We start from the raw sequence: 54,746 nt of genomic DNA on the forward strand, positions 1-54,746 counted from the left end.
TGGCGAGCGTGGAGCACCTCAACGAGGTGGTGCGGACGCAGCATGCCTATGTGGGGGTCCTGGAAGCAGCGGAATTGATCCACCCGGAGGATCTGCTGGAGAACGCGTTGAGGATGAACACCCCCGCCCTGGAGCCTCTGCGGGTGCGAATCATCAAGGACTACGCGGCGCTGCCGGCCCTCCACCTCCAGAGGAGCAGGGTGGTTCAGATCCTGGCCAACCTCATCAGCAACGCGGCCTGGGCGCTGAGTGTGAGCGATCGAGAGGAGAAGTGGATCAAGCTCGAGCTCAAGATGAGGGGGGCGCGGTTGCTGAGGATCTCCGTGAGCGACAACGGGGTGGGAATCGCGCCGGAGGATGTGGAGAAGCTCTTCCGCCCTGGCTTCTCCACGAGGAAGGACGGGCACGGCTTCGGGCTACACAGCAGCGCCCTCACGGCGAAGGCCATGGGCGGCTCGATCCTGGTGCAGAGCGAGGGACCGGGCAGGGGTGCCCTGTTCACCCTGGAATTGCCTCTGGTGAAGCCCGGGTCTTGACGGCGGTGTGGTCCCCCTGGCTGAGTCCAGACATCTTCTTCCTCAGTCGAGTCCGCGCTTCCCCACGGACCAGTACGCCTTCACCTTCTGCGGCGCGCCCACGCCGTCAGCCCGGAGCCGCGCACGCAGCGCCTGGATGGCCTGCGCCCGACCCGTCATGACGAGGTGCGCGCCCGGCCGCCGCTTCAGTGCGGCGCCCAGACGCTCAGCCACGGCGGGCAGGTGTCCCTCGTCGGTCGCGCGCTCCACCACGGCGCTATCCGACAAGTGGAATTCCCGCAGCACCGTCTCGGACTCATCTCGGGAGGAGACCTCGAACACCTGCTCGACGCCCTCCGCGCCGGCCCGCAGGTTCCGCAGCGTGTGGGCCACGGCGAAGGACGTCTCGTCTCCGAACAGCACCACGGGCCCCTGGAGGGACGTGAGCGCCAGGGAGCCGCGAGGCCCCATGAACTGGCAGCCATCTCCCACCCGCACGTTGCGGCCCCACTCCGCGCCGGGGCTGTTGCCGTGGAGGTAGACGAGCAGCTGCGTCGCCCCGCGAGCCGCGTCCCACGCCAGGGGCGTGTACGTCCGCATCCCCACGCGCGGAAAGAACACCTGCACCTTGTCCCCCGCGCTCCAGGAGACGTCGCGCAGCGCCTCGCCCTCCAGCTCCATCCAGCGGAAGCGAGATGAGACGTCACGCACCTGCGCCACCCGCGCGTCGCGAAACAGGAACCGCCCCAACATGCCTCCGAGAATCGCCTTCCCTGACGCCATTCCGTGTCACTCCCGGGGGCACCCTGCCCCCCTTCATGCGAGCCATCCTCGCACCGGCCCGCCAGAGTGGACATGAACTCGTGTGACGGGAATATGAAGAAGCGTGAAGAACCAGCCAGGCGCGAGCGGCCCGGCCGCCTTCTCGTTCCGCCACGCGCGCCGTCAGCGCTTCCAACTCCTACATTGCTTTGCCGCCATGTGAGCGCTAACAATGCGGGGATGACCAGAAAAAACAGGTTTGCGGTTTTGGCGGTTCTCACCACGGCCTCCCTGACGATGGCCGCGACCGAGGCCCCCTCGCGGACCCGCTGGACACGTACCCGAATCCCGGACGCGTCACCGGCGACATCGGCATCCACGCTCCATCCATGGTCAAGACTACGACACGGACAGCGGTGCGCCACTCTGGGGATCAACCTCATCGGTTACGACTCCCAGGGATGGCCCTTTGTCTATTGAGGGCATGCATCGCGAGAGGTTTCACCCCTGGCGGAGGCACCAGGGCCGCCATATGCCGCGACAGTTCCAGCCTGGTGAGCAGAACGAAGTCCTGGAACGTGTTCCTGAAGTGGACCCCTATCATGCTCAGACATCTCCTGTTTTGCCGTGCCGCTTGCCTGCTGGCAGGCGCTGCGATCGTTGGTATTGCCACCCCCGCCACCGCCCAGTACCAGCGTGAGACGCTTGGACGCGGCGTCGTTGCCGTGCCCGCCTCGAACGGCGGCACCCTGGTCTCCTGGCGCCTGCTGGCCACAGACCCGGCCGGCGTCGGCTTTCACGTCTACCGCGATGGCACCAGGCTCACGACGGATCCGCTCACCAACCGCACCAACATGCGTGACACGCGGGGCTCGCCGAGCTCCACCTACACCGTTCGCGCGGTCGTGAACGGCAGCGAGCAGGAGGCATCCCCCGCAGCCGCGATCTGGTCTGGCGGCTATCTCAACATCCCACTGCAGAAGCCCGCCGGCGGCACCACGCCCGACGGCGTCGCCTACACATATGTGGCGAACGACGCGAGCGTCGGCGATCTCAATGGCGATGGCCAGTACGAGCTCGTGCTGAAGTGGGACCCGACCAACGCCAAGGACAACAGCCAATCGGGCTACACCGGCAATGTCTACATCGACGCCTATCAATTGAACGGCACCCGGCTGTGGCGGATCGACCTCGGCCGCAACATCCGCGCGGGCGCGCACTACACCCAGTTCCAGGTGTTCGACCATGACGGCAACGGCCGCGCCGAGGTCGTGATGAAGACCGCCGACGGCACCGTCGACGGCCAGGGCCGCGTCATCGGCAATGCGAGCGCGGACCATCGCAACAGCGCGGGCTACGTCCTCGCCGGCCCCGAATTCCTCACCGTGTTCGAAGGCACCACCGGCCGCGCGCTGTCCACCGTCAACTACGTCGTGCCGCGCCACCCCGACACGCAGAATCCCTCGCCGAGCCAGCTCAACAGCATCTGGGGCGACAACTACGGCAACCGCGTCGACCGCTTCCTCGCCGCCACCGCCTATCTCGATGGCAGCCGTCCCAGCATCATCATGGCGCGCGGGTACTACACCCGCACCACCGTCACCGCCTGGGACTTCCGCAACGGCTCGCTCACCCAGCGCTGGCTGTTCGACAGCCGGGCGCTCGGCGACTCGAGCTCCACCGGCCAGGGCAACCATCAGCTCAGCATCGCCGACGTCGATGGCGACGGCCGCGATGAAATCCTGTACGGCGCCATGGCCTTGGACGACAACGGCACGCGGCTGTGGACCAGTGGCCTCGGCCATGGCGACGCGATGCACGTCTCTGATCTCATCCCGTCGCGCCCTGGCCTCGAACGGTTCGGTGTCCATGAGAGCCCGGGCAGCAACGGCGGCATCGGCGCCGCGATGCTCGACGCGCGCACCGGCCAGCGCATCTGGACGAGCTCCGCCTCCAGCGACGTCGGCCGCGGCATCTCGGCCGACATCGATCCGCGCTACCCCGGCGCCGAGGCGTGGGCGTCCAACTCGAGCACGCTCTACAACTCCACCGGCCAGAACATCGGCACGCGCCCTGGCCCGATGAACTTCGCCATCTGGTGGGATGGAGACAAGCAGCGCGAGCTGCTCGACGGCGTCACCATCAGCAAGTGGAACTACACGGAGCAGACGCTCTCGACGTTGCTCTCGCCCTCGGGCACCGCGTCCAATAACGGCACCAAGGCCAACCCGGTGCTCAGCGCCGACATCCTCGGTGACTGGCGTGAGGAGCTGATCGTTCGGACCACCGACAGCACGGCGCTGCGCATCTATTCCTCGCCCTATTCGTCCAACTACCGCTACGTCACGCTGATGCACGATCCGGTGTACCGGCTCGGCGTCGCCTGGCAGAACACCGGCTACAACCAGCCGCCGCACCTCAGCTACTTCATCGGCGACAACTGACGCCGGAAGGACTCCCGCCGCGCCCAGCGGCGGGAGTTCTCCTGGAGCAAAGCCGAGCCAGGCTACTTCGTGAGCTTGTAGACCTTGTAGAACTGGGCCCAGTAGATGCCCGAGTCATCCACGGCGATATCGCTCGTGGAGTAGGTCTCCGTGGTCAGGACCTGATCGCCGCTCCCATCCTTGCACGTGGCCGTGAGGACTTCGTCCTTGATCCAGTAGAGCCGCTCGCCATCGACGGCGAGGACAGTCCCGGGATCGTCCGCGTAGGCGATGTTCGTCACGGCGCCGCCGCTCTTGGAGATCTGGTTGAGCCCGGTGTAGTAGTCGAGGAAGTAGAGGGTGTCCGCGTCCAGGGCGAACTTGTGGAACTTGCCCGCCGGGACGAAGAGAAGCTGGGTGGGCGCGGCCCCGCCGTTCTTCGGCGCCTTCCAGAGGATCCAGCCCTTGCCATTGGCCGGCCGGTTCACCCAGTAGAGATTCTCCTCGTCCACGAGGGCCTGGAGTGGCTTGCTCGGGAGGCCGCTCTGCGCGACCACGGTGGGTGTGCCCCCCGCACGGGGCACCGTGTAGAAGTGCCCGTCGTCGTTGTCGACCCAGTAGAGGTGGGTGGCATCCCCCGTGAAGAACCGCGGCTTCTTGTTCGAGGGCGAGGTTGGAACGGCCGTGAAGGAGCCGTCGGCGTTCAGGCGGTTCACCACGCCCGGCAGGGGGGACGCGGCGCCCAGGACATAGATCTCCCCGCCGGCCTCCTCGACGGCTGGGATGGTCGCGAGATTCGTGAGGAAGCGTGAGGCGGAGCCACCTGACTTGGGGACCCGGCCCACGAAGCCGTTCGCGATATACGGGTAGGCACCACCGGCGAAGTACACGTCATTGTCCTTCAGCGCGATGGACTCCGTGGGCCAGAAGTCCGCGATCTGGACGGGGGTGCAAACTCCGCCCGTGCACAGCGGCGCGCATCCCGAGCGGGCGGGGGCACTGTGGCTTCCTTCCGCCAGGCTGGCCGTGGCGAGGAAGACGGCCGACGTGGCGGAGACGATGGTGGCGGAGGAGTGAATCGCTCTGAGCAGTTTCTTCATACGTAACACCTCATCATCGCGGACTTGACACGCAAGACACGTATGGAACCCAGCAAACAGCGGGAGGGCGTATTCCACGCTTTTGATTTTAGTTCAAATGTAAATCGTATTAGTCGTGTTTTTCTCTTTTCTGTATTCTTTTGAGAGAGTGAGAAATGACGCGGTGGCTCCGCTTCGCCAGGTGGATCGCGAAGGGGGATGAATGGAGCTTGCTCCAGACACCGCCTCAGCGCCCAAGGGGGAGCCGGTACAGGTGCCCCTGCTCGGAGCCGACGAACAGCGCGGGAGGATGGACGGACGCGGCCAGTGCCACGGCCTTCGCTCCAGAGGGCAGGACGCGCCGTGGCAGCCGTTCGCGTGTCCGGACATCCATGCCAAGAATCGCTCCCGCTTCGAGCCACCAGACATGATGGGCGTCCGTCCATGCGGCGGGGGCCGGACCCGGCGCGAGTGCGAACTCCTCGCCGCTCTCTCCATCACATACGGTGAGGGCGTTCGAGGCCTTCAGGCGCCAGGCGATGTACCGCCCCTCCGGCGAGAACCGCACGGGCTCCGAGGGGGTCAGCCGGTGGGCCTCCACCTGGGAGGTACAGCGCCACTCGCCCACCACCCTGGGGGCGGTGCGTCCATTCCATTCCCAGACATGGCCCGCGTGCATGTACCGCACGGTGTCGGGTTCGCGTCCGGGCAGGAACAGCTCGTCCTTGACCGCGCGCCAGTCGGGCACCGCCTTGCCCCGCCGCGAGCCATCCGCGTTGTAGGCCCCCGAGGAGCCGCCAAACCAACCACCTCCACGAGCCCAGGTGCCCCCCGTGAATTCGGCCTCGGACATCACGATGGGCGCGGCGGATGCCCGGAAGATGAGGAAGGCGGCCTCCGGACCGCTGGGCAGGAAGACAAAGCCCGCTCCGCCCTCCGGACTCAGCACGAGCGTCCAGAGGCCATTCCGAAGGCTGCCCCGCCAATCCCAGACGGGCTCACCCGACGTCAGGTCCACCACGCGGTAGTCGAAGGTGTCCTCCTCGAGCACCCACCGGGTAAAGAGCAGGCGCCCGTCTTCCGAGACCCGGAGCTGGTCCGGGCGCTGGCCGCGCGGCACGGGGAGGTCGAGGGGTTCAACAGCGCCCGGTCCCGCGTCGGCCGCGGGCCTCGTTTCCGCCTCGGGACCATGGCGGCAGTGCGTGAGCAGCGCGCTGGCGAGCACCAGGGCGGACAGGACCGGGCGTCTCATGCGCGCGCCTACTGGGCCGCCGCCTGCTGCTCGGCCAGCGCGTTCGCCAGGTAGTCCCGGCGCCGCTCGAAGCGATCGCGTGGCACGTTCCACTCGTTGATCATCTTGTCTTCATTGGAGAAGAGGTCGTACATGCCCTGGAGGTCATTGTTGACGATGAGCGGCTGGACGTCCTTCCGGGTGAGTGGCGAGTAATCGCCCCGGTAGCGCATGTCCACGGCGACATCCAGGATGGCGGGGTTCAGCTTCTCCCAATCGACTCGGCCGTAGACTTCAATCCGCTCGGGATCATTGGAGATGTCCTTCACGTATTGTTGGTACTCGGCGTACACCGTGTTGAACAGGTTCTTTTGCGCGCTCTGGCTGATCTCGATCGCCGCGACGTCGGGGCGGTTGATGAAATCCCTGGCGGCCTGTCCTGTCAGCTGCGCCCCCTGAGCCAGGAGCTCGGCATCCGCTTGGGGAACGCCCGCGGCCGTCAGGTCGGTCACCACCTCCTCCGTCGACCGCTCCTTCATGTCGTAGCCCCGGCCGATGGTGACCCCGGACGCCATCGTGGGGTGGTGGGGCGTGCGGCTGAAGTAGGGTCCCTTCGCTTCCAGTCCCTCCGCGTCGAACGTGAGCTGTCCCTTCGGGACCTTGAACGCGCTCTCGAAGTTCTCGGGGAGGGCGGGCAGGGGATTGGTGAAGGTCTGGGCGACCGGGTTGAGCGGCGTGGAATCGAAGAGGCCGGGCACCGACGCGCTCGCCTTGGACGGATCGAAGCTGCTCCGCTCGAAATTCATCCGGTTCACGGGCGTGGGTTGCGTGAGCGCCGGCATCGAGCGGACGCTGTTGGCCGGATCGAAGCCGCTCTGATCGAAGTTCACCGCCGGGGAACGAGGCGGCGCGGTGTTCGGCGTCGCGCCCACACCGGAGGCACTTGGGCTGACGGCTGACGTGGGACCCGACCCACCTCCGGAGGAGGAAGCCGGGTTCGGCTGGGGACTGGAAGACGAACCGCCAACGGAATTAACACCCATGGGACCTCATCGCGGGCTGGAGGAGAGCGCGATGATACGGGCAGTGTGGGCTGATGTCGATGGCGGCCCAACCACGCGAGGAGGGCCTCCTGCCCTCCCCATGGCCATGCGGAAGGGTATCATCCCATGTCGGTCAGCAATCGAATACAAACCAGCAGACATGATTACGCAGCCGCTGGTCGTCAAGCACAAGCTCCCGGATTTCGTCTGGAAGCTGCTCACGCTGCCATTGGCATTCCCGGCGGCCGGCTTGTTCACGCTCAGCTTCAGGAGCCGCGGCTTGCACGGCCCTGATCGCATAGGCCGCCGCGCCCAACTCATGCGCTGCCACGTGAGCCACTGCTACAGCCTGCCCAGCCGCGTAGGCCGCAAGCTTTGCCGCGCCGGACACCTCTCTGGCGGCGGCATTGGCAACAAAAGCAGCCTTGTGGGCCTGGCGCATTGCAATCTCGCCTCGTGTCCAGGCGCGAGCCAGCTCGATTGCCTGGCGCGGCCGCTCATCTTCGGGTTGTGCTTCTTCAAAGAAATGCAATACATGCTCCGCGCATGCGGCAGCCCATATTGCAAGAAGGTGGTGATTTGCATCGCTCAAGGTGCCGCCACGACGAACGGTAATAAACCGAGGATCGCGAGGTTTAGTGAAAATAGGCATCTACAATGATTATACTGCGAAGACCCATTGGCCGAAAGCCACAAAGGACTCGAACTCATCCCCGCGGAACGTGGCGCCACCCGAGGCCCTCGCGTCAGTCGTGAGCGAGGATGTTCACCAACTTGCCGAACGGATCACGCACGAAGAACCGGCGCACGCCCCAGGGCTCGTCGCACGGGCCATACTCCACGGGGATTTTCGCCTTCTTCACTCGACGCAGCACCGCTTCCAGGTCGTCCACCTCGATCGACAGGTCTGGCGCCGGTGCACCCGAGCCACCTTCTGAGATGAAACTGATCTGGACCTGCATCTCCTCTTCGGAGCCGTAGGTCGCGATCCATCCCATGTCCATGAGAATGTCCAGACCGAGGATGTCCTTGTAGAAGCGAGCCGCTGCGGCCGGTGTCGGGCTCACCACGTTGGCGACGATTCTCTTGACGCGCATGCGCACCTCCTGACCTCCGTTCTACGGAGCGCTCGGGTCGTACCAGAACCGTGTCATGCCGCCCAGCTTCGTGCGCCCTGCCTGATGAAGCCAACCCGGGTGACGGATACCCTCACCCCGCCTCTCTCCCGAGGGGAGAGGGAGGCCGCGGGGAGAAACGTGGCAACACCCCGCGGAACGGGGTGTTGGCCGCGGCCTACAAGCCCGGCCCTCCCTGTTGTCTCGAGCCTACAACCCCCACACCGCCACCTCGTCGTTTCGCGGGTTTGGCGTTGGCCCACCCCTTGCTCATGGGGAGCACGTCGTCGTGATTCACCTTTCAACCCCTTTCGCGAGTCACCCCTATGCGCATCTCGACCTCCCTCTCCCTGCTGTCCCTCCTTGCCCTTCTCCCCGCGTGTGGCCCGACCACCCGCGAAGATGCGCAAGACCAGGCCACCAACTCCGCCTGCGACTTCTACGAGGGGTGTGAGGAAATCGGCTCCGGCGATGGCAAGGAGTTCCAGGACCGGAAGGAGTGCGAGGTGAAGGCCCGCGATTTCTTCCAGGGCGCGTGGACGGCGAACAACTGCCCCGCCATCAACGAGAAAGGGCTCGAGACGTGCCTGGAGCGCATCCGCACCACCTCGTGCTCGAGCGGGACGGACTTCTTCAACACCGCGTTCATCGTCTGTGGCTCGGGCTCCGTCTGCCAGGAGGAGGCCCAGGACTGAGCGCTCGCCCGCTATAGTGGCACCATGACGCAGGAAGGACAGGCAGGCGCGGTGGGCCGCTACCGGCTGGTGTCCCGTCTGGCTCGCGGAGGGATGGCGGAGGTGTTCCTCGGCATCCTTCCCGGGCCCGAGGGCTTCGAGAAGCCGGTGGTCGTCAAGCGCCTGCTGCCGGAGCTGGCCGGACAGGAGTCCTACCGGCAGATGTTCGCCCAGGAGGCGCGGCTGATGGCCACCTTCGGCCATGCGCACGTCGTCTCGGTGCTGGACTTCGGGCTGGAGGCGGGCGCGCCCTACCTGGTGCTGGAGTACGTGGAGGGCGTGGACCTGGCCCGGGCGCTCGCCGCGCGAGGACCCCTGGCGCCCGCGCTCGTACGGCACCTGGGCCTGTGCCTGCTGCGCGCGCTCGAGCACGTGCATGGCCTGCGCGACACCCGGGGCGAGTGGCTGGGGCTCGTCCACCGGGACGTGAGCCCCGCGAACGTGCTGCTGGGGCACACCGGTGACGTGAAGCTGGCGGACTTCGGCATCGCCAAGGGGCTGCGCACACCTTCGCGCACCGCGCCCGGCAGCACGCGTGGCACGTTGCGCTACATGTCTCCCGAACAGGTGCGTGGCGGCCCCCTGGACGCGAGGGCCGATCTCTTCTCGCTCGGGGTGCTCCTCTACGAGGCGGTGGTGGGCCGCGGCCCCTTCGCCGCGGCCACGGACGCGCAGCTGCTGCTCGCCGTGCGGGACGCGCGCCTGGAGCCCGCCGAGCACCTGCTACAACGGGCCGGGCCGGCCCTGGCCGGCGTCCTCCAGCGCGCCCTGCGCCCCCACCCCTCCGAGCGCTTCGCCTCCGCGGGAGACATGGCGCGCGCCCTGCTGGACGTGGACACCGGCTCCGGGGCGGAGCAGCCCTGGCACGTGGCCGCGCTGGTGGCGGAGACGCTCGCCGCAGGGCATCCCCCGGGGGCCTCCGGGCCCGGGAAGAGGGTCGCGAGCCCGTTCTCCGCCGCCCTGCTCGAAGGCCGGGGGGACGAGGAGACGTGAAGCCGGCGGCGCCCGTGCTTCCTCGCCCCGTGCCCTCCCGGACGGAAGGTGCTATGCACGGCGGGCATGTCAGGGCGTACCGAGCTCATCCCCGCGCAGACACCGGCCAGCGGGCTCTCCGTCCAGAGGGTGAACCTCGAGGTGTCGGCCGGTCCGGACGCGGGCACCACGGTGAGCAGCTCCGCCGAGAAGCTCACCCTCGGCACGGCCCCGGGCAATGATCTGGTGCTCACCGACCCCACCGTGTCGCGCTTCCATGCCGAGCTGGTGCGCGAGCGCGGCGGCTACCGGGTGAAGGACCTGGGCAGCACCAACGGCACGCGGGTGGACCACGTGCGCGTGCTGGATGCCTATGTGGCGGACGGCTCCACGTTGACCTTCGGCGGCACCACGGTGCGCTTCTCCCTGGTGGCCACGCGGGACGTATTGCCCCTGTACCCCGAGCCCCGCTTCGGCAAGCTGGTGGGCGAGAGCGCGGTGATGCGGGCGCTGTTCGCCCAGCTGGCGCGCCTGGCCGCCACGGACGCCACGGTGCTCGTCGAGGGCGAGAGCGGCACCGGCAAGGAGCTGGTGGCCGAGGCGCTCCACCAGGCCAGCCCGCGGGCCTCGGGCCCCTTCGTGGTGGTGGACTGCGGCTCCATCCCCGCCGAGCTGGTGGAGAGCGAGCTCTTTGGCCACGAAAAGGGCGCCTTCACCGGCGCCACCCACGAGCGCCGGGGCGCCTTCGAGGCCGCCAGCGGGGGCACCCTCTTCCTGGACGAGCTGGGCGAGCTGCCCCTGGCGGTGCAGCCCAAGCTGCTGCGCGCGCTGGAGCGCCGGCAGGTCAAGCGCGTGGGCGCGGATGGGTACCGGAGCGTGGACGTACGCTTCGTGGCCGCCACGCACCGCGACCTGCGCGAGGCCGTCAACCGCGGGCAGTTCCGCGAGGACCTGTACTTCCGGCTCGCCGTGGGCATGGTGCGCGTGCCACCGCTGCGCGCGCACCTGGAGGATCTGCCGCACCTGCTGGAGCACCTGTGGACGGAGACGTTCCGCTCGCTCGGCATGCCGCCCCGGCCCTTCACCGCCCCCAGCCCCGAGACGCTGCACCAGCTCTCCACCCTGCCCTGGCGCGGCAACGTGCGCGAGCTGCGCAACTTCGTCGAGCGCAGCGTGGCCCTCTCCGGCGCGCTGGATGCCTCGTTCCTCCAGGCGGCCAGTGCCCCGGCGGCGCCGGCCGGGGCCCCCACCGTGCGCGTGGAGCTGCCCTACAAGGAGGCCAAGGAGGCATGGCTCGCCCACTTCGAGGAGACGTACCTGCGCCAGCGCCTAGCGGCCTCGGGCGGCAACGTGAGTCAGATGGCGCGCGAGGCCGAGGTGGACCGGGCCCACGTCATCAAGCTGCTACGCAAGCACGCGGTGCGCTGACGACCATGACCTCCCCTCCCCCCGTGCCATGAAACCAGCCCCCATGCCGCGCTGCCCGACGTGCCAGAGCGAGTACGCGGAGGACGTCTCGTACTGTCCCCGTGACGGCGCGGCGCTGCTGCCCGCGGTGCTGGAGGGGCGCTACCGGTTGCTGTCCCCGCTCGGCGCGGGAGGCATGGGCGTGGTGTACCTCGCCGAGCACCTGGGCCTGCGCAAGAGCGTAGCGGTGAAGCTGCTGCGCGGTGAGCTGTCGAGAGATCCCACCTTCACCCGCCGCTTCGAGCAGGAGGCCATCGCCGCCAGCCAGATCGGCCACGAGCACATCGTCAACGTGACGGACCTGGGCCGCACCCCCGCCGGTGAGCTCTTCTACGTCATGGAGTTGCTGGAGGGAGAGAGCCTCGGAGCGCTGCTGCTGCGCGAGCACTTCCTCCCGCTGTGGCGCGCCGTGCCGATCCTGACGCAGGTGTGCCGGGCGCTCGAAGCGGCGCACGCGCGCGGCATCGTCCACCGGGACGTGAAGCCGCAGAACGTGATGCTCCTGCAACGCCAGGGGCAGGCGGACTTCGTCAAGGTGGTGGACTTCGGCATCTCCAAGGTAATGCAAGGGCAGCCGGGCAGCGGGCTCACCGAGGCGGGCGCCATCCTCGGCACCGCCAACTACATGGCCCCGGAGCAGGCGGCGGGTGGGACGGTGGATGCCCGGGCGGATGTGTACTCGATGGGTGTGCTCACCTACGAGGTCTGCACCGGCTCGCTCCCCTTCCGCGGGGACAACACCTTCGCCACCATGTTGCAGCACCTGGAGGCCACCGCCGAGCCCCCCAGCCGGCGCCGCCCGGACCTCGGCCTGCCGCCGGAGCTGGACGCGCTGGTGCTGAGCGCGCTCGCCAAGGACCCGGCCGCTCGCCCCACCCTGGAGACGTTCCGCGCCGGACTGGAGGCCCTCGTCCCGGGCCGCGTGCCCCTCCAGCTCACGCCAGCCATGGCCACCAGCCGCGTGCCCGTGCTCCCGCCCGCCGCTCCGCCCGCTCCGCCTGGCGTGGCCGAGCCTCTCGAGCCCACCGTGGTGTCCACCCGGAGCCTGGAGCCAGTCCACCGCAACAGGCGCGGCGGGCTCCTCGTGGGAGGCGTGGGCGCGCTGCTGCTCCTCGGCGGCGTGGGGCTGTGGGCGGGCACCTCGCGCGGCCCGGCCGTGGAGCCCCCGAAGGAGTCCGCTCCCCCGCCGGCCCCGGCCCGTCCACGCCTGTCCATCGCCTCGCGGCCCGAGGGTGCCACGGTGACGCTGGGCGAGCGGGTGCTCGGAGTCACTCCCCTGGAGATGGAGCGCCCGGACGGAGACTCCGGCCCCCTGCGCCTCACGTTGGAAGGCCATGTCCCCGAGGTGCTCGAGCGCCTGCCCGAGGGAGAGCGGCTGGAAGTCACGCTGAAGAAGCCACCGCCGCCGCGCCCGCGGCCCGACAAGCCCCGGACTGACAAGGCCCAGGGCAAGGTCCAGGACCTCAAGCCCAACCCCTTCTGAGCCGACGATGACCACCCGCCACCGCCGCATGTCCTTCCCAGCGCTCCTCATCGCGCTGCTGCTCGCCCTGGGAGGTACGGGGGCGAGCGCCGCCGAGCCCGCGGCCGCCCGCGCCGCCGCTCGCAAGCACTTCGAGCGCGGAACCACCCTCTACCAGGAGGGCCGCTACGCCGAGGCCGCCGCCGCCTTCGAGGCCGCCTACCAGACGCTCGCCAAGGGCGTGGTGCTCTACAACCTGGGCCAGTGCTACGAGAAGCTCGGGGATCTCCAGCGGGCCATCGGCTACTACCGCGACTACCTGCGCATGGAGCCCAACGCGGAGGATCGGCCGCTCGTCGAGTCACTCATCGCCCGGCTGGAGAAGCGCTACGAAGAGGAGCGCCGTCCCCAGGTGACCGTCTCCAGCGAGCCCGCGGGGGCGCGAGTCCAGGTGGATGGCGAGGCGCGCGGGGTGACGCCCTGGAGCGACAAGCTGGTGGTGGGCCCGCACCGGCTCGAGGTGACACACGAGGGCTACCAGCCGCTGCGGCGCGACGTGGAGCTGCGGTCGGGCGAGCCTCTCGAGCTCCAGTTGATGCTCACGCCCCTCCCGGGGAGCGGCGTGGCGCTCAGGAACGGCCAGGAGCAACCGCGGCGGCGCATCTGGACGTGGGTGGCCGCGGGCGCGGCGGGGGCGGCGGCGGCGGGGGCGGTGACGCTCGGGATGCTGGCGCGCTCCGACTCGCGGGAGCTGCTGGCCCGGCCGCACGAGCGCGCCGAGGCGCAGCGGCTGCACGACTCGGCCCTGGGCCGGGCGCGGGCCTCCAACATCCTCACCGGTACCGCGGGCGTGGCCCTGCTGGCGGGCACGGCCCTGTTCTTCGTCGAGGGGAGCTTCTGACGTGCGCGCATGGCTGGTGGTGATGATGATGGCCCTGACGGGCTGTAGCGTGCAGGTGACGGGCGCGCCGTGCCAGGACGACCTGCAGTGCCCGGGTGCCCAGCGCTGCACCCCCGAGGGGCACTGCGTGGAGGGGGCCCGCTCCGGAGAGCACCTGATCGAGTCCTGCCGCACGGCGATGGAGACGCTCGCCCGGCGCGCGGACCAATGCCACGGTGGGAAGACACCGGAGAGCTACCCGCGACTGGCGGACGCGGAGTCGGTGTGCGCCTCGGTGGTGGCGAGCGTCCAGGCGGGTCGGCAGGCCTTCGTCCCGGAACGGTTCGGCGCCTGCGTCCGCCAGCTGCGCGACCTGCCCTGCGGCGCGATGACGCTCGACGACTTCAGCCAGGGCAACCTGCTGGCGCGCTGCGAGGCGCTGGAGCCCCAGGCGGCGGAAGGCAACCCGTGTGGCAGCAACCTGGATTGCCAGGGCGGCTGGTGCGACACGAGCGCCGGCTGCACGGGCGTGTGCAAGCGCTACGTGCCCGCGGGGAGCGGGTGTGACGGCAGCGTCCCGTGCCAGCCCGGCTCCACCTGCTCGCTCAACGTGTGCCGCGCGCATGCGAACCTGGGCGAGTCCTGCGCCTGGGGAGTCCGCTGCGCGCCGGAGGCCAACGCCGCGTGCGTGGACAACCGGTGCGTCGCGCGCAAGGCGTCCGGCGCGTGCAAGAGCGCCGACGAGTGCGAGCCCGGCCAGGCCTGCGTGAAGCTCGACGTGGCCGCGGGCCCGGACTCACCGCGCGAGTGCCGCCCGGCCCGGGGCCTGGACGAGCCCTGCACTCCCGGGGCCTCCGAGTGTGGCGGCCTGCTCTACTGCGAGGCCGCCACGGCGCGCTGCCGTCCCTGGAGGGAGCTCGGACAGACCTGTTACGACCCGGATGGCACGAAGGAGGTGGCCATGTGCCTCGGGAGCCGGTGCGCCTTCGGGGCCTTCTTGCAGCTCGTCTGCCAGCAGTACGTCGCCCCCGGAGGGGCCTGCTCGGCGGACGGGGACTGCGGCCCCACCGGGGTCTGCCACAACAAGGTCTGCGTCACCACCTGGTGCCGGTGAGCCTCAGCGCGTGGAGTAGGACGCGCCGATGAAGGCGCAGTCCCTGGACTCGACGCCCCACTTCACCTGCGAGGGCGCGCTGCCATCGAGGAAGGTGGAGCGGAAGTCCGTGTCCCAGCACTCGTTCTGCGTGACGGGGCTGGCGAGATCGCCCCCGGTGGCGCGCACGTCCGCGCGCCCGGCGCCCGTGGACAGCCAGCGGCTCTTGATGCTCCAGCGCTCCAGGGCCACCCTGGACAGATCGAACCAGTGGATGTTGGAGTCGGCGGCGAACTCGAAGGAGCCCTCGCCCCCGGGTACCTGGCTGTAGCGGTAGGCGGCCGTGTCGGGCACGGTGGCGTCGTTGACGAACTCCTTCAGCTCCACGTCCACGGTGACGGCGGCCGTGGGGTTGGGGCGGGCGTAGTGGAAGCTGACGCGGCCCTTCTTGCTGTCCTGGAACGGGAGGCGGGCGGCCTTGTCGTAGTCGATGTCGAAGCGGCCCTCGCCGTAGCCCTTGATGGCCTTGCCGTCATCATCCACCGCCACCGTGTGCGAACCGGTGATGATGGCGGCGTACTCGCTGTCGGCGGAGCCCTTGGGCTTGGCCTCCAGGGTGTACTTGAAGGCATTGGGGGCGGTGCGCACGGCCGTCAGCTTCCAGGTGGTGCGCTCCCAGTCGTTGTTGTGCGGACCCCACACGGCGGTGGTGCCGTCGTCGGAGGCCGGCTCGAAGCCCGCCACGAAGTTGAGCGAGCCGAGCGTCCACAGGGTGACGCCGTTGACGAAGAGCACCGTGCCGCCGGTCACCAGCCAGGTGCCGGACAGGCCGCCCCGGGACTGCGCCCTCACGGTGGCGACACCGTCGTCGATGCGCTGCGAGGTCTTCGAGGGCACATCCAGCTTGGCCATCTCCTGGGAGGGCATGCCGTCCTTGAAGGACACCGTTTCGATCTGGGGGCCGCACGCGGCGAGGGAGAGGGAAGCCAGCGCGCCGAACATCTTCTTCATGGGAGTTTCCTCGTGTTTGGGGGTCTCGCGCTCCCCATGAGCAAGGGGCGGACCAACGCCAAACCCGCGAAACGACGAGGCGGCGGTGCGGGGGTTGTAGGCTCGAAACAACAGGGGGCGCCGGGCCTGTAGGCCGCGGCCAACACCCTTGGATTTGGCAATCGCTTCACCACCCTGTGTTGATCCCTTCGGTTGGCGGATGCGGTATCCCATCGGTGGCCGCCCCGCGGCCCTTCGTTGGATGGGAGGATCTTCAAGATGATGTTGCGCAGAGTGGCAATAAAGCTCCTGGGTGCTCTAACGCTCCTCTCCGGAGTGGGCTTCGCAGGCGAGGCGGACGCAGCGGAGGTCATCAAGATTGGAACGCTGGCCCCGAAGTCGAGCCCCTGGGGCCAGGTCTTCTCGGTATGGGAGAAGGCCGTGAAAGAGAAGAGCGGAGGCAGGGTCGAGCTTCAGTTCTTCTACAACGGTCAGCAGGGGGACGAGGGGGCGATGGTCGGCAAGATGAAGGCCGGCCAGCTCGACGGGGCGGCGGTGACGGCCGTTGGCCTCGGCAAGATTCACAAGCCCATCCTTGCGCTCCAGATGCCCGGCCTGTTCACGACCTGGGCGAAGCTCGACGACGCACGCAACAAGATGAAGCCCGAGTTCGAGAAGGGCCTCAATAACGCCGGCTTCAGCCTCATCGGTTGGGGCGACGTCGGCGCGGTCCACCTCATGTCGAAGGGCTTCGCGGTCCGCGCTCCCAACGATATCAAGGGCAAGAAGCCCTATATGTGGCGCGAAGACGCCCTCCAGCCGACCCTGTTCGGGGTGATCGGCGGTGTCACGCCGGTGCCGCTGAACGTGCCCGAGGTACTCCCGAACCTCAACACGGGTGCGATCAACATCGTGAACGCCCCCGCGCTCGCGGCCGAGCAGCTCCAGTGGGCATCAAAGCTCGACCATATCGTCGACGACACGAGCGCCATGGCCATTGGTGCGATCGTCATCTCGTCGAAGCGCCTCGACGCGCTCCCGGCGGATCTCCGCGCGATCGTCATCGAAACGGGGAAGATCGCCGCGAGCGCGCTCACGCAGAGAATTCGCGGCGAGGATGCCGCCGCCTACGGGCGTATGAAGACGCGCATGACCGTGATTACCCTCACGGCCGATGAGAGGGCGAAGTGGGACAGCGTGTTCAAGCAGACGCGCCAGCGCCTCGCGCAGGGCACGTTCTCGCCGGAGCTCGTCGCGAAGCTCGAAGGCCTCGCGAAGTAGGCGAGCGCCCATCATCACCGGGCAGGCGTGTGCCCCAAGGGTGTGAGTAGGCCCCCACCTGACACACCAGGTACCTCCTGGAAGTCGGGCCCAGTCCATGCGAACAAGAGCATCTGGCCTCCAGCAGCAGGCGGAGAGGCCCGTGAGGAGCACGCATGGACGAAGAGAAGAAGTCCGAAGCGCTCGGAGAGGAACCGGAGCGGTTGGGGCCGTACCTGCTCCAGGAGCAGGTGCAGCAATCCCATGACAACCAGGTGGAGCTCTACCTGGCCACGCACGAGACGAGCGGGGCCACGGCCCTGGTGCGCAAGCACACCGCCGAGGAGAGCGCCGCACCGCGGAAGGACTGGCGGGTGCTCTTCGGCTCCTGGGCCTCACGGGGCTACTCCGCCATGGAAGTGGAGCACACCGACTGGGCCAGGGCCCAGGACAGGCAGTCGGCGGAGTCGCTGCTGTTCACGTTGGAGGGTGTGCTCGAGGAAGTGCGGCGCATGGCTCGCGCCGTCGCCGACACCCACGAGCCGCGCCTCCGATGGAGCCCAAAGTTGGGCATGGCGAGCGCCGCCATGGTGTGCGCCCTACTCTTCGCGCTGGTGCATGTGGCCTCGATGTCCCAACCCCCGACCACCCCGCCAGAGCCCATGAGCCAGGAGGAGCCCACGGCAGCCGAAGTGCCAACTCCCTCCATCGATAGGTTGCTCGCGGACACCACCCCCGATGAGCCATTCGTGCTCGCCCGGCCACTGCCGAAGGAGCCCTACAAGGGACAGAAGCGTCCACCCTGTACGCGCTACACTGAGGTCGAGCTGGTGGGCGCGTGCTGGATGCCTCACAAGCTGAAGGCCCCGTGCCCGGATTCCCTCCACGAGTACCAGGGGGAGTGCTACGTGCCCTCGTTCAGCGCCAAGCCGCCGCCCTCGTCGCTCGGGCAGTGAGTGGCGTCGGCGCTCTCCTGCCTCCTCAAGGCCGCGTATCGGACTGCCCCAGGATGCGTTGGAAGTAGCGGGCAATGAAGTCGGCGAAGGCTCGCACCTTGGGAGGCGTGAGCCGCCGGTGGGGATAGACGAGGTAGATGTGGCGGTCGGTCACCGGATGCTCTGTGAGCAGTGACACCAGGGCACCCGAGCGCAGCTCCTCCAGCACCAGGTAGCGCGGCAGGTTGGCGATGCCGCGACCCAGGAGGGCCGCCTGTCTCAGGACGAGATTGTTGTTGGCAACGAAACGTCCCTGGACCTTCACGCTCCGGGTGCCCTCCGGTCCCTGGAACTGCCACTCCCGCACCACCCGGCCGGGCTTGAAGAGGAGGCATTCGTGCTGGGCCAGGTCCTCTGGCGCGCGAGGCCTGCCGGCACGTTGGAGGTAGAAGGGACTCGCGCACAGGACGCGCTCCTCGGCCGCCAGGCGCCGGACCACCAACCCACTGTCCTTCAAGGTGCCGGCGATTCGCACCGCGGCATCGAAGCCCTCCTCCACGAGGTCCACCACCCGATCGCTCGCCTCGAGCTCCACCTGCACCTCGGGGAAGAAATCCTGGAACGCCGCCGCCGCGGCTCCGACGTGGACCTCGCCGAGCACCGTGGGCGCCGAGATGCGCAGGGTTCCCTTCGGGCGCTCATCCAGGGCCGCCATCGCGAGCCTGGCGTCTTCCAGTTCCCCGAGCACCCGCTGGCAGTGCTCGTAGAAGATGCTGCCCGCCTCCGTGAGGCTCAGATGATGGGTCGTCCTCTGGAGCAACCGGCTCCCGAGCCGCTCCTCCAACTGGGCCACCTGCTTGCTCACCGCGGAGGGCGTCAGCCCCAACCGTCTCGCCGCCGCCGAAAAGCCCTTGTCGTCGACGGCTCGCACGAACACCACCAGGGGCATCAGCCCCTCGAGAAGCACCGGGCTCTGCTTTTTCCGTTCAGGCACAAGCGTTTTTCCTCGGGCCCACGTTCGCAACCGCCGGGACGAAGCGCAAGTAGAGCGTCATGCGAACTTCATCCCCGTCCGATGTCCCCTCGCTCTTCTTCCGCGGCATCACCCACGAGATGGCGGGTTACTTCCTGCTGCGTCTCGCCCTCGGCCTGAACATCCTCGTCCATGGCCTGGTCCGGATAGGCAACCCCACGGCCTTCGCCGACACCCTCGTGCAGCTCTTCGCCAATACCTGGCTCCCCTCCCCCCTGGTGCGCCTCTTCGCGCTGCTGCTGCCCTTCATCGAGACGCTCCTCGGCGCGCTGATCACCCTCGGGCTGCTGACGCGCACCGCGCTGTTCGCGGGTGGCCTCGTCATGGTGTCACTCATCTTCGGCACCGCCCTGCGGAGCGACTGGGAGACGCTCGGGCTGCAGATGATCTACGCGACCCTCTATTCCCTGCTCCTGGCCACCGCCAGCTTCAATGGCCTCTCTCTCGATGCGTGGCGGCTCAAGGCCCGGAGCCACCCGGCGCCAGCGCCGGGGTAGGCTCCTCCCGCGAGTTGGCTCGGATGGGACGAGTCGTGATGCCACGCCGAGGACCTCCCCGGCGTGGCGTTCTCATTTCCAGCGTGCCTCGTTTCACTTCAACGGCAGAGACACATAGGACGGGCTGCTCGTCGACGAGGAGAGCTTCACCGTGGAGAAGCTCGGCGCCTTGTCCGCGTAGAGCGGATCGACGGTATCGATGACGAGCGAGAGGCGATGGCCGCTTGGAATGTCATAGACGGTCGCCGGGAAGTCCACGTCCACGGCATAGGGGTGGCCGGCGACGGCATCTCGGAGCGTGACCGCGACGTGCGTGACGAGGCTCCCCGTCCCTCCCCAGTCCGTGTCATAGAGGTACGCGATGACCGTCGTCTGCCCGGAGTTGCCCGGAGTGACGTTCAGGCGCAGGTGCGCGGCCCCGCGCACGCGTTGCGGACTCGTCAGCCAGTCCGACTGCCAGACGGCCGCGTTGGACCGGTCCACCGCCGGAATCCACGCCGTGGGGGGTTCACCCGTGATGGCCTCCACGCCGTTCGTCAGCAGAGCCAGGCCTCCGTTGGCGATGGTGTCGCCCGCGATGATCGTCGCGCTCCAGCCCGCCTGCGAGCCCGCCGCGAGGTCACCCTCGTGGCTCCACCAGTGCACATCGCTCAGGTTGTAGCGCGCGGTGCCCGTCGAGACAGCGCTCCATGACGGGTACGACTCATAAGAGCCCTGGCCCCGGAGCTGGAGCTGAACCGGGTTCTCCGAGGCGATGCCCGTGTTCATTCCACGCAGGTACTGGTCGAACCAGCGCCGCGTGCTCGTCCAGGCGTCATTGGGCAGGCCGAGGATGCCGGTCAGCTCGGCGATGGCGTGGTCACCCGGGCGGAGCTCCAGCCGCTTCGGACCCGACAGCCGGGTGAAGAAGTCGGTGAGCTGATTCGGCCCGAAGAAGCTGTCGCCGTACGCGTTGGCCATGAGGATGGCGGGACGGTTCGCGTTGATACGATCCAGGTACGTCGCGGCGCTGCGCACCTGGGCGTAGGCGATGACGTCGGGCACGTTCTGGTTGGCGAAGAAGTCCGAGAGGGCTTGCCGCAGTTCCGCCGAAGGCCGCCCGGTCAGTTCCGCCGAGAGCCACAACAGCCCGGCGCTCTGCAGATGGCGCGTCTGGTTGGCGAACAACGAGTACGGCAGATCCGTCCAGCCGCTCAACGCGGCCACGGCGCGGATGCGCGAATCGAAGGCCGAGCCAATCAGCGCCATCCCCGCGCCATAGGAGATGCCCGCCGCACCGATGCGCGTCGGCTCCGCGGGCGTGTTGACGAGCGTCCAGTTGATGACTTCGGTCAGGTCACCGATGTCCTTGGGCCCCGCGGTGTCGATGCCGCCCCCCGACGCGTAGAAGCCTCGCGGGGTGTACGACACCACCACGTACCCGGCATCGGCGAACTTCTGCGCCTGCACGAAGTACTCCAGGTTGGGCAGCGCCCAGCTGGTGATGAAGATGATGGCCGGGTATCGCCCCGGCGCATCCGGCGTATAGACGGCGCTCTTGAGAGTCACTCCATCACGCGTGGCGATGTCGACGATACGCAGAGACGAGGACGCGGACGCGGGAGTGGCGACAATGCACAGCGATAGAACCGCGGATACGGCGATTGCACGCAGCCAGGACATGCACTCCTCCAGCAGGGGGGGCGGACACCAAGGTCCAATCCATGGTGAGCCTAGAGGTGTTGGCTCTACCTCGCCCCCTCCCAAAGGAGGGGTGTCGCAGTCCGGCGGTCAGGGGTCATGCAGGTATGGGCAGCTGAATCACTTCAAAGATGATCTTCAACGCGAACCGGGCGGCCTTTAAGGTCCCCTCCATGGAGACGCTCGTCACCCTGGAATCGTTCATCCGCAGCGCCCAATCCTCCAGCTTTTCCTCCGCCGCTCGCACGCTGGGGCTGACGCCCGCGGCCGTCAGTCAGAACGTCGCCCGGCTGGAGACGAACCTGGGCGTGCGCCTGTTCCAGCGCAGCACGCGAGGGCTGACCCTGACGGAGTCGGGGGAGCGCCTGCTGCGCGAGGCCAGCAGCGGGCTGGATGTGCTCCAGACGGCCGTCGCCAACGTGGCGATGACGGCGGGACAGCCCGCGGGGACGCTGAAGGTGAGCATGTCTCCCGTCTTCGGACAGAACTTCGTGGTGCCCCTGCTGGGGGACTTCCTCACGCGCTATCCCGGTGTCGTCCCGGACTGGCACTTCGACAACCGGCCGGTGGACATCATCAAAGAGGGCTTCGACGCGGCGATTGGTGGCGGCTTCGATCTGCCCACGGGGCTGGCCGCGCGGGAGCTGGCCCGGGCGCACATCATCGCGGTGGCCGCGCCCTCCTATGTGGCGAAGATCAAGCCGCCCCGGAAGCCCGCGGACCTCAAGGACTTCGACGGCATCCTGATGCGCTCACCGCAGACCGGACGCATCCGCTCCTGGCCGTTGCGCAACCGCGCGGGCGAGCAGGTCGGCGTCGAGATGCGCCCGCGCATGCTCCTCAATGACCCGGAGGCGTGCACCCACTGCGCGGTGATGGGGCTGGGCATCACCTTCACCGCGATGCAGAACGCGCTGCCGCACCTGCAGGCGGGACGGCTGGTGCGGCTGCTGCCGGACTGGCACGCCGACATCGGGCCGATTTCGCTCTACTACGCGGGGCACAAGCAGCTGCCGGCGAAGACGCGCGTGTTCGTGGACTTCATCGTCGACTCGTTCAAACGCCAGGGCCTGGCCCGGCTGCTCTCCGCGTGCTGAGACGGAGACCGCGCTCGTAGCATCACCCGCCCCGCCGGTCTCCAGCCGTTCGTCCCTCCGGTACGCACCGAGGGATACACCTTGATCAGATGTTTACTTCGTATACCATTTGCCTCGTAAACGAACGAAACGAGATTGTCCGCGCTGAGTCCCCGTCAACTCCCAACCCCGTGAGCCGGTCCCATGAGCGATTCCCAGACCCTCTTCCTCCCCGACAACGCCTCCCTGTTCACCCGCCTGCGCGTGGCGAGCCAGTGTCTGAAGGAGCTCAGGAACGACGCAACGAATCCCACCTACGGCCAGACGTTCAACCTGAGCCTGAACGTCAACGTCTACGCCTCGCTCGCCCAGCAGCTCCAGCGCAGCGAGGAGGGGCGCCGCATGCTGTCCAAACGCCCTTCCCTGACGGCCAGGGAACTGGATCTGGCCGCGTTCGAGCGCATGCCCGAGGGAACGCTCGGCCATGAGTTCGCGCGCTACTACCGCGACAACAAGATCTCTCCCTTCGAGACGACGCTCGAGCTCAAGAACGACATCGACTTCCTCTCCAAGCGCTACCGCGAGACACATGACCTGTTGCACGTGCTGACGGGCTACGGCACGGACGTGGTGGGCGAGATGGAGCTACAGGCGTACGTTCTGGGCAACCTGGGGCTCCGTACCACGGCGCTCGTCCTGCTGAATGGCACGATCGGACAACTCAAGGCTCCGCAGTCCGGCGTCGGGCGGTCCGAGTACCTGCGGCGGTTGTGGGCCGCGTTCCGCCGGGGCAGCGCGTCCCCGCGGTTCCTCGACTTCTGGTTCGAGGAGCACTGGGAGACCCCCGTGGCCACGCTGCGCGCGCGGCTGTGCGCCCCCGCCCAGGCGTAGGCAACGATGACCCGGAGCGTCCCCCCCATCGAGCACGCGGAGCGCGCGCTGCAGCTGATGTCCCGGCTCCACCGCTGGGCCGCCACGAGCGTGCAGGCGAGCCAGCTCCGCGGGGAGTTGAGTCTGCGCCAGCTCACCATGCTCTACGCCATCCGTCAGGGAATCTTCTCTCCCAGGCTCCTGGCGCGGCGGCTGCTGGTCACGCCGGCCGTCATCACCGGACTGCTCGACCGCCTGGAGCGGCAGGGCTACGTGCGACGCGAGGCCGACCCCGACGACCGGCGGCGGCTCCGCATGGTGTTGACGGAGGCCGGATTGGCGGTGAGCCAGCAGGTCCAGCAAGCGCTGACCGGTGACCTGGCCGCCCAGCTCGCGAGCGCCTCCCCGGCGGAGCTGAAGGAGCTGGGCCGCGCGCTGGACCTCGTGGAGCGTGCGCTCGGCGCGCTGGAGCAACGCACGCCCCCGCCCTCCGAGGAGGGGCTGGAGGACGAGGAGGTGCGCCCCGCCCGGCGAAGACGCGCGCCGCCCGCGAACAGCGGCCAGAAGAAGTGAAAGGGACGGGCCGGGCACCTCTCCTGCCGCGTGAGGTGCCCGGAAATGGAGTGCTCCGGCCTACTGGTTGGCTGTCTCGGCCCGCACGGTGTGGTTCTGGACCCGGAACTCGTCATTGAAGTGACCGCTCTTGAGAGACACCTTGCCGAGGTCATCGGTGGGGGGTGCATCGGAGCGGAAGGCGAAGCGGTCGGCCAGGAGCACCTCGCTGCCGCCCGGAGGCCTCACCCAGACGCTGTACGTCTTGGCGTTCAGGTCCGTGCGCATGCGCACGTGGTACGTGGTGTTGACCTGGTAGGGCACGCTGGCGAGCGCGGCATACGCTCCGCCCCGGCGCACGTCGAAGAAGCCGCTCGGGTTCATGCGGATGCTCATGGCCAGGCTGGAGTAGGCGGTGACGTTGGTCGACGTGTCCGCGTAACCCACCACGCCATCAATGGGGTTGCTGAGCGGCGTCACGTCGAACTCGACGATCCGTACCCCGGTGTTGCCGGTACCCAGGCCTCGCACGCTCTCGGGGAAGCCGAGCGTCGAGAACCATCCGGCCTGGCTCCACAGCTTGAAGCGGCTCACCGCCTCGACGAAGTAGTAGTCCGAGTAGATGAGACTCTTGTCGATGTCCTCTCCCGTGGGCTTGATCGCCGTTTTGTAGAAGGCCACGCCGTGCAGGAGGATGCCGGGGCCGCCACCGGTGGCAGGAGCCAGGTAGGCCGGGGAGCTGAGGCTGTCGAGCGTCGCCAGGGCCGCGTTCCGGTACCGCTGGGCCACGACCGGGTCGCTGACGTACCTGCTCAACTCCTGGAGCGCCGAGGCGACGATGGCGGCGGCCGAGGAGTCCTTCTGCTGCTGGTCCGCGGGCGCGTTGAAGTCCCAGTTGGGGACGGAGTCCGCCGGCAGCCGGGCCAGGTAGTAGTCGGTGACCTTCTGCGCGGCCTGCAGCATGCGCGGGTCACGCGTATACCGGTAGGCCATGGTGAAGCCGTAGATGGCCCAGGCCTGGCCTCGGGCCCAGGTGGAGCTGTTGGAGTACCCCTGGAACGTGCCCCGGGAGAGGATGGCGCCCGAGGTGCTGTAATCCACCACGTGGAAGGTGCCGCCGTCGGCGCGGACCATGTCCGACGCGGTCTTCAGGGCATGACGGAGCGCCATGTCGTTCCAGGCGGCATTGCCTCCATTCCGGGCCCCCCAGAAGAGCAGCTCCAGGTTCATCATCGTGTCCGTGACCATGGGAACGTGCCAGGTCCCGTCATTCCAATCGCAGCAATCGATGACGCCCACGGTGGGGTTGAAACGTCTGGCGAGCGAGCCAGCGGCCGTCAACATCACCTGCCGGTAGTAGTCATCCCCCGTCAGCCGGTACGCCTGGCCGAAGCTGGTCATGAACTTGAAGCCCAGATCATGGGTGATTTGACGGAGGTCGGTGTTGCTCTTCTGGAGCTCCAGGTTGCGTGTCCAGGCGTCCGCCTTGGTGCGCCAGAAGGGATCCCTCCCCTGCTCGTACATGAGCCAGAGCTGGCCCGGGAAGAAGCCCTGGACCCAGTCGATGTTGGCGGTGTTGGGTACGAGCCTCCAGGGGCCGTTGGTCGTGGCCTTGGGGTACTGGGTCGTTGGTATCTGAGGGTCCGAGGACGTGGCGCGTAGCTTCTGCTGGGCGACCTGGAGGACCCGATCCGCGGCCGCGTTATCGAAGGCGCTGGCCGGCGCCGCGGCGAGCAGGCAAAGACACCCCACCAGCAGCCCGAGGAAGGATTTCCCCCGGTTCATCCTTGTCATGTTGACTGAGAACGCACTCTTTCTGTCGAAGATCCACTTCCTGTCCATGTCCTTCTCCTGATGAGTCCACACAGGGACGCGGAGATGGAGTGTGTTCCTCGGATTTGTGATACATTTTGCCGCCCGGACATGGCCACGGGGCCTCACGCGACTCCGTCCGCCATGTCGATGAAGGCCTTGAACGCGGGCGACGCCTGCTTGCGGTTGGGGAAGTAGAGGAAGAAGCCGGGCACCCAGGCCGCGTACTTCTCCAGGACGATTCGCAAGGTGCCGTGCTGGAGCTGGGAGAGGACACCCGGCTCGGGCTCGTACGCCAGCCCCATGCCGGCCTCCGCCATGGCCACCCGCGCCCGGCAGTCGTTGCACCTCAGCACCGGTACCACAGGCAGCCGCCACGAGCGTTTCCCCGACTCCAGGTTCCAGCGGGACATCGCTCCCGTCGATTCCTCGCGCATGCCCAGGCAGGCGTGCAGCAGGAGATCTTCCGGAGTCCTGGGCTCGCCGCGCCGGGCCAGGTACGCGGGCGCTCCCACCACCAGGAAGCGGAAGCGCTCTCCCAGGCGCACCCGCACCATGTCCTGCGGAATGGCATCCATCCGCACGCCCCCGTCGAAGCCCTCCCGCACGATGTCCACGCGCCGGTTGTCCACCTGGATGTCCAGCGACACCTTCGGGTACGCCGCCAGGAAGCGGGACACGACTGGCGCCAGGGCCTGCTCCATCGCCAGCGCGGGCACCGCCAGCCGCACCGTGCCCGCCACCTCACCGCCCTGCCCTTCCAGTGCGCGCAAGCCGTCGAGTGCCTGCTCCAGGGCCGTCCCGCTCCGCTCCAGCAGCCGCTGCCCCGCCTCGGTGGGGGTGACACTGCGGGTGGTGCGGTACAGCAACGTCACGCCCAGCCGCGACTCCAGGTTGCGGACCGACTGGCTCACCGCCGCCACCGAGACTCCCAGTTCCCGGGCCGCCGCCGAGAAGCCTCGCCGCCGCGCCACCATGACGAAGGAATGCAGCCCGTTCAGCGGAGTGAAGGACATGGTCCGGTTCTCGCGTTCACACCTGTGAGAAGGTGTTGCCGTACCGCATGGGGGCCGCCGCACGGGGCGGCCCCCGGGATGCAGCGCCTCAGCTCTTGGGAACCGGCGTGTTGAGCAGCTGCTGCTCCCACACGAAGCTGGTGCCGACGTTGCCCATGTGCTCCACCAGCAGCTTCGCCAGCCCCGGCACCGTCGCCTCTCGCGCCCAGTCCCGCTGCAGCTCCGAGGCGAACACCGTCCAGGTGATGGGCACCGCTCCGGCCTGCACCATTCGCTGGATGGCCACCTCGTGCGCCTCCAGCGACACTCCTCCCGAGGCGTCCGTCACGATGTACACCTCGTACCCCTCTCCCAGCGCCTGGATGGCCGGCATCGCCAGGCAGATCTCCGTCCACAACGCCGCCATGACAATCTTCTTGCGGCCCGTCTTCTTCACCCAGTCGGTGACGCGCGTGTCCTCCCAGGTGTTGATGAAGGTGCGGTTGATGGGCTTCTGCTCCGGGAAGACGTCCTGAAGCTGCTTGAGCAGCAGCCCACCTCTCTCCTCGAGCACCGTGGTCAGCAGCGTCGGCACGTTGAACAGCTTCGCTCCACGGGCCAGGCCCACCACGTTGTTGATGATGGTCTGGGTGTCGTGGCTGCGCAGGCCGGCGAACTGGAAGGGCTGATGGTCGATGAGGATCAGCGCGCAGTTGTCGGGCGAGAGCAGGGCGTCGATACCGGCCTTCGGGTTGCGGGGGGCGTTCATGAGGACTCTCCAGGGACAGCGGGGGTTGGTCATCGCGGAGGCCGCGGCCCGCGCCAACGGGCGGACCTGCGGCTCTGCGTCTGGCTTCAGCACCGCACCGGGTTGCTGATGGAGAGAACAATGCCGGCGGGCCGCTCACCGCAGTAGCGGGCAGTCTGCTGAATCACTTTAAAGATGATCTTCAAAGCGGACCTGGTGGCCTTCAAGGTCCCCGTTCATCCGTCTTCCTGAATCCGCCCTGCGTTGACTATACTCGCGCCGCGATGCGGACCTCGCTGTGGGTGGTGTGTTGCATGGCTGTGGTGGCGCTCGGATGTGGGCACACCAGTCCGGTGCGGCCCACGCCGAAGGGTCAGCTCCAGCTCCAGGCGGACATGGGGGGGCCCATCGCCTCCTGGGGCGTTCCCTTTCCGGCGCCCCACCTGACGGCCGGCGCGAGCTACGGCGTGGCGGACCGCCTCGACGTGCACGCCCACGCCCACCTGACCCCGCTGTTGGTGGGGCTCGCCGGGCTCGACGTGGGCTCCACCTACCTGCTGTTCGAGCAGAGCGGTGCCCTCCCCGCGCTCTCGGGGACCGCACGGCTGCTCGGGTTCACCGACTTCAGGGAGAGCGCCGCCTATTTCGAGGCCACCGCCACCGCCAGCTACCTCGTCGGCGAGCGGCTGCTGCCCTATGCCTCGGTGACCGGCTTCGCGCAGTTCGCCGGAGGGCCGATCCTCGTCTCGCCCGCGGCGGGCGCCCAGCTGTGGTTCGGAGAGCTCGGGCTGCAGGCCGAGGCGCGCTGGTTCTCGCCGGACCATCCGACCGAACGAGCGGTCATCCCCTGGGTGGGCGTGGCAGGACAGGGCGCGCTGGGCCTGGTCCTCGGCATCCGTTGGCGACCGGGAGAGGTGCGATGAGTCCGAGACCGTGGGTCCTCTGGCTGGTCCTGGCGCTGGCCGCCGGCTGCAAGATGGACCCGTTCCTCTACGTTCCACCGCGGGTGACCGCCTACGCCTTCGAGCTGGGGTCGGACGAGCCGGCCGAGGTGGTATCGGCGGAGCGGGTCGAGGAGGTCCGCATCCAGGTGAACGAGGAGATCTCCCTGGGGGCGGTCTACGTCCGGGCGGAGGTGCAACCCTCCCGCGGCGCCATCCTGTTCTTCCACGGCGCAGGCAGCCACCTCGGCCTGCAGTTCTGGCGCATCAAGCGCCTGTCCAACCTCGGCTATGACGTGCTCGGGTTCGACTATCGCGGGTTCGGGACCTCGACCGACCTGCCTCCCTCCGAGGAGGGGATTGGCGAGGACTCGCTCGCGGCCCTCCGGTGGCTGCAGGAGCGCAGCGGGCCGGGGGCCCACCTCATCTACTACGGGCACTCCTTCGGGACGGCCGCCGCCACCCAGCGGGCCGAGGGCCACCCACCGGAGGTGCTCATCCTCGAGGCGCCCATGACGTCGGTGGAGGGCCTCAAGCGCGATTCGACCCGGATGGACTTCCCCATCTCCTTCATCGCCAAGGACACCTGGAACACCGTCGGGCGCATCCGGTCCATCCACGTGCCGCTGTTCATCGCGCACGGGACGGCGGACCAGCTCATCCGGTTCGAGTTCAGCCAGGAGATCTTCGCGAACGCGAACGAGCCCAAGGAGCTCCTCCTCGTCGAAGGGGGCCAGCACGGGGACGTGCTTCCCGTCGCCCAGGAGCACTACCGCGCCTTCCTCGAGCGCCACCTGCACTGACAGCGCGAGCCGAGGCCCCCAACCCACACTCTCAGTGTGTGCTATTGCACGACAGGGAGCGGGTGTCCATCGCACTCACTCCTTTTGGGGACATTTGTCAGGTGTTGGATGGTTTGGTAGGAACCCCCTCACGTCCGGAGGCAGTGGCGGGGCGGGCGGACCCGTAACCCTTATTCATGACTGTTGAATTTGCCATCGACCGGTGGGCGGCCTGGGCTCCCGGGCTCACCGACACGACTGCCTGGCAGTCCTGGTTCGCGCAGCCGCACCCACTCCCGACGGAGGGCACTCCGGCCCTGACCGAGGTGCCGGCGATGATGCGCCGTCGCGTGGATCGCCTCGGACGCATCGCGCTGCAGGCGGCGTACGGGTGCCAGGCGGACGCAGCGGAGACCCCGGTGGTCTTCGCCTCCCGCTACGGGGACCTGGCGCGCTCGGTGGAGCTGCTGACGCAGCTGGCGAAGTCGGAGCCGCTCTCGCCCGCCTCCTTCAGCCTCTCGGTGCACAACGCGATTGGCGCCCTCTACTCCATCATCCGGGGCCACACCGGCGCCTACAGCGCCGTGGCGTCCGGACCGGAGACGGTGGAGGCGGCCGTCGTCGAGGCCTGCGGCCTGCTGGCCGACGGGGCCGAGAGCGTCCTGGTCGTCGCCTACGACGAGCCGGTCCCCTCGCCCTGGCGGCACTTCGCGGAGTCCGCGGACTTCCCGCGCGCGTTTGCCTGCCGCCTGCTGGCCGCCAAGGGGGCGTCCAGGTTCACGCTCTCCTGCCTGGTGGGGCCGGACGGCGGTCAGCCCCCGACGGACGCGCTTCCGCCGGACCTGAGCGTGCTCCGCTTCCTCGTCTCGGGAGCGGAGCGGTTCGATCATCCGGTGGGTCATCGACACTGGCGGTGGCAACGCCATGCTTGAGAAGCTCGAGCGCGGCTGGCGTGTCGTCGCCACGGCCATCTCCTTCGCGACGTTCGGCCTGGGGGGGCTGCTGCTGTGGCTCGTCTACTTCCCGCTGCTGCAGCTCTTCGTGCGGGACCGGGCGCGGCTCACGCGGCTGGCGCGGCTGGCGGTGCACCACAGCTTCAGGTTCTTCATCGAGTGGATGCGCTGCCTCGGGGTGCTGAGCTATCGCATCGAGGGCGTGGAGAAGCTGGCCCGGCGGGGACTGCTCATCGTGGCCAACCACCCCACGCTGATTGACGTCGTGTTCCTGGTGGCGCTGGTGCCGAACGCGGACTGCGTGGTGAAGGCGAGCCTGGCCAGGAACCCGTTCACCCGCGGCCCCATCCGCGCCACCGGCTATCTCTGCAACGACTCGGGTCCCGGCCTGGTGCGCGACTGCATCGCCTCGGTGAAGGCCGGCAACAACCTCATCATCTTCCCGGAGGGGACCCGCACCCGCCTCAACCGCCCCATGCAGTTGCAGCGCGGGGCCGCCAACATCGCGGTCCGGGGCCCGTGCGACATCACCCCGGTCACCATCCGCTGCGAGCCGCTCGGCCTCAACAAGGAGGCGGCCTGGTGGCAGGTGCCCCCCCGCCCCATGGCCTTCACCATCCGGGTCGGTGACGACCTGCCCGTGGCACCGCTGCTCGCCGAGGAGGTCAGCGAGTCGCTCGCGGCCCGGCAGCTCACGGCCCGGCTGCAAGCGGACTTCTTGCAGGAGCAAACACGCCATGCAGACGCTTGAACACGAAATCAAGGAACTCATCATCGAGGCGCTCAACCTCGAGGACATCACTCCGGCGGACATCAACGCCGCCGACCCGCTCTTCGGAGAGGGGCTCGGGCTGGACTCCATCGACGCGCTGGAGCTCGGCCTGGCGATGCAGAAGCAGTACGGCCTGAAGCTCTCCGCCGACTCGGCCGAGAACCGGCGCCACTTCGCCAGCGTGCGTGCGCTCGCGGAGTTCGTCAGCGCCCACCGCAACGTCTGACTCCATAACCATTCACGGAGGTGCCATGAGCAAGCAGGAACTGTACGAGCAACTGAAGGCCATCCTGCGGGAGACCTTCGAAATCGAGCCCGAGCGCATCACGCCGGAGGCCCTGCTGCGCGAGGACCTGGACATCGACAGCATCGACGCGGTCGACCTGCTGGTGAAGCTCAAGCCGGTGGTCGGCAAGCGCCTGGAGCCGGAGGTGTTCAAGTCGGTGCGCACGCTGCAGGACGTGGTGGACGCGCTGCACGCGCTTCTCAACGAGTCAGCCGCGGCTTGAAGGTGCTTCGCCCAGTCCTGATAGGCCTGCTGACGGTCGCCTACCCCCTGCTCGTCTACTTCGGGCTGGGACGCTTCGAGCCCCGCTGGATGGCCTTCGCCCTGGTGGGCATGGCCGTGGTGCGGGCACTGGCCACGCGGGAGCGCGTCTGGCTGGTGGCCGCTCTGGGGGCAGGTGTGCTCGCTGCCTCCAGCATCCTGGGCAATCACGCCCTGCCGCTGAAGCTCTATCCGGTCCTGGTGAACGGGGTGCTCCTCGTGGTGTTCGCGACCAGCCTCGCCTACCCGCCCAGTGTGATTGAGCGTCTGGCGCGGTTGCGCGAGCCGGACCTGCCGCCCTCCGGGGTGCGCTACACGCGGCGGGTGACGCAGGTGTGGTGCGGCTTCTTCGTGCTCAACGGCAGCATCGCGCTCTGCACGGCCCTGTGGGCCAGCGACGCGGGCTGGGCGCTCTACAACGGGCTGGTGGCCTACGTGCTCATGGGGCTGCTGTTCGCCGGCGAGTGGCTGGTGCGGCGGCAGGTGAGAGCGAGGCAGACCCATGGCTGAGTTCCGCGGACTCGAAGGGCTCCTGAGCCGGGGCCGCGCGCCCACTCATCCGGTCGCCTTCCGCGAGGGCCGGGTGCTGGACTTCGCCTCGCTGGCCGCGCGGGCGGCGGGCTGGCGCGCGGCCTTCGCGTCGCGGCCGGGCCGCCGCTGGGGGCTCTACTTCGAGGACACCTTCGAGTTCGCCGCCGCGCTGCTCGGCGTCTGGCACGCGGGCGGGTGCGCCTGGCTGCTGTCCGACGCCCAGCCGGCGACCCTGGCGCGGGCCCGCGCGCAGGTGGACGGTTTCGCGGGGAGGCTGCCCCCGGAGCTCTCGCCGCTGGCGCCGCTCGCGCAGGGCGACGAGGGTGGCTGGCAGATGCTCTCTCCGGACGCACAGGCGCTGGTGGTCTACACCTCCGGCTCCAGCGGTGAGCCCACCGCCATCCCCAAGCGGCTGGCCCAGCTCTTCAACGAGGTCGCCACCCTGCAGCAGCTGTGGGGGGCACAGCTGGGTGAGGCCCGGGTGCTCGCGACGGTGTCGCACCAGCACATCTACGGGCTGCTCTTCCGGGTCCTCTGGCCCCTGGCCGCCGGGCGCCCCTTCGAGGCGCACAGCCTCCCCTATCCCGAGGACATCGTCTCGGCGCTCCGGCACGGCCCGGCCGCACTGGTAGCCAGTCCGGCCCACCTCAAGCGGCTGCCGCAGCAGCTCGACTGGGCGGGAGTGCGCGACAACCTGAGAGCGGTGTTCTCCTCGGGCGGGCCCCTGCCGGAGGAGGCGCTGCCCGGCTGCCGCGCACTGCTCGGCCAGGCCCCCGTCGAAGTCTACGGCAGCTCCGAGACGGGGGGCGTCGCCTGGCGCCAGCGCGGCACGGACGGCGCGGCCCCCTGGCGGGTGTTGCCGGGCGTGGAGGTGGCCGCGGACGAGGAGGTGCTGCGGGTGCGCTCGCCCCACCTGCCCGAGGGCGAGTGGTTCCACAGCGAGGATCGCGTGCGGCTGGTGGGCGAGGGCTTCGAGCTGCTCGGGCGCCGCGACCGCATCGTGAAGGTGGAGGAGAAGCGCGTCTCGCTCGGCGCCGTCGAGCGGGCCCTCCTGGAGACGGGCCTGCTGCGCGAGGCGAGGGTCCTCCCGCTTCCGGGGCCGCGGCTCACCCTGGCGGTCGTTGCCGTCCCGGAGGAGGCCGGCTGGAAGCGCCACGCGGAGGACGGACAGCGGGCCCTGAACGAAGCACTCAGGCAAGCGCTGTCGAGCCGGTTCGAGCCCAGTGTGCTGCCGCGCCGCTTCCGCTATGTGGAGGCGATGCCCGTCAATCCCCAGGGGAAGACGACCGAAGCGGCGCTGGCCGCCCTCTTCGACCCGCGCCGGCCGCAGATGCGCGTGCGCGAGCGCACCAACAGCCAGGCCGTGCTCGAGGTGGAGGCCTCCTCCCGCTCGCCCTTCTTCGAGGGCCACTTTCCCGGCAAGCCCATCCTGCCCGGCGTCACGCAGCTGGAGTGGGCCATCCAGTTCGGCCGCGAGCTCTTCGCGCTCCCCCCGGACTTCCTCGGCATGGAGGCGGTGAAGTTCCAGCAGGTCATCGTGCCCGGCACGCTCCTGTCCCTGGAGCTCACCTGGAATGCCGAGCGGGGAAGCCTCGGCTTCAAACTCACGTCGGCTTCTGGCAATCACGCCAACGGCCGCATCCTCTTCGGCGGAGGCAGGGCATGAAGACCTGTGCAGTCATTCCGGTCTACGACCATGGTGAGGCGGTGGGGGCGGTGGCCACCGCGGTGCGCAACCATGGCCTGCCCTGCGTGCTCGTGGACGACGGGAGCGGGCCGCAGTGCGCGGCGGTGCTGGACGGGCTGGCGGCAGCCGACCCCGAGGGCATCCAGCTCGTCCGCCTTCCCCAGAACCAGGGCAAGGGCGGCGCGATGATGGCCGGCCTGCGCGCGGCGAAGGAGCGGGGCTTCACCCATGCGCTGCAGATCGACGCGGATGGGCAGCACGACACCGGCGACATCCCGCGCTTCCTCGCGCTGGCGGAGCAGAACCCGGACGCGCTCGTCTGCGGGACGCCCATCTACGACGCGTCGGTGCCCAAGGGCCGGCTGTACGGCCGCTACCTCACCCACGTCTGGGTGTGGATCAACACCCTCTCCCTCGCCATCCGCGACTCGATGTGCGGCTTCCGCGTGTATCCGCTCGCCCCCACGGTGGCGCTCATCGACTCGGTGAAGCTCGGCAAGCGGATGGACTTCGACGTGGAGGTCCTGGTGCGGCTGTTCTGGCGGGGGATGCGCATCCTCAACCAGAGCACCCGGGTGCACTACCCCGCCGACGGCATCTCCCACTTCGACGTGCTGCGGGACAACGTGCGCATCTCCCGCATGCACGCGCAGCTCTTCTGCGGAATGCTGCTGCGGCTGCCCCTCCTGCTGTGGCGCAAGGTGGCCTCATGAAGACGCGCCATTGGGCGGACATGGGGGAGAGCACCTTCGTGGCCGGAATCTGGCTGCTGTACCAGGTCCACCGGCTGCTGGGGCGCTGGCCGTTCCGCCTGTGCCTGGCTCCGGTGGTCGCGCTGCACTGGCTCGCCCGCCCCACCATCCGCGCCGCCTCGCTCCAATACCTGGACCGCGTCCAGAGCGCGACCGGCGCGCTCGGCCGCAAGCCGGGCTGGAGGGACAGCCTGCGCCACGTCACGGCGTTCGCCGAGACGATGCTGGACAAGCTGCTGGCGGTCAGCGGCCGCTATCGCTTCGAGCACATCCGCACCGAGGGACGGGAGCAGTTCTACGAGGCGGCCAAGGAGGGGCGGGGCGGCATCATCGTGACCGCCCACATGGGGTGCCTCGAGCTGTGCCGGGTGATGGCCGAGCGCCGCGGCGAGGTGAAGCTCACCATCCTCGTGCACACCGGGCACGCCGTGCGCTTCAACCGGCTGCTGCAGCGGCTGAACCCCGACAGCGGGTTCCAGCTCATGGAGGTCACCGAGCTCGGCCCGGCCACGGCTGTCGCGCTGCACGAGCGCGTCTCCGCCGGCGAGTTCGTGGTGATTGCCGGGGACCGCATTCCGGTGGGCTCCGCCCAGATGGTGCGGGCGGAGTTCCTCGGCCATCCCGCGCCCTTTCCGGTGGGCCCCTACGTGCTGGCCTCCCTCATGAAGTGCCCCCTCTACCTGCTGGTGTGCATCCACGAGGGGCGGGGCTACACCATCCACTTCGAGTGCCTGGCGGAGCGCGTGGAGCTGCCTCGCGGAAGGCGGGAGGCGGCGCTGAGCGGCTACGCCAGCCACTACGCCCGCCGGGTGACGGCGCTGCTCGAGCGCGCGCCCTACGACTGGTTCAACTTCTTCCCCTTCTGGGACCAAGCGCATGTCTCTGCCCCTGCCCGCCTTCAGCCCTGAGCACACGGTGTGCTTCGACGGGACCCGGCTGTCCCTCGAGGACGTGGTCCGCATCTCGCGGCGCGAGTGCACCGCCGAGCTGGGCACCTCCACGGAGTTCCGCCGCCGCATCTCCAGTGGCGCGGAGTTCCTCGACCGCCTGCTGGCGGAGGAGGGCGTCATCTACGGCGTCACCACCGGGTACGGGGACTCCTGCACGGTGGCCATCCCGCCGGAGCTGGTCGCGGAGCTGCCGCACCACCTCTACACCTACCACGGCATCGGAGCCGGCCGGCTGCTGACGCCGGAGGAGACGCGGGCGGTGCTGGCCACCCGGCTGGCCTCGCTCTCGCAGGGGGTGTCCGGCGTGAGCCTGGGGCTGCTGCGCCAGCTGGAGCTGCTGCTCGCGCACGACATCCTGCCCCTCATCCCCGCCGAGGGCTCGGTGGGGGCCAGCGGAGACCTCACCCCCCTCTCCTACGTGGCGGCCGTGCTCTGCGGCGAGCGCGAGGTGTGGTACCGCGGCGCGCGGCGCCCCACGGCGGAGGTGTTCCGCGAGCTGGGCCTCACGCCCCTGCGGCTCCGTCCCAAGGAGGGGCTGGCCATCATGAACGGCACGGCGGTCATGACCGCCCTGGCCTGTCTGGCGTGGCAGCGCGCCGACTACGTGTGCCGGCTCGCCACCCGCATCACCGCCCTCAACGTCCTGGCCAGCGCCGGCAACGCGCACCACTTCGACGAGGCCCTCTTCGCGGTGAAGCCCCACCCGGGCCAGCAGCGCGTGGCGGCGCGGCTGCGGGAGGACCTGGCCTCCGAGCGGCCCAGCCGCAACGAGCAGCGCCTGCAGGACCGCTACTCGCTGCGCTGCGCGCCCCATGTGATTGGCGTCCTGGAGGACGCCCTCCCCTTCTTCCGCACGCTCATCGAGAACGAGCTCAACAGCGCGAACGACAACCCCATCGTGGACCCCGATGGGCAGCGCGTGCTGCACGGAGGCCACTTCTACGGCGGGCACATCGCCTTCGCCATGGACGGGCTGAAGAACGCGGTGGCCAACGTGGCTGACCTGCTCGACCGGCAGCTCGCGCTGCTCGTGGACAGCCGGTTCAACCACGGCCTGCCCGCCAACCTCTCCGGCGCGGTGGGGCCCCGCGCGGCCATCAACCACGGCCTCAAGGCGCTGCAAATCAGCGTGTCCGCGTGGACGGCCGAGGCGCTCAAGCAGACGATGCCGGCCTCCGTCTTCTCCCGCTCCACCGAGTGCCACAACCAGGACAAGGTGAGCATGGGCACCATCGCCGCGCGCGACTGCCTGCGGGTGCTGGAGCTCACCGAGCAGGTGGTGGCGGCCATGCTCATCGCCAGCCGGCAGGGTCTGGCCCTGCGCCGGCGCCTCGACGGCGAAATGAAGCTCGGGCCCGCCCTCTCGTCCATGGAGTCGGACCTGAACAGGCGCATCCCGCTGGTGGTGGAGGATCGCGCGCTCGACCGCGACCTCCAGGCGCTGCTGGGGGCCATCCAGCGGAGGGAGTGGGAGCTGTATGAAGCCTGACCTGAGCCACGAAATCGAGCTGTCGCCCGCCTTCCACGACCTCGACCCGATGGAGGTGGTCTGGCACGGCAACTACGTGAAGTACCTGGAGCTGGCCCGCTGCGCGCTGCTGTCGAAGTTCGACTACGACTACCCGCAGATGCGCGAGTCCGGCTTCCTCTGGCCCATCGTCGACATGCGGGTGAAGTACGTGGCCCCCATGGTGTTCGGGCAGAAGGTGCGCATCCGCGCGGAAATCACCGAGTGGGAGAACCGCCTGCGGGTGGACTACCGGGTGCGCGACGCGCTCTCCGGCCACAAGGTGACCGAGGCCCACACCATCCAGGTGGCGGTCTCCATCGCCACCCGGGAGCTGCAGTACGTCTGCCCCTCCATCCTGTGGGAGCGCCTGGGGGTGCGCCCGGAATGAGACGCCTGCTGACGCTCTTGTGGCTCCTCCTCTGCACCCCTGCCCTGGCGGCCGACCTGGCGGCGGACGTGCGTGCGCGTCTGGTGGATGCGCCGGTCCTGCGGGGCAGCTTCGAGCAGCAGAAGACGGTGGCGGGCTTCAAGAAGCCGCTGGTCTCGCGCGGTGACTTCCTCGTCGTGCGCGACCAGGGGGTGCTCTGGAACACCCGCAGCCCCTTTGCCTCGAGCCTGACGGTCACCCGCAAGTCCCTGCGTGCGGAGCAGGAGGGGGGCGCCGCGTACCAGTTGGAGTCGACCCGGGAGCCGGCGCTCACCGCGGTGAACGAGCTGCTGCTCGCGCTGGTCTCCGGGGATTTGTCGGTGCTCGCCACGCGCTTCCGCCTCGAGGGCGAGCTGGTCGCCAAGGGAGGGTGGAAGCTCACCCTGATTCCGACGGACGCCAGCGTGTCCCGGCTGTTCCGGCGCGTGCGGCTCGAGGGAGACACGTTCGTCCGCCAGGTCGAGCTCGAGGAGGTCCGGGGCGACTCCACCCGCATCCTCTTCGACCAGCTGGCGCAGACGCCGCCGCCCGGCCCCGCGGAGCTCGAGCGCCTTGGGAAGTAGACTGGCCATCCTCTGGGCCGTGCTCGTGCTCGCCGTGGGCATGCACCAGGTCTCCTTCTGGCGCTCAACACGCCTGGACACCGACGTGCTCGCGCTCCTGCCGGAGGACGAGCAGGCCCCGGAGGTGGGCGCCGCCACCCGGAGGCTGGCCGACGAGGCCGGACGCGAGCTGGTGCTGCTGGTGGGCGGCCCCGACTGGCCTGCTGCCCAGCGTGCCGCGGAGGTGGCGGCCCGCGCGCTCTCGGACTCCGGCGCGCCGCTGGAGCCCTCCGCCCTGGATGCCTCCGCCCTGGAGGACGCCGTGGCGTTCTACCTGCCCTACCGCGACCGGCTGCTGACGCCCGGCCAGCGGGAGTGGCTGGCGCGCGCGAGCGAGAAGGAGCTGGAGGCCACGGCGCTGATGAAGCTCTACCAGCCGGCCGGACCGCGGCTGACGGCGTGGAACGCCGACCCGCTCGGCCTCTGGCCCGACTGGTGGGCGGCGCGCGCTGCGGAGAGTGTGGCCCGCCCCCGCGAGGGCCGGCTGTGGCTCTCGGGCGAGGGCCGTGAGTGGGTGCTGCTGTCCTACCGCGGCACCGTCTCCTCCTTCGCGCTCGGCGAGCAGGGGGCAGTCAGCGCCGCCGTGGCGCGCGCACGCGCCGCGGTCCTCTCCGCCGTTCCGGGAGGGCGCCTGGTGGCTGCCGGCGTGCCGCTGTATGTCGAGGCCGCCGCGGCCCAGGCGAGCTGGGAGATGTCCACCATCGGCCTGGGCTCGCTGCTCGCGGTGCTGCTGCTGGTGTGGCTGACCTTCCGCTCGGTGCGGCCCATCGTGCTCATCGGCGTGTCGCTGCTCGTCGGCTCCGCCATCGCGCTGAGCGTCACCGCGCTCCTCTTCGAGCGGGTCCACCTCCTCACGCTCGTGTTCGGCGCGACCCTGGTGGGCGTGGCCGAGGACTACGGGTTCCACTACTTCGCCGCCCGGACGGGCAGACCCGCCTCGGAGCGCCGCTCGCTCATGCGCAGCCTGCTGCCGGGCATGGCGCTGGCCCTGCTCACCAGCGTGGTGGCGTATCTCGCGCTGGGGCTGGCCCCCTTCCCGGGGCTGCGCCAGATGGCGGTGTTCGCCTCGGCGGGCCTGCTCGGCGCCTTCCTCACCGTGGTCTGCTGGTTCCCCCTGGCCGACTACGGCGAGCTGCCCGTCACCCGCTTCGCCGAGCGGGTCTCCACCGCGCTGGGCCGCTGGCCCCGCTTCGGCCTGGGGCTCCGCTCCGGGCTGGTGCTCGGCGGGCTGTTGGTGCTGACCGCCGGAGGGCTGTGGAGGCTCCAGAGCCGCGATGACCTGCGCCAGCTGCAGAACGCGCCCGCGGCCCTGGTCGCGGACCAGCGCGAGCTGGGACGGCTGCTGGCACTGCCCAGCCCCGCCCAGTTCTTCCTCGTCGAGGGGGCGGATGCCGAGCAGACCCTGGTGCGCGAGTCCGCGCTCAAGCAGCGGCTGGACGCGCTGGTCGCCGAGGGCGCACTGGCCGGCTACCGCGCGGTCTCCGACTGGCTGCCCCCGGCCGAGCAGCAGCGCGCGGACCAGGCGCTCAGCGCCCGCGCGGAGCAGACGGTGCTGGCCGCGGTAGCCACCGCGACGGGCGAGGAGCTTCAGCGTGCCGCGTTCGCCGCGGGGACGCTCACCCCCGAGCAGCTGCTCTCGAGCCCGGTGGGCCGGGCCGTCCGCCAGCAGTGGCTGGGCCAGGTGGGCGACCGGCAGCTCAGCGTGCTGATGCTCAACGGCCTGAACGACGCGTCGGTGCTGCCGCGCCTGGCCCGTGCCGCGGACGGCCTGCAGGGCGTGCGCTGGGTGGACAAGACCGAGGAGGTCTCGCGGCTGCTCGGGCGCTACCGCCGCGTCATGACGGGCCTGCTCGTGGCCGGCTACGCCGCGGTGCTGGTGCTGCTGGCGCTTCGCTTCCGGCGCCAGGCCCTGCGGGCCTGGGTCCCCTCGGCACTGGGGAGCCTCGTCACGCTCGGGGTGCTGGGGTGGATGGGCGAGCCGCTGCAGCTCTTCACCGTGCTCGGGCTGGTGGTCCTGCTGGGCATGGGCGTGGACTACGGCATCTTCCTGCTCGAGCACCCCGGCGACGACTCGACGTGGCTCGCCGTCGCGCTGGCCGGCGTGAGCACCTTCCTCTCCTTCGGGCTGCTGGCCCTCTCGGCCACCCCGGCCCTGCGCTCCTTCGGCCTCACCATGCTGGTCGGTGAGGTGACCATCTGGATGTTGACCCCCTGTTTCAGACCCCTTCCTCACCAGGAAAGAACATGAAGACTGAAAAGACCGACGTTCTCGTCATCGGCGCGGGCCCCGCTGGCTCGGTGGCGGCAGGTCTGCTGCGCAAGCACGGGCGCGAGGTGCTCATGCTGGAGAAGGAGCAGTTCCCGCGCTTCTCCATCGGCGAGAGCCTGCTGCCGCAGAGCATGGAGTACATCGAGGCGGCGGGCATGCTCCGTGACGTGGTGGAGGCGGGCTTCCAGTTCAAGAACGGCGCGGCCTTCGCCCGCGGCAGCACGTACACGCAGTTCGACTTCCGGGAGAAGTTCTCGCCGGGCTGGGGCACCACCTACCAGGTGGAGCGCGCCACGTTCGACCACATCCTCTCCAAGGCCGCCGAGCGGATGGGCGCCACCCTCCGCTTCCGGCACGAGGTCACCGCCGTGGACCTCGACGGGGACAAGCCCCGGGTGACGGTGCGCTCCCCCGAGGGGGAGACCTATGGCGTGGAGGCCAACTTCCTGCTCGACGCCAGCGGGTTCGGCCGCGTCCTGCCGCGGCTGCTCTCACTGGAGACGCCGTCCAACTTCCCCGTGCGCGGCGCCATCTTCACGCACATCGAGGACCGGGTGGCGCCCGGCGTCTTCGACCGGAACAAGATTCTGGTCTCCGTGCACCCCGAGCACGTGGACGTGTGGTACTGGACCATCCCCTTCGCCAACGGCCGTACCTCGCTGGGCGTGGTCGCCAGGCGGGAGTTCCTCGAGAAGTACCAGGGCACGGACCTCGAGCGGCTGCGGGCCATCGTCAACGAGGCGCCCGCACTCGCCTCCGTCCTGAAGGACGCGGTGTGGGACACCCCGGCGCGCAAGCTCACCGGCTATGCCGCCAACGTGAAGTCGCTGTGGGGCCGGGGCTTCGCGCTGCTCGGAAACGCCGGTGAGTTCCTCGATCCGGTCTTCTCCTCGGGCGTGACCATCGCCTTCAAGTCGGCCAGTCTGGCGGTGGCCGCGCTCGAGCGCAGCCGTGCCGGCGAGGCGGTGGACTGGGAGCGCGACTACGCGCAGCCCCTCAAGGAGGGCGTCAACACGTTCCGCTCCTTCGTCGAGTCCTGGTACACGGGCGAGTTCCAGCGGATTCTCTTCCACCCCAACCAGTCGCCGGAGGTCCGCCGGATGATTTCCGCCATCCTCGCGGGCTACGCCTGGGACAAGGCCAACCCCTTCGTGGCGGAGAGTCACCGGCGGCTCAAGGTGCTCGGAGAGCTGTGCGCCGCCTGATTGCCGCCGCTGCCCTGCTGGCCCTGACCGCCTGCGCCGCGCGCCCGACGCGACCCGCGGCGCGGGAGGAGGCCCTGCCCGAGCTCCGGCTGCCCCCGGCCGGGCTCGGGCAGCCGGTGAGCCTCACGCAGCAACTGACGTTCGAGCACGCCCGGGATGCCGGTGGGGCCCGCTCGCTCGAGGCCCTGCTGGAAGTCGATGCCGAGCAGCTGCGGCTGGCCGGGTTCGCGCTCGGCCAGCGCGTCTTCACCCTCCTCTGGGACGGCCAGCACCTCGAGGAGCAGCGGGCGCCCTTCGTCCCCTCCCAGCTCCAGGCGGCCCGGGTGCTCCGGGACATCCAGCTCGTCTACTGGCCTGCCGAGGGTGTCCGGGCCGCCCTGCCCCCCGGCTGGACCCTGGAGGACTCGCCGGGCAGCCGGGCGCTCCTCTACGCAGGACAGAAGAAGGTGGTGGTGCGCTACGATGGCCATCCCCGCTGGGAAGGTGGGGCCGAGCTGCGCAATGAGGCGGAGCACTACCGGCTGTCCATCCAATCGCGCCGCAACCCCGATGAATGACCCCATGAACCGGCCGGTCTTCCTCAACACGCTGGGCCTCGTGTGCGCCCCGGGAGCGGGCAGGCACCAGGTCCGCGCCGCCCTGTTCGCCGGCACGCCGAGCGGTGTGGCCCCGAGCGACGACTTCGCCGCTCGCACGCTGCACGTGGGCCAGGTCACCTCGCCGCTGGCCGACATGGAGGTGCTCGCGCCCCCCTTGCGCAGCCGCAACAACGCGCTGCTGCTCACCGCGCTGGCGGACATCCGCTCCGAGGTGGATGCGGCCATCGCCCGCTTCGGTCCCGAGCGGGTGGGGATCGTCCTGGGGACGAGCACCTCCGGCATCGGGGAGAGCGAGACCGCCATGGTGGCGCATGCCGCCCACGGCGCGCTTCCCCCCTCCTTCCACCTGCGGCAGCAGGAGCTCGGCTCACCGGCCATGGCTCTCAGTGGGCTGCTCGGCCTGGCGGGGCCGGCCCTCGTCATCTCCACCGCCTGCTCCTCCAGCGCCAAGGCGCTGGCCAGCGCCGCGCGACTGCTGCGCGCGGGCGTCTGCGACGCGGTCATCGCGGGAGGGGCCGACTCGCTGTGCCGCTTCACCGTCGCCGGGTTCTCCGCGCTCGAGTCGGTGAGCGAGGCGCGCTGCAACCCCATGAGCGTCCACCGCCGCGGCATCAACATCGGCGAGGGCGCGGCCCTCTTCCTGATGACGCGGGAGCCGGGGCCGGTGCGGATCGCCGGCTGGGGTGAGTCCTCCGACGCGCACCACATCTCCGCGCCGGAGCCCGGCGGCCGGGGCGCGCTGGCCGCGATGAGGGCGGCGCTGAAGCGCGGAGGCGTGGCCCCGTCCGACGTCGACTACGTCAACCTCCACGGGACGGCCACGCCCCTCAACGACGCGATGGAGAGCCGGGCGGTGCACGCGCTGCTCGGCGGAGACGTTCCGTCCAGCTCCACCAAGCCGCTCACCGGGCACACCCTGGGGGCCGCGGGCGCACTGGAGGCCGCCTTCTGCTGGCTGACCCTCACCGACAACCCGGCCGGGCTGCTGCCCCCCCACTGGTGGGATGGAGAGCCCGACCCGGCGCTTCCCGCGCTGGCCCTGGTGCCCGCCGGCTACAGCCTGGGCCGTCCGCCCCGCTATGCGCTGAGCAACTCCTTCGGGTTCGGCGGCAGCAACGCCGCGCTACTCCTGGGGTGTGCCTGATGGGAACTCCAATCGACTACGCGCTCGCCGACCTGGTGGCGCACAACGGCCCCATGCGCCTCATCGACCGCGCCCTGGAGGCCGACGCCTCCGGGATGGTGGCCGAGGTGACCATCCGCGAGGACTGCCTCTTCTTCCGGGACGGAGGCGTGGGGGGCTGGGTCGGAATCGAGTTCATGGCCCAGACGGTGGGGGCGTGGGCCGGATGGAATGCCCGGCTGCGCGGAGAGGCGCCGAAGGTGGGCTTCCTGCTGGGGACGCGCCGCTATTCGTGCAGCCGCCCCGTCTTCAGGGCGGGCGAACGGCTTCGCATCCAGGTCCGTCAGGAGCTCTGGGCGGAGTCCGGCCTGGGGCAGTTTGCTTGCACCATCGACATCGAGGGTGAGACAGTGGCGAGCGCCGCGCTGACGGTGTTCGAGCCACCCGAAGGGGCTGGGGAATGAGTGACAACACGGTACTGGTGACGGGCTCCAGCCGGGGCATCGGTCGCGCGGTGGCCCTGCGCCTGGCCCGTGATGGCTACGACGTGGTCGTCCACTGCCGCAGCCGGCGCGAGGAGGCCGAGGCGGTGGCCGGGCAGATTCGCGAGCTCGGCAGGAGCAGCCGCGTGCTGCAGTTCGACGTGGCGGACCGGGCCGCCACCGCGCAGGCCCTCCTTGCCGACATCGAGGAGCACGGCTGCTACTACGGGGTGGTGTGCAACGCGGGCATCGCCCGGGACAACGCCTTTCCGGCCATGCCCGCCGAGGACTGGGACGCGGTCATCCACACCAACCTCGACGCCTTCTACAACGTGCTCAACCCGCTCACGATGCCGATGGTCCGGCGTCGCAAGCCCGGACGCATCGTCACCCTCTCCTCCGTGTCCGGGCTCATGGGCAACCGGGGGCAGGTGAACTACAGCGCGGCGAAGGCCGGCATCATCGGCGCCACCAAGGCGCTCGCCATCGAGCTGGCCCGCCGTGAAATCACCGTCAACTGCGTCGCCCCCGGTCTCATCGAGACGGAGATGGTGGAGGCGCACGTGGTGGAAGAGGCACTCAAGCTCATTCCCGCCCGGCGCATGGGGACTCCCGAGGAGGTGGCCGCGACGATCAGCTTCCTCATGGGCAGGGACGCGGCTTACATCACTCGGCAGGTCATCTCCGTGAACGGGGGATTGTTCGGATGAAGAGGGTTGTCGTCACCGGCATCGGGGCCATCAGCCCGCTCGGCCATGACTGGAAGACGGTGGAGGCGAGGCTGAGGTCGCTTCGCAACGCCGTCCAGACCATGGACGAGTGGAAGGTGTACGAGGGCCTGAACACGCGGGTGGGCGCGCCCGCTGCTCCCTTCGAGCTCCCACCCCAGACATACAGCCGCAAGGCCACGCGGAGCATGGGCCGCGTCGCGCTGATGGCCACGCGCGCCAGCGAGATGGCCCTGCAGTCGGCGGGGCTGCTGGGAGACCCGCTGCTCAAGAGCGGGAAGATGGGCATCGCCTACGGCTCGTCCTCCGGCACCCCGGCCAACATGGCCGACTTCGGCCGGATGATCACGGAGAAGACCACCGAGGGAATCACCGCCACCACCTACATCCGGATGATGGCGCACACGGCCCCGGTGAACATCAGCGTCTTCTTCGGAATCACCGGGCGCATCATCACCACCTCCAGCGCGTGCACGTCGGGCAGCCAGGGAATCGGCTACGCCTACGAGGCCATCAAGCTGGGGCGCCAGGTGGCGATGCTCGCCGGCGGCGCCGAGGAGCTCGACGCGACGGAAGCGGCGGTGTTCGACACCCTCTTCGCCACCAGCACCCAGAACAACGACACGCCGCACCTCACCCCGCGGCCCTTCCACGCGGCTCGGACGGGGCTGGTGCTCGGTGAGGGGGCGTGCACCCTCGTGCTCGAGGAGCTGGAGCACGCCCGTGCGCGCGGAGCGCCCATCTACGCGGAGGTCCTCGGCTACGGCACCAACAACGACGGCCGGCACGTCACCCAGCCCAACGCCCCCACCATGGCCGACGCCATGCGGCTGGCCCTGGAGGACGCGGGGGTGTCCCCCACGGACATCGGCTACGTGAACGCCCACGGCACCGCCACCGAGCACGGCGACATCGCCGAGACGGCCGGCACCCACAGCGTGTTCGGCGAGCGGGTCCCCTTCTCCTCGCTCAAGAGCTACATGGGGCACACCCTGGGCGCCTGCGGTGCGCTGGAGGCCTGGATGACCATCGAGATGATGCGCTCGGGCTGGTTCGCGCCGACGCTCCACCTCGAGCCGGGCGCGGTGGATCCGCGCTGCGCGCCGCTGGACTACATTACCGGCGAGGGCCGCAACATCCAGACGGACCTCGTCATGAGCAACAACTTCGCCTTCGGGGGAATCAACACCTCGTTGGTGTTCCGCCGTTGGGACTAGGGGAGGGACAAGATGAAGAAGTGGATGGCCATGTCCATTCTGGCCGTGACGTTCGCGACGCCGGCCCTGGCGCGCGACACGGTCTACAAAATCAAGCTGGCCGACGTCCTCGCGATGCCGGAGGCGAAGGGCAAGCTGGACAAGTCCGTGGCGTTCTACCTCGCGGGAGCGAAGACGCCGGCCGTGGTCGAGACCCTCGGTGAGGGGGTGAGCAACAAGAAGACCAACAGCCTGGGCAAGTCCGACGAGTTCGGCTGCAAGTGGGCGGCACTGTCGGCGCTCATCGCGCTGCAGGACACCGCGAAGAAGAAGGGCGCCAACGCGGTGGTCGACATCGTCAGCTACTACAAGAGGAGCGAGTTCAAGAGCACCACGGAGTTCGAGTGCCACGCCGGCAGCTTCGTGGTGGGCGTGGCCCTCAAGGGCAACTACGCCCGCGTCGGGAAGTAGAGGGGCCTGTTACCGCCCGAGAGCTTCCCCAAGGATGAGCTGTCGGGTCGAATTCCGCAGCTCACCGCGCCATCTTCACCTTCTCTGCACGAGTGACTCCCTGGCGATGTCTACGAACGCGCGAAGAGCGGGAGTGCGCTGTGCGCGGCTCGGGAAATAGAGGAAGTAGCCGGGCACCGTGGGCGCGTAGGGCTCGAGCACCCGCTGAAGCCGCCCGCTGCGCAGATCCTCCATGACCATGGGCTCGAACGCGTAGGCAAGCCCCAAGCCCAGCCTGGCCATCGACGCGCACAGCAGACCATCGTTCGTGACGACGCCGCCGCGAACCGGCAAGCGCCACGTCTTTCGACCCCGCTCCAGTTCCCAGGCGTAGAGCGCTCCGGTCGTCGGCGAGCGGAAGGTGATGCACTCGTGGCGCAGCAGATCCTCGGGACGCTGAGGCACCCCGAGCCGCGCCAGGTACTCAGGTGTGCCCACGATGACGAAGCGAAACGGCTCCGTGAGCCGAACCTGCACCATGTCACGCTCAATGATCTCGCTGAGCCGCACGCCCGCGTCGTAGCCCCCCGCGACGATGTCCACGAGTTGCTCTTCGAGCACGACTTCGACCTCCACGCGTGGGTGGCGCGCGCGGAACGTAGGCAGGACCGGTTCGATCACATGCGGCACCGCCGCTCGCGGCACGGAGAGCCGCAACCTGCCCACGAGCTCGCCGGGCTGAGCGGAGAGTTCCTTCACCGCAGCGAGCGCCTGCGCCAGGCCAGGCCCAGCCGTCTCGACCAGCTTCCGACCTACGTCGGTCAGCGCCACGCTCCGGGTCGTGCGAGTCAGGAGCACCACACGCAACTGCTCCTCGAGCTGCCGCACCGCCTGACTTACCGCGGAGCGGGTGACGCCGAGCTCGCGGGCCGCGCCGCTGAAGCTACGCAAGCGCGCCACCACCAGAAAGACCTGAAGCTGCGGCAGGAGAGCCGTATCCATCATATGAGTCGCCTTGGACTTTCTGGACCGAGCCGCCGCCATACCCGAAGGTGCATTGTACAGCAGCGCTTGACAGGCCGTTGCTTCTGCCACCCGTAGTCGAGCCCGCAGCCGCCACATATCTCTTGTCGTGAACGGGGACGCGAGCCCCCAGGCTTCACCGAGAGCGCAACATGGCCACGCCACGCCAGAACAACGCCAGCACGGCGAGCGAACAGCGCACCGGACGGGGCGAGTACCGGTCGCCCGGCTTCCAGGCGGCTGGCAGGGCCGCTGCGACAAGGGGCCGTGAGTCGGTCAAGAACGGCGTCACCGAGGAGGAACTCGTCGAGATGATCACGCACCTCGCATTCTACGTCGGTTGGCCGAACGCGATGTCGGCGGTGAACCGCGCAAAGACGCTCTTTGAGAAGGAGGGAGCATGATCCCCAAACGCACGCTCGGGCGACAAGGACTCGAGGTCTCCGCCATCGGCCTCGGCTGCATGGGCATGAGCTGGAGCTACGGCCCACCGAAGGACACCCAGGAGATGATCGCGCTCATCCGCGCAGCGGTCGATCGCGGCGTCACGTTCTTCGACACGGCGGAAGTGTACGGACCGCTGACGAACGAGGAACTCCTCGGCGAAGCCCTCGCGCCGTTCCGCGGGCGCGTCGTCATCGCGACGAAATTCGGGTTCGCGCCGGCGCACGAAGGGGAAGGGAGATGGAGCCTCATCAATAGCCGTCCGGAGCACATCAAGCAGGCCGCCGAAAGCTCGTTGAAGCGGCTGAAGGTCGACGCGATCGACCTCTATTACCAACACCGCGTCGACCCAGCGGTACCGATCGAAGACGTCGCGGGCGCCGTGAAGGACCTCATTCGCGAGGGGAAAGTCAAACACTTCGGCCTCTCCGAAGCGGGGGCGCAGACGATCCGTCGCGCGCACGCGGTGCAGCCCGTCACCGCGCTCCAGAGCGAGTATTCGTTGTGGTGGCGCGAGCCCGAGACGAGCGTGTTGCCGACGCTCGAGGAGCTTGGCATCGGCTTCGTGCCGTTCAGCCCGCTCGGCAAAGGCTTTCTGACCGGAAAGATCGACCCGACCACGACGTTCGATTCGAGCGATTTCCGGAGCACCATCCCGCGGTTCCAGCCCGAGAACCTTCAGGCGAACCAGGCATTCGTGGAGCTGCTCACGCGGATCGCCAAGGAGAAGAGCGCCACCCCCGGTCAGATCGCGCTCGCGTGGGTGCTCGCGCAGAAGCCGTGGATCGTACCGATCCCAGGGACGACGAAGCAGGCGCGCATGCTCGAGAACGCAGGCGCCGCCGACATCGTGCTCACGGCAAGCGATCTCCGTGAGATCGAGGACGGCGCCTCGCGTATCAAGCCGAGCGGAGACCGCTACCCGCCACAACAGCAACGCCTGATCGATCGCTGAAGGGGTGAAGAATACACATGAACCTCAGGCGGTTCTTGATGGTGTGCGCGTCGGCGCTGGCGTTGTGCCTTGGCCCGCCCGCCCTGGCCCAGAAAGCGCAGGTCCCGTTCGTGCGACTGGAGGACCTGGAAATCGACCCCGCGCGGTTGGAAGGCTTCAAGGCGGCGGCTCGCGAGCATGCGGTGGCGACGCTTCGGATGGAGCGGGGCGTGCTGGCCCTCCATGCCGCGGCAGAGAAAGGCAACCCGGCCCGCATCCGTGTGTTCGAGATGTACGCGGACGAAAGCGCGTATCAAGCGCATCTGCGGACGCCGCATTTCCAGAGGTTTCGCTCTGGCACGGCCAAGATGGTGTTGGCCCGCAGAATGTACGACGCGGTGCCCATCCTGCTCGGCGCAAAGCCGCGGTTGCCTGCCAAAACGCTTGTGCGTATCGCCGAACTGGAGATCGATCCGGCCCAGCTCGAAGCCTACAAGGCCGCCGTGACGGAGGAGATCGAAACCTCGATCCGCATCGAAGCCGGCGTGCTGGCCATCTACTCGGTGGCCTTGAAAGAGAACCCGACCCATCTGCGGTTTTTCGAGATTTACGCGGACGAGAAGGCATACCGTCAGCACCTCGAGTCGCCGCACTTCAAGAAGTACGTGGACGTCACCAGGTCCATGATCACGGCGCGCAGGCTTTTCGAGACGGAGCCGCTCTCGCTCAGCGCGAAGCCACGGTGAGGCCGCTTTCACCCAAAGGAAGTGACATGAAGACGAAACGATCGGACCTGTCCAGGTCGACGGACGGCACGTTCTGACCCTTACGCCGTCACCACCCATCATCCAACCGGAGGATGCACATGAAGCTGCTCACCGCGACGGTCTTCTCACTTCCGCTGCTCGCCCTGACATTCGCCCAGGCCAGCTCAGGGGGCGCGGCCTCAGGGCCGGGAGCTCCCCCGGCCGCCTCACGCGGAGGCTCGCAGGCCCTGCGCATCACGAGGAACGGCTCGCAGCCCTCCGCCAAAGGGCCCGCCGAGAACTTTACAGGCGCCGTGCGCATCGACCCGCTGTTCCAGGCGACCGAGCCCTCACGCGCCGCGGGCGCCTCCGTCACGTTCGAGCCCGGTGCCCGTACGGCGTGGCACACCCATCCGCTCGGACAGAGGCTGGTCGTGACGGCGGGCGTCGGCCGCGTGCAGGTGTGGGGCGGCGCCGTCGAGGAGATGCGTCCGGGCGACGTGGTGTGGATTCCGCCCGGCCAGAAGCACTGGCACGGCGCCTCCCCGACCACCGCGATGACCCACCTGGCCATCCAGGAGGCGCTCGACGGCAAGGTCGTCGAGTGGATGGAGAAGGTCACCGACGCGCAGTACGACGCGCAGCCCTGAAAGGAGAACGCACCATGAGCACCACCGAGAAGGCCCCACCGAGGCACTGCGCCCAGGGTTTGCCAATGTCTGTGACCCCTTCGCCGTCGCCCGTGACGACCCCTCGCGTCCGTGCGGCGCGGGCGGCGCGGTCCGGGGTGGTCTTCATCGCCTCTCTCGTCTTCGCGCTCGCGCTGTCGGCGCTCCCAGCCCATGCGCAGCAACATGCTCCCACTGAGGCAAAGACCATGAAGATTCGACTGACGGTTGGAGAGAAGGTCCTGACGGCCACCCTGCGCGACAACGAGACCACTCGCGACTTCGTATCCCTGCTGCCACTGACCCTGACCCTCGAGGACTACGCGGCAACCGAGAAGATCAGCGACCTGCCGAGGAGGCTGTCCACGAAGGGCACGCCGCCAGGCACCGATGCCTCGGCCGGAGACATCACCTACTACGCCCCCTGGGGGAATCTGGCCCTGTTCTACAGGGACTCCGGCCATGCGAACGGGCTCGTCACGCTCGGGAAGCTCGACGGTGGCGTCGAAGCCCTGAGGGAGCCCGGTCCGCTGAAGGCGAGGATCGAGCTCGTCAAGTAGGTGAGCAGTTCCTTCGCGGTCGGCGCGCCGGTCGGCACTGCAGGAAGAGGACGATGAGGGCCCAGGCGCTCAACCAGGGACGTGACCACATACCTGACGGACGTGAGTCAACACGAGGGGTGGATACGCCGCACCTCCGATGGACGGTGACCCCAGCGGGGAAAACAAAAAGGGCCGGCCACTTACGTGACCGGCCCTTCTCTTTGGAGCCGACACCCGGATTTGAACCGGGGACCTACTGATTACGAATCGGAGCTGGGCAGGGGCAGCCCCAGGCTCTTCTCTCTGAAAATGGCCCGTTCTGGCCGCCTCTGGCACGCCCCGAGTGGGGGAAAAGTGGGGGAGAAAATCTCCGTGGATCCCCCACCCCACCACGCCTGCGGACCAGCAGCTGGCACGGGGCACCACCCCGACACGGGCCGCTCCATGTGAGAGCACCTCGCCTACCAGGGAGTACATCCCCGATGTTCCCTCAGGCCGAACTGCTGATCGTCGTGGAGATCACTGCGGCTCTGGGTACCTCAGGGAGGTATGCTCCTGCTCCCATTAAGAGCAAGAGGGGGGCGCATGCGTCGAGGCGATCACATCAAGGTGAACCGCGGCATCTACAGCCACCACGGCATCCTCGTTGGAGCCAACGAGGTCATTCACTACACGGGCGAACTCGCCTCAAAAGAGAACGCCGTGGTTCGATTGGACCCACTCGATCGATTTCTCAGCGGCGGAACACCGGAGCTCGTCCAGTACGGAATGTGCCTCTCCGATGACGAGGTGGTCTGTCGCGCCAGGAGCCGGATGGGCGAGAACCTCTACGACCTCTTCGAGAACAACTGCGAGCACTTCGCCCGCTGGTGTAAGACCGGCGAGCGCCAGAGCGAACAGGTCCGAGATGCGACGTCGAGCACCGCGGGAACCGTTGGTGTCGGAGCAGCCGCCGCGGGCTCGGTGGGAGTCGTCTCCGCGACGGGTGTTGTCGCTGGCCTGAGCGGTGCGGGAATCATGTCGGGTCTGGGCGCGGTGGGAGGAGCTGTCGGAGCTGGAGCTATCGGTGGGCTGGGCGTGCTCGCAGCCGCACCTATCGCCGTGACGAGCATTGCCATGAATCAGGTCCTCCGGGATGACCCATCGCTTCCGGAGGACGAACGAGAGGCGCGCAAAACGGGACGGACAGCCACTGTTATCGGAGGAGTAACAGGTGTCGGGGGTTCCGTTGCCGCCATCTCGGTCGCGGGCACAGTGAGTGGGCTCAGCGCGGCTGGCATTACCTCCGGGCTCGCGGCCATTGGCGGAACTGTGGGTGGAGGAATGGTGGCCGGCGTCGCCGTGACGGTTGCTGCGCCTGCCGCCGCAGCAGCCGCTATTGGCTACGGAGCCTATCGGTTCATCAAGTGGCTCAAGGACTGAACCGGGACGCCCCCAGGCGAGGTGTACGCTGTCGCGAAGTTCCCGGGGTACTCCAACGAACCCTGGGCTTCGTCGCCGTTTTGGGGACCCTGATGCATGGGCTCAAGACCACAGTCGGAAGTCCAGGAGATCCGGCGCGCCGGCCTGAGAGCCACTCAGGCGCAGAGCGCCGCGAAGTCACGAAACCCGGGTGAACCATTCTCCCGCGACGAACGGGGCCTCGAGCACCGCCGCCAGTCGGGCATCTTCGCGCCGCCGATCCCCTACCCTCTCCATCTTCCGAAATCCAAGGGCTGGACAATGCTCGCTGACTTGCCCCAGGCCCGGTGGACGGGCCTGCTGCTCGCCCTGGCCCTGCTGTCCACCGGCTGCACGTCACTGACACTACCGCCCGGCATGAGAACGGGCCTGCGCTACACGCCACACGAGCCTGTCCCGCCCGTGTCGGTGGCGAGGCCTGGCGTCGAGGCCCCAGACGCCCTCCCCACCCCGCCCGAGCCCGAGGCACCGCAGCGGCTACACCGGCGCCGGGCCTCCCGTGTGGAGGTAACGGCGGTGAGCCCGGACAGCGCGGAGAGGGAGGTGCAGCAGAAGGCCCTCGCGGCCCAGTTGGCATTTCGCGGTGCCGTTCTCGACGTGTCGGGCTCCACCCGCCGCATTTCCAGCGAACTCGCCCGGCTCAAGGTCAGTGGCCGGGGCCTCGCCAGCGCAAACGATGTCTTCCTCCGCTATGCCGACTACGGCACCGAGCAACTGCGGTGGATTGACGCCCAGCTCGCCGCCGCCACCCGGCTGGCCAACGCCGCTTCGCAGGTGGAGGACCCGGACATGCAGCTCGCCCTGCTGCGCGTGGCCGGTCCACGGCTGGAAGCCACCATGGTGGGCTCGCTCCTGCTCGCCGTCTGGCTCGACTTCCTCAACCTCGCAGATGTCGCGCTCAGACAGCACCTCTACCCCGTGGAGACGCTCTTCGCGGACATGGAGCGCAGGCAGGAGCTGCTCGCGCCCACCATGACGGCGCTCTCCTCCCGGGAGCACGAGCTGGTGGAGGCCGCGGCGCAAGACGTGCCCCCGCTGGCAGGCCACCTCACGGAGGAATTCGTGGCCACCGTGGAGAGAATGCGCGTGGCGGCGGAGAACCTCCAGAAGGTGCTGGTGCTCAAGGAAACCATCGAGACTGTCACGATGCTCTCGACGATGAGGTTCTCACTGCCCCCGGTGCCTCCGTCCGCTCCCGCCCTGCTCGGCATCGGCCTGGCGGTAGGCGGCGACGGCGTGATGATGGGCACGCGCATTGTCGTGTCCGCCGAGTGGGTGGAGTGGGTGCGCCAGTTGGTGCGTGCGGGCGTCCTCTCCCTGCCCGTCGTCAGCGCCGCCGTACGGATTCAGGCGGGCCAGGTGATGCTGGCGCAGGCGCACGGCGAGCTGCCGCGGGGCGTGCGCGAAGCGCTGGGCGATGGGCCCGAGGTGGGGGCCATGCACGGGACGGGCAAGGCAGGAGCCGGAATGGCAGAGCCGCCGCGGCACCACGTCATGCCCAAGGAGTTCCGCGAGTGGTTCGAGAAGCGCGGCTTCACCGGCGAGATGGACATCGACGAGTTCTGCGTCAGGCTGGAGCAGGCGCATCACGAGGCCATTCACGGTGGTGGCGACTGGAAGCTGGGTCGCACATGGCCCGGCGAATGGAACCAGATGATCATGGAGGTGTTGGGAAGAGCCGAGTCCAGAGCGGGCCGGATGTTGACGCGGAACGAGATCCTGAAGATCGTCGCGGGGCGCATGGAGGCGTACTACATCCCGATGAACTTCATCCCGTGGAAAGGGCCATGAGCGACAGACATCCTTTTCAGGGCAACTGGGTGGCACGCCTGTATGAGCGGGTCCGCGAGCGCGGTTTCGATTCACTCACGGCGTTCGCCGAGGCGCGCCCCACCGCCTCGCTGGTGGCTCTGGCCAAGGAGCTTGGTCCGGACGACATCGCAGGAGTGCAGGTGTTCAAAGGACTGGTGGCCGAAGCAGAGCGGCACAATCAGGTCACACGCCTTGTGCGCGGACAACTCGTGCGAGAACTGTGGGCGTGTCTCCCAAGCGGCTGGCCGGCCGTGCTCGACGACGCAAATCGTTTCGACGTCGCCCATGCACTCGGCGCGTGGGTTGCCTTCACCCCAGAGACCCACAAGGAGCGCGCCGACAAGGCCGGCGATGCACTCCTCGCTACGCCACCGCCGCCCGGATGGCTCCCCCTCGGACCAGACGACGAGTTGCTGCGCACGCTCCTGCCCGACGAAACAGTCTAGCCCCAAGGCTTGCCCGTGGTTCCGGAGGAACCGCTGCCTGCCCACCTGCTCGGCCGCGTCCGCGCGGGCCTCAGGCTCCCCAGGTCCTTACCAGTAGATCTCCCCCCCGACCCAGGTGCCTCTGAACCCGCCTCGACGCTTCGCCTTCACGACATGCTCCCGAGGGGGGGGCTATCGGGCGGCGTTGTCCAACGGCTTCCCAACAAGGGAAACAAAAAGGGCCGGCCACTTTCGTGACCGGCCCTTCTCTTTGGAGCCGACACCCGGATTTGAACCGGGGACCTACTGATTACGAATCAGTTGCTCTACCGACTGAGCTATGTCGGCACAAGGACGACGCTTTTTGGCGTCACCGATGTGGGCGCGCGAAGTAACACGCCCCTCCAACCACGGCAAGCACTTCTTTCATTCCACGTCACTTCGGTCCCCACCCGCCTTCCACGGGCCACACCCACCCCCTTCCCGGCCCAGCCAGAGACCAGGCGAGCAACCGGGCGGTGACCCCCGGTGAATGACACGCCGCGTTGGCTAACTACCTGAAACAACTAAAACTTTGTGCCCAAACAAGCCTGTCCAGCGATTGACCCATGCTGGCTGCTATGCACATAAGGGCCCCGCCTCTACCCAATCGCCTCAACCCCAAGGAGCGATTTCTCACATGGCAAGCGAAGAGAACTTCATGCGCGCCCCGGCCCCGACGCCGAAGCGCACCGTCTACACGGAAGCGATGGAAATCTTCCATCGCGCCGCGGACCTCATCGGTCTGGACAAGCGCGTGCGCCTCGAGCTCGAGGAGCCGGACTACGAGCACATCTTCTACGTCACCGCGAAGCTGAAGGATCGCCTGGTGCCGCTCGCTCCCGAGCAGGCCCGGGACTTCGCGGACCTCCAGGTCACCCAGGTCCGCAACCCCGAGGGCCTGGAGCGCCTGGCCGACGGG

Annotated in this window: 57 protein-coding genes and 2 tRNA genes (2 of these 59 running past the window's edge); 44 read left to right on the forward strand and 15 right to left on the reverse strand. The window is 68.8% G+C overall.

Features of this window, described 5'->3' with window-relative positions:
- Positions 1 to 536 carry the 3' portion of a trifunctional serine/threonine-protein kinase/ATP-binding protein/sensor histidine kinase gene (locus NR810_RS03175; RefSeq protein ID WP_257447504.1) on the forward strand. It extends 4,741 nt beyond the left edge of the window, so only the last 536 of its 5,277 coding nucleotides appear in the window; its start codon lies beyond the left edge, outside the window; the stop codon is at positions 534 to 536.
- Positions 537 to 578: 42 nt separating this feature from the next.
- On the opposite strand, the gene NR810_RS03180 is transcribed toward NR810_RS03175, so the two are convergent.
- Positions 579 to 1,298 carry a siderophore-interacting protein gene (locus NR810_RS03180; RefSeq protein ID WP_257447506.1) on the reverse strand — a complete coding sequence of 240 codons (720 nt, stop codon included), beginning with the start codon at positions 1,296 to 1,298 and terminating at the stop codon, positions 579 to 581.
- 557 nt (positions 1,299 to 1,855) lie between these two features.
- On the opposite strand from NR810_RS03180, the gene NR810_RS03185 reads away from it, so the two are divergent.
- Positions 1,856 to 3,721 (forward strand): rhamnogalacturonan lyase, encoded by a 1,866-nt coding sequence (locus NR810_RS03185; RefSeq protein ID WP_257447509.1) that lies wholly within the window; start codon positions 1,856 to 1,858, stop codon positions 3,719 to 3,721.
- A gap of 62 nt (positions 3,722 to 3,783) precedes the next feature.
- On the opposite strand, the gene NR810_RS03190 is transcribed toward NR810_RS03185, so the two are convergent.
- From NR810_RS03190 to NR810_RS03210, 5 genes are all read right to left on the reverse strand, one after another.
- Positions 3,784 to 4,800, reverse strand: a complete 1,017-nt coding sequence (locus tag NR810_RS03190; RefSeq protein WP_257447511.1) for a TolB-like translocation protein — start codon at positions 4,798 to 4,800, stop codon at positions 3,784 to 3,786.
- A gap of 226 nt (positions 4,801 to 5,026) precedes the next feature.
- Positions 5,027 to 6,031 carry a hypothetical protein gene (locus tag NR810_RS03195; RefSeq protein ID WP_257447513.1) on the reverse strand — a complete coding sequence of 335 codons (1,005 nt, stop codon included), beginning with the start codon at positions 6,029 to 6,031 and terminating at the stop codon, positions 5,027 to 5,029.
- Positions 6,032 to 6,039: 8 nt separating this feature from the next.
- Positions 6,040 to 6,942, reverse strand: coding sequence for a lysozyme family protein (locus NR810_RS03200; protein ID WP_257447516.1), 903 nt, complete (start codon positions 6,940 to 6,942; stop codon positions 6,040 to 6,042).
- A gap of 244 nt (positions 6,943 to 7,186) precedes the next feature.
- Entirely contained in the window at positions 7,187 to 7,705 is a 519-nt protein-coding gene (locus NR810_RS03205) for a putative immunity protein (protein ID WP_257447519.1), read from the reverse strand.
- A gap of 94 nt (positions 7,706 to 7,799) precedes the next feature.
- Complete coding sequence (locus NR810_RS03210) at positions 7,800 to 8,150, reverse strand: VOC family protein (RefSeq protein ID WP_257447522.1); 351 nt, start codon at positions 8,148 to 8,150, stop codon at positions 7,800 to 7,802.
- 344 nt (positions 8,151 to 8,494) lie between these two features.
- On the opposite strand from NR810_RS03210, the gene NR810_RS03215 reads away from it, so the two are divergent.
- The 6 genes from NR810_RS03215 to NR810_RS03240 all read left to right on the forward strand — a co-directional run bounded on the left by NR810_RS03215 (position 8,495) and on the right by NR810_RS03240 (position 14,797).
- Positions 8,495 to 8,863: a DUF6184 family natural product biosynthesis lipoprotein gene (locus NR810_RS03215; protein WP_257447525.1), complete on the forward strand. Its 369-nt coding sequence runs from the start codon at positions 8,495 to 8,497 to the stop codon at positions 8,861 to 8,863.
- Positions 8,864 to 8,887: 24 nt separating this feature from the next.
- Positions 8,888 to 9,895, forward strand: coding sequence for a serine/threonine-protein kinase (locus NR810_RS03220; protein WP_257447528.1), 1,008 nt, complete (start codon positions 8,888 to 8,890; stop codon positions 9,893 to 9,895).
- A 66-nt stretch (positions 9,896 to 9,961) separates the two neighbouring features.
- Positions 9,962 to 11,302 (forward strand): sigma 54-dependent Fis family transcriptional regulator, encoded by a 1,341-nt coding sequence (locus NR810_RS03225; protein ID WP_257447531.1) that lies wholly within the window; start codon positions 9,962 to 9,964, stop codon positions 11,300 to 11,302.
- A 43-nt stretch (positions 11,303 to 11,345) separates the two neighbouring features.
- Positions 11,346 to 12,824: a serine/threonine-protein kinase gene (locus tag NR810_RS03230; RefSeq protein ID WP_257447535.1), complete on the forward strand. Its 1,479-nt coding sequence runs from the start codon at positions 11,346 to 11,348 to the stop codon at positions 12,822 to 12,824.
- 7 nt (positions 12,825 to 12,831) lie between these two features.
- Entirely contained in the window at positions 12,832 to 13,704 is an 873-nt protein-coding gene (locus NR810_RS03235) for a PEGA domain-containing protein (protein ID WP_257447538.1), read from the forward strand.
- A 1-nt stretch (position 13,705) separates the two neighbouring features.
- On the forward strand, positions 13,706 to 14,797 hold the full coding sequence (locus NR810_RS03240) for a hypothetical protein (RefSeq protein ID WP_257447541.1): 1,092 nt from the start codon (positions 13,706 to 13,708) through the stop codon (positions 14,795 to 14,797).
- Positions 14,798 to 14,800: 3 nt separating this feature from the next.
- Here NR810_RS03240 and NR810_RS03245 read toward each other — a convergent pair whose 3' ends face one another.
- Positions 14,801 to 15,787, reverse strand: coding sequence for a hypothetical protein (locus NR810_RS03245; RefSeq protein ID WP_257447544.1), 987 nt, complete (start codon positions 15,785 to 15,787; stop codon positions 14,801 to 14,803).
- Between the two features lie 258 nt (positions 15,788 to 16,045).
- Between NR810_RS03245 and dctP the strand changes: the two genes are divergently transcribed.
- Both dctP and NR810_RS03255 read left to right on the forward strand, forming a co-directional pair.
- Positions 16,046 to 17,047, forward strand: coding sequence for a TRAP transporter substrate-binding protein DctP (dctP, locus tag NR810_RS03250; RefSeq protein WP_257447547.1), 1,002 nt, complete (start codon positions 16,046 to 16,048; stop codon positions 17,045 to 17,047).
- 155 nt (positions 17,048 to 17,202) lie between these two features.
- Complete coding sequence (locus NR810_RS03255; protein WP_257447550.1) at positions 17,203 to 17,982, forward strand: hypothetical protein; 780 nt, start codon at positions 17,203 to 17,205, stop codon at positions 17,980 to 17,982.
- Between the two features lie 25 nt (positions 17,983 to 18,007).
- Here NR810_RS03255 and NR810_RS03260 read toward each other — a convergent pair whose 3' ends face one another.
- Positions 18,008 to 18,955, reverse strand: a complete 948-nt coding sequence (locus tag NR810_RS03260; protein ID WP_257447553.1) for a LysR family transcriptional regulator — start codon at positions 18,953 to 18,955, stop codon at positions 18,008 to 18,010.
- Between the two features lie 59 nt (positions 18,956 to 19,014).
- Here NR810_RS03260 and NR810_RS03265 point away from each other — a divergent pair, with 59 nt between their 5' ends.
- On the forward strand, positions 19,015 to 19,491 hold the full coding sequence (locus NR810_RS03265) for a DoxX family protein (protein ID WP_257447555.1): 477 nt from the start codon (positions 19,015 to 19,017) through the stop codon (positions 19,489 to 19,491).
- Positions 19,492 to 19,584: 93 nt separating this feature from the next.
- Here the strand turns inward: NR810_RS03265 and NR810_RS03270 are convergent, their stop codons facing one another.
- Positions 19,585 to 21,153: a CocE/NonD family hydrolase gene (locus NR810_RS03270; protein WP_257447558.1), complete on the reverse strand. Its 1,569-nt coding sequence runs from the start codon at positions 21,151 to 21,153 to the stop codon at positions 19,585 to 19,587.
- A gap of 191 nt (positions 21,154 to 21,344) precedes the next feature.
- Between NR810_RS03270 and NR810_RS03275 the strand changes: the two genes are divergently transcribed.
- From NR810_RS03275 to NR810_RS03285, 3 genes are all read left to right on the forward strand, one after another.
- Entirely contained in the window at positions 21,345 to 22,268 is a 924-nt protein-coding gene (locus NR810_RS03275) for a LysR family transcriptional regulator (RefSeq protein ID WP_257447562.1), read from the forward strand.
- 183 nt (positions 22,269 to 22,451) lie between these two features.
- Positions 22,452 to 23,138 carry a ubiquinone biosynthesis protein COQ4 gene (locus NR810_RS03280; protein WP_257447565.1) on the forward strand — a complete coding sequence of 229 codons (687 nt, stop codon included), beginning with the start codon at positions 22,452 to 22,454 and terminating at the stop codon, positions 23,136 to 23,138.
- A gap of 6 nt (positions 23,139 to 23,144) precedes the next feature.
- Entirely contained in the window at positions 23,145 to 23,690 is a 546-nt protein-coding gene (locus tag NR810_RS03285) for a MarR family winged helix-turn-helix transcriptional regulator (protein ID WP_257447568.1), read from the forward strand.
- 60 nt (positions 23,691 to 23,750) lie between these two features.
- Here the strand turns inward: NR810_RS03285 and NR810_RS03290 are convergent, their stop codons facing one another.
- The 3 genes from NR810_RS03290 to NR810_RS03300 form a co-directional block, all read right to left on the reverse strand.
- Positions 23,751 to 25,511, reverse strand: a complete 1,761-nt coding sequence (locus NR810_RS03290; RefSeq protein WP_257447570.1) for a glycoside hydrolase family 88 protein — start codon at positions 25,509 to 25,511, stop codon at positions 23,751 to 23,753.
- A gap of 95 nt (positions 25,512 to 25,606) precedes the next feature.
- Positions 25,607 to 26,497 carry a LysR substrate-binding domain-containing protein gene (locus NR810_RS03295; protein WP_257447573.1) on the reverse strand — a complete coding sequence of 297 codons (891 nt, stop codon included), beginning with the start codon at positions 26,495 to 26,497 and terminating at the stop codon, positions 25,607 to 25,609.
- Positions 26,498 to 26,585: 88 nt separating this feature from the next.
- On the reverse strand, positions 26,586 to 27,245 hold the full coding sequence (locus NR810_RS03300; RefSeq protein WP_257447576.1) for a hydrolase: 660 nt from the start codon (positions 27,243 to 27,245) through the stop codon (positions 26,586 to 26,588).
- A gap of 293 nt (positions 27,246 to 27,538) precedes the next feature.
- Between NR810_RS03300 and NR810_RS03305 the strand changes: the two genes are divergently transcribed.
- The 21 genes from NR810_RS03305 (at position 27,539) to NR810_RS03405 (ending at position 45,751) form a co-directional block, all read left to right on the forward strand.
- Positions 27,539 to 28,147 carry a hypothetical protein gene (locus NR810_RS03305; protein WP_257447578.1) on the forward strand — a complete coding sequence of 203 codons (609 nt, stop codon included), beginning with the start codon at positions 27,539 to 27,541 and terminating at the stop codon, positions 28,145 to 28,147.
- On the forward strand, positions 28,144 to 28,968 hold the full coding sequence (locus tag NR810_RS03310; protein WP_257447579.1) for an alpha/beta hydrolase: 825 nt from the start codon (positions 28,144 to 28,146) through the stop codon (positions 28,966 to 28,968). The genes NR810_RS03305 and NR810_RS03310 overlap by 4 nt, the downstream gene beginning before the upstream one ends.
- Before the next feature lie 176 nt (positions 28,969 to 29,144).
- Positions 29,145 to 29,879, forward strand: a complete 735-nt coding sequence (locus NR810_RS03315; protein WP_257447582.1) for a beta-ketoacyl synthase chain length factor — start codon at positions 29,145 to 29,147, stop codon at positions 29,877 to 29,879.
- A complete protein-coding gene (locus NR810_RS03320; RefSeq protein ID WP_257447584.1) occupies positions 29,872 to 30,651 on the forward strand; it encodes a lysophospholipid acyltransferase family protein in 780 nt (259 codons plus the stop codon). Before NR810_RS03315 ends, NR810_RS03320 begins: the two co-directional genes overlap by 8 nt.
- Complete coding sequence (locus NR810_RS03325) at positions 30,638 to 30,898, forward strand: phosphopantetheine-binding protein (RefSeq protein ID WP_257447586.1); 261 nt, start codon at positions 30,638 to 30,640, stop codon at positions 30,896 to 30,898. Before NR810_RS03320 ends, NR810_RS03325 begins: the two co-directional genes overlap by 14 nt.
- Positions 30,899 to 30,923: 25 nt before the next feature.
- Positions 30,924 to 31,181 (forward strand): acyl carrier protein, encoded by a 258-nt coding sequence (locus tag NR810_RS03330; RefSeq protein WP_257447588.1) that lies wholly within the window; start codon positions 30,924 to 30,926, stop codon positions 31,179 to 31,181.
- A gap of 2 nt (positions 31,182 to 31,183) precedes the next feature.
- On the forward strand, positions 31,184 to 31,729 hold the full coding sequence (locus NR810_RS03335) for a COG4648 family protein (RefSeq protein WP_257447775.1): 546 nt from the start codon (positions 31,184 to 31,186) through the stop codon (positions 31,727 to 31,729).
- Positions 31,722 to 33,416, forward strand: a complete 1,695-nt coding sequence (locus tag NR810_RS03340; protein ID WP_257447590.1) for an AMP-binding protein — start codon at positions 31,722 to 31,724, stop codon at positions 33,414 to 33,416. The genes NR810_RS03335 and NR810_RS03340 overlap by 8 nt, the downstream gene beginning before the upstream one ends.
- A complete protein-coding gene (locus NR810_RS03345) occupies positions 33,413 to 34,150 on the forward strand; it encodes a glycosyltransferase family 2 protein (protein ID WP_257447592.1) in 738 nt (245 codons plus the stop codon). Before NR810_RS03340 ends, NR810_RS03345 begins: the two co-directional genes overlap by 4 nt.
- Positions 34,147 to 35,097: an LpxL/LpxP family acyltransferase gene (locus tag NR810_RS03350; RefSeq protein ID WP_257447594.1), complete on the forward strand. Its 951-nt coding sequence runs from the start codon at positions 34,147 to 34,149 to the stop codon at positions 35,095 to 35,097. The genes NR810_RS03345 and NR810_RS03350 overlap by 4 nt, the downstream gene beginning before the upstream one ends.
- Positions 35,066 to 36,628, forward strand: a complete 1,563-nt coding sequence (locus NR810_RS03355) for an HAL/PAL/TAL family ammonia-lyase (protein WP_257447596.1) — start codon at positions 35,066 to 35,068, stop codon at positions 36,626 to 36,628. Before NR810_RS03350 ends, NR810_RS03355 begins: the two co-directional genes overlap by 32 nt.
- Positions 36,618 to 37,037 carry an acyl-CoA thioesterase gene (locus NR810_RS03360; protein ID WP_257447598.1) on the forward strand — a complete coding sequence of 140 codons (420 nt, stop codon included), beginning with the start codon at positions 36,618 to 36,620 and terminating at the stop codon, positions 37,035 to 37,037. Before NR810_RS03355 ends, NR810_RS03360 begins: the two co-directional genes overlap by 11 nt.
- Positions 37,034 to 37,639 carry an outer membrane lipoprotein carrier protein LolA gene (locus tag NR810_RS03365; RefSeq protein WP_257447600.1) on the forward strand — a complete coding sequence of 202 codons (606 nt, stop codon included), beginning with the start codon at positions 37,034 to 37,036 and terminating at the stop codon, positions 37,637 to 37,639. The genes NR810_RS03360 and NR810_RS03365 overlap by 4 nt, the downstream gene beginning before the upstream one ends.
- Positions 37,629 to 39,926, forward strand: coding sequence for an MMPL family transporter (locus NR810_RS03370; RefSeq protein ID WP_257447603.1), 2,298 nt, complete (start codon positions 37,629 to 37,631; stop codon positions 39,924 to 39,926). The genes NR810_RS03365 and NR810_RS03370 overlap by 11 nt, the downstream gene beginning before the upstream one ends.
- Positions 39,923 to 41,152, forward strand: coding sequence for an NAD(P)/FAD-dependent oxidoreductase (locus NR810_RS03375; protein WP_257447605.1), 1,230 nt, complete (start codon positions 39,923 to 39,925; stop codon positions 41,150 to 41,152). Before NR810_RS03370 ends, NR810_RS03375 begins: the two co-directional genes overlap by 4 nt.
- Positions 41,140 to 41,709: a DUF3261 domain-containing protein gene (locus tag NR810_RS03380; RefSeq protein WP_257447607.1), complete on the forward strand. Its 570-nt coding sequence runs from the start codon at positions 41,140 to 41,142 to the stop codon at positions 41,707 to 41,709. The genes NR810_RS03375 and NR810_RS03380 overlap by 13 nt, the downstream gene beginning before the upstream one ends.
- Before the next feature lie 4 nt (positions 41,710 to 41,713).
- Positions 41,714 to 42,895: a beta-ketoacyl-ACP synthase gene (locus tag NR810_RS03385; protein WP_257447610.1), complete on the forward strand. Its 1,182-nt coding sequence runs from the start codon at positions 41,714 to 41,716 to the stop codon at positions 42,893 to 42,895.
- Positions 42,895 to 43,338, forward strand: coding sequence for a hotdog family protein (locus NR810_RS03390; protein ID WP_257447612.1), 444 nt, complete (start codon positions 42,895 to 42,897; stop codon positions 43,336 to 43,338). The genes NR810_RS03385 and NR810_RS03390 overlap by 1 nt, the downstream gene beginning before the upstream one ends.
- Positions 43,335 to 44,066, forward strand: coding sequence for a 3-oxoacyl-ACP reductase FabG (gene fabG / locus NR810_RS03395; RefSeq protein WP_257447614.1), 732 nt, complete (start codon positions 43,335 to 43,337; stop codon positions 44,064 to 44,066). The genes NR810_RS03390 and fabG overlap by 4 nt, the downstream gene beginning before the upstream one ends.
- Positions 44,063 to 45,301: a beta-ketoacyl-ACP synthase gene (locus NR810_RS03400; protein WP_257447616.1), complete on the forward strand. Its 1,239-nt coding sequence runs from the start codon at positions 44,063 to 44,065 to the stop codon at positions 45,299 to 45,301. Before fabG ends, NR810_RS03400 begins: the two co-directional genes overlap by 4 nt.
- A gap of 12 nt (positions 45,302 to 45,313) precedes the next feature.
- Complete coding sequence (locus NR810_RS03405; RefSeq protein WP_257447618.1) at positions 45,314 to 45,751, forward strand: excinuclease ATPase subunit; 438 nt, start codon at positions 45,314 to 45,316, stop codon at positions 45,749 to 45,751.
- A gap of 75 nt (positions 45,752 to 45,826) precedes the next feature.
- On the opposite strand, the gene NR810_RS03410 is transcribed toward NR810_RS03405, so the two are convergent.
- Positions 45,827 to 46,732, reverse strand: coding sequence for a LysR family transcriptional regulator (locus NR810_RS03410; RefSeq protein WP_257447777.1), 906 nt, complete (start codon positions 46,730 to 46,732; stop codon positions 45,827 to 45,829).
- Between the two features lie 173 nt (positions 46,733 to 46,905).
- Here NR810_RS03410 and NR810_RS03415 point away from each other — a divergent pair, with 173 nt between their 5' ends.
- The 5 genes from NR810_RS03415 to NR810_RS03435 all read left to right on the forward strand — a co-directional run bounded on the left by NR810_RS03415 (position 46,906) and on the right by NR810_RS03435 (position 50,105).
- Complete coding sequence (locus tag NR810_RS03415; RefSeq protein ID WP_257447621.1) at positions 46,906 to 47,157, forward strand: carboxymuconolactone decarboxylase family protein; 252 nt, start codon at positions 46,906 to 46,908, stop codon at positions 47,155 to 47,157.
- On the forward strand, positions 47,157 to 48,152 hold the full coding sequence (locus tag NR810_RS03420; protein ID WP_257447779.1) for an aldo/keto reductase: 996 nt from the start codon (positions 47,157 to 47,159) through the stop codon (positions 48,150 to 48,152). Before NR810_RS03415 ends, NR810_RS03420 begins: the two co-directional genes overlap by 1 nt.
- A 17-nt stretch (positions 48,153 to 48,169) precedes the next feature.
- The gene (locus NR810_RS03425) at positions 48,170 to 48,877 is read left to right on the forward strand and encodes a putative quinol monooxygenase (RefSeq protein ID WP_257447624.1); all 708 of its coding nucleotides are present in this window, start codon (positions 48,170 to 48,172) and stop codon (positions 48,875 to 48,877) included.
- A gap of 119 nt (positions 48,878 to 48,996) precedes the next feature.
- Positions 48,997 to 49,527, forward strand: coding sequence for a (R)-mandelonitrile lyase (locus NR810_RS03430; RefSeq protein WP_257447627.1), 531 nt, complete (start codon positions 48,997 to 48,999; stop codon positions 49,525 to 49,527).
- A 227-nt stretch (positions 49,528 to 49,754) separates the two neighbouring features.
- Complete coding sequence (locus tag NR810_RS03435; protein ID WP_257447631.1) at positions 49,755 to 50,105, forward strand: cyclophilin-like fold protein; 351 nt, start codon at positions 49,755 to 49,757, stop codon at positions 50,103 to 50,105.
- A gap of 204 nt (positions 50,106 to 50,309) precedes the next feature.
- Here NR810_RS03435 and NR810_RS03440 read toward each other — a convergent pair.
- Positions 50,310 to 50,382, reverse strand: a tRNA-Thr gene (locus tag NR810_RS03440).
- 290 nt (positions 50,383 to 50,672) lie between these two features.
- Between NR810_RS03440 and NR810_RS03445 the strand changes: the two genes are divergently transcribed.
- The 3 genes from NR810_RS03445 (at position 50,673) to NR810_RS03455 (ending at position 53,806) form a co-directional block, all read left to right on the forward strand.
- Positions 50,673 to 51,509 (forward strand): lecithin retinol acyltransferase family protein, encoded by an 837-nt coding sequence (locus NR810_RS03445; RefSeq protein ID WP_257447634.1) that lies wholly within the window; start codon positions 50,673 to 50,675, stop codon positions 51,507 to 51,509.
- Between the two features lie 300 nt (positions 51,510 to 51,809).
- A complete protein-coding gene (locus NR810_RS03450; RefSeq protein ID WP_257447636.1) occupies positions 51,810 to 53,339 on the forward strand; it encodes a DUF2380 domain-containing protein in 1,530 nt (509 codons plus the stop codon).
- A complete protein-coding gene (locus NR810_RS03455; RefSeq protein WP_257447639.1) occupies positions 53,336 to 53,806 on the forward strand; it encodes an NUDIX hydrolase in 471 nt (156 codons plus the stop codon). The genes NR810_RS03450 and NR810_RS03455 overlap by 4 nt, the downstream gene beginning before the upstream one ends.
- 251 nt (positions 53,807 to 54,057) lie before the next feature.
- Here NR810_RS03455 and NR810_RS03460 read toward each other — a convergent pair.
- Positions 54,058 to 54,133 (reverse strand) — tRNA-Thr (locus tag NR810_RS03460).
- 331 nt (positions 54,134 to 54,464) lie between these two features.
- Between NR810_RS03460 and NR810_RS03465 the strand changes: the two genes are divergently transcribed.
- Positions 54,465 to 54,746, forward strand: the start of a protein-coding gene (locus tag NR810_RS03465) for a Glu/Leu/Phe/Val family dehydrogenase (protein ID WP_257447643.1). Its footprint extends 1,269 nt past the window's final position; 282 of the gene's 1,551 nt are visible here — the first part of the coding sequence; its start codon is at positions 54,465 to 54,467; the stop codon falls past the right edge of the window.

It is taken from the genome of Archangium lipolyticum (assembly GCF_024623785.1).
GTDB lineage: Bacteria > Myxococcota > Myxococcia > Myxococcales > Myxococcaceae > Archangium > Archangium lipolyticum.

Coding starts and splice junctions, on each gene's coding strand:
- NR810_RS03180 (WP_257447506.1), bottom strand. CDS start 1,298: ATGGCGTCAGGGAAGGCGATTCTCGGAGGCATGTTGGGGCGGTTCCTG.
- NR810_RS03190 (WP_257447511.1), bottom strand. CDS start 4,800: ATGAAGAAACTGCTCAGAGCGATTCACTCCTCCGCCACCATCGTCTCC.
- NR810_RS03195 (WP_257447513.1), bottom strand. CDS start 6,031: ATGAGACGCCCGGTCCTGTCCGCCCTGGTGCTCGCCAGCGCGCTGCTC.
- NR810_RS03205 (WP_257447519.1), bottom strand. CDS start 7,705: ATGCCTATTTTCACTAAACCTCGCGATCCTCGGTTTATTACCGTTCGT.
- NR810_RS03210 (WP_257447522.1), bottom strand. CDS start 8,150: ATGCGCGTCAAGAGAATCGTCGCCAACGTGGTGAGCCCGACACCGGCC.
- NR810_RS03215 (WP_257447525.1), top strand. CDS start 8,495: ATGCGCATCTCGACCTCCCTCTCCCTGCTGTCCCTCCTTGCCCTTCTC.
- NR810_RS03220 (WP_257447528.1), top strand. CDS start 8,888: ATGACGCAGGAAGGACAGGCAGGCGCGGTGGGCCGCTACCGGCTGGTG.
- NR810_RS03225 (WP_257447531.1), top strand. CDS start 9,962: ATGTCAGGGCGTACCGAGCTCATCCCCGCGCAGACACCGGCCAGCGGG.
- NR810_RS03230 (WP_257447535.1), top strand. CDS start 11,346: ATGCCGCGCTGCCCGACGTGCCAGAGCGAGTACGCGGAGGACGTCTCG.
- NR810_RS03235 (WP_257447538.1), top strand. CDS start 12,832: ATGACCACCCGCCACCGCCGCATGTCCTTCCCAGCGCTCCTCATCGCG.
- NR810_RS03245 (WP_257447544.1), bottom strand. CDS start 15,787: ATGAAGAAGATGTTCGGCGCGCTGGCTTCCCTCTCCCTCGCCGCGTGC.
- dctP (WP_257447547.1), top strand. CDS start 16,046: ATGATGTTGCGCAGAGTGGCAATAAAGCTCCTGGGTGCTCTAACGCTC.
- NR810_RS03255 (WP_257447550.1), top strand. CDS start 17,203: ATGGACGAAGAGAAGAAGTCCGAAGCGCTCGGAGAGGAACCGGAGCGG.
- NR810_RS03265 (WP_257447555.1), top strand. CDS start 19,015: ATGCGAACTTCATCCCCGTCCGATGTCCCCTCGCTCTTCTTCCGCGGC.
- NR810_RS03270 (WP_257447558.1), bottom strand. CDS start 21,153: ATGTCCTGGCTGCGTGCAATCGCCGTATCCGCGGTTCTATCGCTGTGC.
- NR810_RS03275 (WP_257447562.1), top strand. CDS start 21,345: ATGGAGACGCTCGTCACCCTGGAATCGTTCATCCGCAGCGCCCAATCC.
- NR810_RS03280 (WP_257447565.1), top strand. CDS start 22,452: ATGAGCGATTCCCAGACCCTCTTCCTCCCCGACAACGCCTCCCTGTTC.
- NR810_RS03285 (WP_257447568.1), top strand. CDS start 23,145: ATGACCCGGAGCGTCCCCCCCATCGAGCACGCGGAGCGCGCGCTGCAG.
- NR810_RS03290 (WP_257447570.1), bottom strand. CDS start 25,511: ATGGACAGGAAGTGGATCTTCGACAGAAAGAGTGCGTTCTCAGTCAAC.
- NR810_RS03295 (WP_257447573.1), bottom strand. CDS start 26,497: ATGTCCTTCACTCCGCTGAACGGGCTGCATTCCTTCGTCATGGTGGCG.
- NR810_RS03300 (WP_257447576.1), bottom strand. CDS start 27,245: ATGAACGCCCCCCGCAACCCGAAGGCCGGTATCGACGCCCTGCTCTCG.
- NR810_RS03305 (WP_257447578.1), top strand. CDS start 27,539: ATGGCTGTGGTGGCGCTCGGATGTGGGCACACCAGTCCGGTGCGGCCC.
- NR810_RS03310 (WP_257447579.1), top strand. CDS start 28,144: ATGAGTCCGAGACCGTGGGTCCTCTGGCTGGTCCTGGCGCTGGCCGCC.
- NR810_RS03315 (WP_257447582.1), top strand. CDS start 29,145: ATGACTGTTGAATTTGCCATCGACCGGTGGGCGGCCTGGGCTCCCGGG.
- NR810_RS03320 (WP_257447584.1), top strand. CDS start 29,872: ATGCTTGAGAAGCTCGAGCGCGGCTGGCGTGTCGTCGCCACGGCCATC.
- NR810_RS03325 (WP_257447586.1), top strand. CDS start 30,638: ATGCAGACGCTTGAACACGAAATCAAGGAACTCATCATCGAGGCGCTC.
- NR810_RS03330 (WP_257447588.1), top strand. CDS start 30,924: ATGAGCAAGCAGGAACTGTACGAGCAACTGAAGGCCATCCTGCGGGAG.
- NR810_RS03340 (WP_257447590.1), top strand. CDS start 31,722: ATGGCTGAGTTCCGCGGACTCGAAGGGCTCCTGAGCCGGGGCCGCGCG.
- NR810_RS03345 (WP_257447592.1), top strand. CDS start 33,413: ATGAAGACCTGTGCAGTCATTCCGGTCTACGACCATGGTGAGGCGGTG.
- NR810_RS03350 (WP_257447594.1), top strand. CDS start 34,147: ATGAAGACGCGCCATTGGGCGGACATGGGGGAGAGCACCTTCGTGGCC.
- NR810_RS03355 (WP_257447596.1), top strand. CDS start 35,066: ATGTCTCTGCCCCTGCCCGCCTTCAGCCCTGAGCACACGGTGTGCTTC.
- NR810_RS03360 (WP_257447598.1), top strand. CDS start 36,618: ATGAAGCCTGACCTGAGCCACGAAATCGAGCTGTCGCCCGCCTTCCAC.
- NR810_RS03365 (WP_257447600.1), top strand. CDS start 37,034: ATGAGACGCCTGCTGACGCTCTTGTGGCTCCTCCTCTGCACCCCTGCC.
- NR810_RS03375 (WP_257447605.1), top strand. CDS start 39,923: ATGAAGACTGAAAAGACCGACGTTCTCGTCATCGGCGCGGGCCCCGCT.
- NR810_RS03385 (WP_257447610.1), top strand. CDS start 41,714: ATGAACCGGCCGGTCTTCCTCAACACGCTGGGCCTCGTGTGCGCCCCG.
- NR810_RS03390 (WP_257447612.1), top strand. CDS start 42,895: ATGGGAACTCCAATCGACTACGCGCTCGCCGACCTGGTGGCGCACAAC.
- fabG (WP_257447614.1), top strand. CDS start 43,335: ATGAGTGACAACACGGTACTGGTGACGGGCTCCAGCCGGGGCATCGGT.
- NR810_RS03400 (WP_257447616.1), top strand. CDS start 44,063: ATGAAGAGGGTTGTCGTCACCGGCATCGGGGCCATCAGCCCGCTCGGC.
- NR810_RS03405 (WP_257447618.1), top strand. CDS start 45,314: ATGAAGAAGTGGATGGCCATGTCCATTCTGGCCGTGACGTTCGCGACG.
- NR810_RS03410 (WP_257447777.1), bottom strand. CDS start 46,732: ATGGATACGGCTCTCCTGCCGCAGCTTCAGGTCTTTCTGGTGGTGGCG.
- NR810_RS03415 (WP_257447621.1), top strand. CDS start 46,906: ATGGCCACGCCACGCCAGAACAACGCCAGCACGGCGAGCGAACAGCGC.
- NR810_RS03425 (WP_257447624.1), top strand. CDS start 48,170: ATGAACCTCAGGCGGTTCTTGATGGTGTGCGCGTCGGCGCTGGCGTTG.
- NR810_RS03430 (WP_257447627.1), top strand. CDS start 48,997: ATGAAGCTGCTCACCGCGACGGTCTTCTCACTTCCGCTGCTCGCCCTG.
- NR810_RS03435 (WP_257447631.1), top strand. CDS start 49,755: ATGAAGATTCGACTGACGGTTGGAGAGAAGGTCCTGACGGCCACCCTG.
- NR810_RS03445 (WP_257447634.1), top strand. CDS start 50,673: ATGCGTCGAGGCGATCACATCAAGGTGAACCGCGGCATCTACAGCCAC.
- NR810_RS03450 (WP_257447636.1), top strand. CDS start 51,810: ATGCTCGCTGACTTGCCCCAGGCCCGGTGGACGGGCCTGCTGCTCGCC.
- NR810_RS03455 (WP_257447639.1), top strand. CDS start 53,336: ATGAGCGACAGACATCCTTTTCAGGGCAACTGGGTGGCACGCCTGTAT.